53 protein-coding genes and 1 riboswitch (2 of these 54 running past the window's edge) are annotated in these 57,671 nt (G+C 38.3%); of the genes, 22 read left to right on the top strand and 31 right to left on the bottom strand.

The features are described 5' to 3' along the window. A riboswitch (glycine riboswitch) is annotated at window positions 1–83 on the bottom strand; it reaches 6 nt to the left of the window's first position. Window positions 84–479: 396 nt separating this feature from the next. The 6 genes from rodA to AC1M9L_RS00975 all read right to left on the bottom strand — a co-directional run bounded on the left by rodA (window position 480) and on the right by AC1M9L_RS00975 (window position 6,911). Continuing rightward, on the bottom strand, window positions 480–1,616 hold the full coding sequence (gene rodA, locus AC1M9L_RS00950; RefSeq protein ID WP_092766373.1) for a rod shape-determining protein RodA: 1,137 nt from the start codon (window positions 1,614–1,616) through the stop codon (window positions 480–482). An 82-nt stretch (window positions 1,617–1,698) separates the two neighbouring features. Continuing rightward, window positions 1,699–2,424 (bottom strand): 2-C-methyl-D-erythritol 4-phosphate cytidylyltransferase, encoded by a 726-nt coding sequence (ispD, locus tag AC1M9L_RS00955; protein WP_179998116.1) that lies wholly within the window; start codon window positions 2,422–2,424, stop codon window positions 1,699–1,701. Continuing rightward, window positions 2,390–2,779 carry a cell division protein FtsB gene (gene ftsB / locus AC1M9L_RS00960; RefSeq protein ID WP_035263725.1) on the bottom strand — a complete coding sequence of 130 codons (390 nt, stop codon included), beginning with the start codon at window positions 2,777–2,779 and terminating at the stop codon, window positions 2,390–2,392. The genes ispD and ftsB overlap by 35 nt, the downstream gene beginning before the upstream one ends. Window positions 2,780–3,044: 265 nt before the next feature. Beyond that, entirely contained in the window at window positions 3,045–4,334 is a 1,290-nt protein-coding gene (gene eno / locus AC1M9L_RS00965) for a phosphopyruvate hydratase (protein WP_180027787.1), read from the bottom strand. A gap of 46 nt (window positions 4,335–4,380) precedes the next feature. After that, entirely contained in the window at window positions 4,381–5,238 is an 858-nt protein-coding gene (kdsA, locus tag AC1M9L_RS00970) for a 3-deoxy-8-phosphooctulonate synthase (RefSeq protein WP_035263729.1), read from the bottom strand. Between the two features lie 32 nt (window positions 5,239–5,270). Further along, complete coding sequence (locus AC1M9L_RS00975; RefSeq protein WP_035263731.1) at window positions 5,271–6,911, bottom strand: CTP synthase; 1,641 nt, start codon at window positions 6,909–6,911, stop codon at window positions 5,271–5,273. Between the two features lie 227 nt (window positions 6,912–7,138). Between AC1M9L_RS00975 and AC1M9L_RS00980 the strand changes: the two genes are divergently transcribed. Further along, window positions 7,139–7,537: an internalin gene (locus AC1M9L_RS00980; protein WP_481587524.1), complete on the top strand. Its 399-nt coding sequence runs from the start codon at window positions 7,139–7,141 to the stop codon at window positions 7,535–7,537. A 97-nt stretch (window positions 7,538–7,634) separates the two neighbouring features. Here the strand turns inward: AC1M9L_RS00980 and AC1M9L_RS00985 are convergent, their stop codons facing one another. The 3 genes from AC1M9L_RS00985 to AC1M9L_RS00995 all read right to left on the bottom strand — a co-directional run bounded on the left by AC1M9L_RS00985 (window position 7,635) and on the right by AC1M9L_RS00995 (window position 11,365). Further along, the gene (locus AC1M9L_RS00985; protein WP_481591061.1) at window positions 7,635–8,735 is read right to left on the bottom strand and encodes a YheT family hydrolase; all 1,101 of its coding nucleotides are present in this window, start codon (window positions 8,733–8,735) and stop codon (window positions 7,635–7,637) included. Between the two features lie 51 nt (window positions 8,736–8,786). After that, window positions 8,787–9,194, bottom strand: coding sequence for a nuclear transport factor 2 family protein (locus AC1M9L_RS00990; RefSeq protein WP_481591062.1), 408 nt, complete (start codon window positions 9,192–9,194; stop codon window positions 8,787–8,789). 146 nt (window positions 9,195–9,340) lie between these two features. After that, on the bottom strand, window positions 9,341–11,365 hold the full coding sequence (locus AC1M9L_RS00995) for a 2,4-dienoyl-CoA reductase FMN-binding domain-containing protein (RefSeq protein WP_481591063.1): 2,025 nt from the start codon (window positions 11,363–11,365) through the stop codon (window positions 9,341–9,343). Window positions 11,366–11,502: 137 nt separating this feature from the next. On the opposite strand from AC1M9L_RS00995, the gene AC1M9L_RS01000 reads away from it, so the two are divergent. The 3 genes from AC1M9L_RS01000 to AC1M9L_RS01010 all read left to right on the top strand — a co-directional run bounded on the left by AC1M9L_RS01000 (window position 11,503) and on the right by AC1M9L_RS01010 (window position 13,763). Further along, window positions 11,503–12,045 (top strand): PadR family transcriptional regulator, encoded by a 543-nt coding sequence (locus AC1M9L_RS01000; RefSeq protein WP_481591064.1) that lies wholly within the window; start codon window positions 11,503–11,505, stop codon window positions 12,043–12,045. Between the two features lie 11 nt (window positions 12,046–12,056). Continuing rightward, a complete protein-coding gene (locus tag AC1M9L_RS01005; RefSeq protein WP_481591065.1) occupies window positions 12,057–12,965 on the top strand; it encodes an alpha/beta fold hydrolase in 909 nt (302 codons plus the stop codon). 75 nt (window positions 12,966–13,040) lie between these two features. Continuing rightward, entirely contained in the window at window positions 13,041–13,763 is a 723-nt protein-coding gene (locus tag AC1M9L_RS01010; protein ID WP_481591066.1) for an SIR2 family NAD-dependent protein deacylase, read from the top strand. Window positions 13,764–13,772: 9 nt separating this feature from the next. Here AC1M9L_RS01010 and AC1M9L_RS01015 read toward each other — a convergent pair whose 3' ends face one another. From AC1M9L_RS01015 to AC1M9L_RS01025, 3 genes are all read right to left on the bottom strand, one after another. Further along, on the bottom strand, window positions 13,773–14,321 hold the full coding sequence (locus AC1M9L_RS01015) for a hypothetical protein (protein ID WP_481591067.1): 549 nt from the start codon (window positions 14,319–14,321) through the stop codon (window positions 13,773–13,775). Further along, window positions 14,279–14,539, bottom strand: a complete 261-nt coding sequence (locus tag AC1M9L_RS01020; RefSeq protein ID WP_481591068.1) for a hypothetical protein — start codon at window positions 14,537–14,539, stop codon at window positions 14,279–14,281. Before AC1M9L_RS01020 ends, AC1M9L_RS01015 begins: the two co-directional genes overlap by 43 nt. Window positions 14,540–14,827: 288 nt before the next feature. Next, on the bottom strand, window positions 14,828–16,285 hold the full coding sequence (locus AC1M9L_RS01025) for an aspartate ammonia-lyase (protein ID WP_180027778.1): 1,458 nt from the start codon (window positions 16,283–16,285) through the stop codon (window positions 14,828–14,830). Between the two features lie 369 nt (window positions 16,286–16,654). Here AC1M9L_RS01025 and putP point away from each other — a divergent pair, with 369 nt between their 5' ends. Further along, entirely contained in the window at window positions 16,655–18,169 is a 1,515-nt protein-coding gene (gene putP, locus AC1M9L_RS01030) for a sodium/proline symporter PutP (protein WP_481591069.1), read from the top strand. 45 nt (window positions 18,170–18,214) lie between these two features. Here the strand turns inward: putP and AC1M9L_RS01035 are convergent, their stop codons facing one another. After that, a complete protein-coding gene (locus AC1M9L_RS01035) occupies window positions 18,215–18,706 on the bottom strand; it encodes an Lrp/AsnC ligand binding domain-containing protein (RefSeq protein ID WP_035263751.1) in 492 nt (163 codons plus the stop codon). A gap of 125 nt (window positions 18,707–18,831) precedes the next feature. Between AC1M9L_RS01035 and putA the strand changes: the two genes are divergently transcribed. After that, entirely contained in the window at window positions 18,832–22,581 is a 3,750-nt protein-coding gene (gene putA, locus AC1M9L_RS01040; RefSeq protein WP_481591070.1) for a trifunctional transcriptional regulator/proline dehydrogenase/L-glutamate gamma-semialdehyde dehydrogenase, read from the top strand. 51 nt (window positions 22,582–22,632) lie between these two features. Here putA and pepN read toward each other — a convergent pair whose 3' ends face one another. Then, window positions 22,633–25,242: an aminopeptidase N gene (gene pepN / locus AC1M9L_RS01045; RefSeq protein ID WP_481591071.1), complete on the bottom strand. Its 2,610-nt coding sequence runs from the start codon at window positions 25,240–25,242 to the stop codon at window positions 22,633–22,635. Window positions 25,243–25,546: 304 nt separating this feature from the next. On the opposite strand from pepN, the gene AC1M9L_RS01050 reads away from it, so the two are divergent. From AC1M9L_RS01050 to thiM, 3 genes are all read left to right on the top strand, one after another. Further along, a complete protein-coding gene (locus AC1M9L_RS01050) occupies window positions 25,547–25,810 on the top strand; it encodes a hypothetical protein (RefSeq protein WP_481591072.1) in 264 nt (87 codons plus the stop codon). Window positions 25,811–26,009: 199 nt separating this feature from the next. Then, window positions 26,010–27,170, top strand: a complete 1,161-nt coding sequence (locus tag AC1M9L_RS01055) for a hypothetical protein (protein ID WP_481591073.1) — start codon at window positions 26,010–26,012, stop codon at window positions 27,168–27,170. A 9-nt stretch (window positions 27,171–27,179) separates the two neighbouring features. Then, window positions 27,180–28,052 carry a hydroxyethylthiazole kinase gene (gene thiM / locus AC1M9L_RS01060; RefSeq protein WP_481591074.1) on the top strand — a complete coding sequence of 291 codons (873 nt, stop codon included), beginning with the start codon at window positions 27,180–27,182 and terminating at the stop codon, window positions 28,050–28,052. 34 nt (window positions 28,053–28,086) lie between these two features. On the opposite strand, the gene AC1M9L_RS01065 is transcribed toward thiM, so the two are convergent. The 3 genes from AC1M9L_RS01065 to AC1M9L_RS01075 form a co-directional block, all read right to left on the bottom strand. Beyond that, window positions 28,087–28,455 (bottom strand): 5-carboxymethyl-2-hydroxymuconate Delta-isomerase, encoded by a 369-nt coding sequence (locus tag AC1M9L_RS01065; RefSeq protein ID WP_481591075.1) that lies wholly within the window; start codon window positions 28,453–28,455, stop codon window positions 28,087–28,089. Window positions 28,456–28,507: 52 nt separating this feature from the next. Next, window positions 28,508–30,223: an AAA family ATPase gene (locus AC1M9L_RS01070; protein ID WP_481587123.1), complete on the bottom strand. Its 1,716-nt coding sequence runs from the start codon at window positions 30,221–30,223 to the stop codon at window positions 28,508–28,510. Between the two features lie 113 nt (window positions 30,224–30,336). After that, window positions 30,337–32,379, bottom strand: coding sequence for a hypothetical protein (locus AC1M9L_RS01075; protein ID WP_481591076.1), 2,043 nt, complete (start codon window positions 32,377–32,379; stop codon window positions 30,337–30,339). A 229-nt stretch (window positions 32,380–32,608) separates the two neighbouring features. Between AC1M9L_RS01075 and AC1M9L_RS01080 the strand changes: the two genes are divergently transcribed. From AC1M9L_RS01080 to mdh, 3 genes are all read left to right on the top strand, one after another. Next, complete coding sequence (locus tag AC1M9L_RS01080; RefSeq protein ID WP_481591077.1) at window positions 32,609–33,439, top strand: SDR family oxidoreductase; 831 nt, start codon at window positions 32,609–32,611, stop codon at window positions 33,437–33,439. Window positions 33,440–33,490: 51 nt separating this feature from the next. Continuing rightward, the gene (locus AC1M9L_RS01085) at window positions 33,491–34,456 is read left to right on the top strand and encodes an alpha/beta hydrolase (RefSeq protein WP_481591078.1); all 966 of its coding nucleotides are present in this window, start codon (window positions 33,491–33,493) and stop codon (window positions 34,454–34,456) included. Window positions 34,457–34,762: 306 nt separating this feature from the next. Further along, entirely contained in the window at window positions 34,763–35,935 is a 1,173-nt protein-coding gene (gene mdh / locus AC1M9L_RS01090) for an iron-dependent methanol dehydrogenase (protein WP_035263769.1), read from the top strand. A 201-nt stretch (window positions 35,936–36,136) separates the two neighbouring features. On the opposite strand, the gene AC1M9L_RS01095 is transcribed toward mdh, so the two are convergent. Next, on the bottom strand, window positions 36,137–37,312 hold the full coding sequence (locus tag AC1M9L_RS01095; protein ID WP_481591079.1) for a sigma-54-dependent transcriptional regulator family protein: 1,176 nt from the start codon (window positions 37,310–37,312) through the stop codon (window positions 36,137–36,139). A 204-nt stretch (window positions 37,313–37,516) separates the two neighbouring features. Between AC1M9L_RS01095 and exaC the strand changes: the two genes are divergently transcribed. Then, window positions 37,517–39,028, top strand: coding sequence for an acetaldehyde dehydrogenase ExaC (gene exaC, locus AC1M9L_RS01100; RefSeq protein ID WP_481591080.1), 1,512 nt, complete (start codon window positions 37,517–37,519; stop codon window positions 39,026–39,028). Window positions 39,029–39,087: 59 nt separating this feature from the next. On the opposite strand, the gene AC1M9L_RS01105 is transcribed toward exaC, so the two are convergent. From AC1M9L_RS01105 to AC1M9L_RS01115, 3 genes are all read right to left on the bottom strand, one after another. Continuing rightward, the gene (locus AC1M9L_RS01105) at window positions 39,088–40,140 is read right to left on the bottom strand and encodes an NAD(P)-dependent alcohol dehydrogenase (protein ID WP_481591081.1); all 1,053 of its coding nucleotides are present in this window, start codon (window positions 40,138–40,140) and stop codon (window positions 39,088–39,090) included. Window positions 40,141–40,241: 101 nt separating this feature from the next. Beyond that, window positions 40,242–40,844 carry a 2-hydroxychromene-2-carboxylate isomerase gene (locus AC1M9L_RS01110; protein ID WP_481591082.1) on the bottom strand — a complete coding sequence of 201 codons (603 nt, stop codon included), beginning with the start codon at window positions 40,842–40,844 and terminating at the stop codon, window positions 40,242–40,244. 22 nt (window positions 40,845–40,866) lie between these two features. Beyond that, window positions 40,867–41,637, bottom strand: a complete 771-nt coding sequence (locus AC1M9L_RS01115; RefSeq protein WP_481591083.1) for an SDR family oxidoreductase — start codon at window positions 41,635–41,637, stop codon at window positions 40,867–40,869. Window positions 41,638–41,723: 86 nt separating this feature from the next. Between AC1M9L_RS01115 and AC1M9L_RS01120 the strand changes: the two genes are divergently transcribed. Further along, window positions 41,724–42,296, top strand: a complete 573-nt coding sequence (locus AC1M9L_RS01120) for a TetR/AcrR family transcriptional regulator (RefSeq protein ID WP_481591084.1) — start codon at window positions 41,724–41,726, stop codon at window positions 42,294–42,296. Window positions 42,297–42,384: 88 nt separating this feature from the next. Beyond that, on the top strand, window positions 42,385–43,086 hold the full coding sequence (locus AC1M9L_RS01125) for a glutamine amidotransferase (RefSeq protein ID WP_481591085.1): 702 nt from the start codon (window positions 42,385–42,387) through the stop codon (window positions 43,084–43,086). 160 nt (window positions 43,087–43,246) lie between these two features. On the opposite strand, the gene AC1M9L_RS01130 is transcribed toward AC1M9L_RS01125, so the two are convergent. Beyond that, entirely contained in the window at window positions 43,247–43,828 is a 582-nt protein-coding gene (locus AC1M9L_RS01130) for a hypothetical protein (protein ID WP_179998143.1), read from the bottom strand. 394 nt (window positions 43,829–44,222) lie between these two features. Continuing rightward, window positions 44,223–44,807, bottom strand: coding sequence for a YceI family protein (locus AC1M9L_RS01135; RefSeq protein ID WP_481591086.1), 585 nt, complete (start codon window positions 44,805–44,807; stop codon window positions 44,223–44,225). Between the two features lie 330 nt (window positions 44,808–45,137). Between AC1M9L_RS01135 and AC1M9L_RS01140 the strand changes: the two genes are divergently transcribed. Further along, a complete protein-coding gene (locus AC1M9L_RS01140) occupies window positions 45,138–45,665 on the top strand; it encodes a nuclear transport factor 2 family protein (RefSeq protein ID WP_035263788.1) in 528 nt (175 codons plus the stop codon). Window positions 45,666–45,724: 59 nt separating this feature from the next. Here the strand turns inward: AC1M9L_RS01140 and AC1M9L_RS01145 are convergent, their stop codons facing one another. Both AC1M9L_RS01145 and tkt read right to left on the bottom strand, forming a co-directional pair. Next, window positions 45,725–45,940, bottom strand: a complete 216-nt coding sequence (locus tag AC1M9L_RS01145; RefSeq protein WP_035263790.1) for a hypothetical protein — start codon at window positions 45,938–45,940, stop codon at window positions 45,725–45,727. Between the two features lie 114 nt (window positions 45,941–46,054). Continuing rightward, window positions 46,055–48,043, bottom strand: a complete 1,989-nt coding sequence (gene tkt, locus AC1M9L_RS01150) for a transketolase (protein WP_481591087.1) — start codon at window positions 48,041–48,043, stop codon at window positions 46,055–46,057. A gap of 443 nt (window positions 48,044–48,486) precedes the next feature. Here tkt and metK point away from each other — a divergent pair, with 443 nt between their 5' ends. Next, window positions 48,487–49,653, top strand: a complete 1,167-nt coding sequence (metK, locus tag AC1M9L_RS01155) for a methionine adenosyltransferase (protein ID WP_035263794.1) — start codon at window positions 48,487–48,489, stop codon at window positions 49,651–49,653. Window positions 49,654–49,698: 45 nt separating this feature from the next. On the opposite strand, the gene AC1M9L_RS01160 is transcribed toward metK, so the two are convergent. Then, complete coding sequence (locus AC1M9L_RS01160; RefSeq protein ID WP_035263796.1) at window positions 49,699–49,941, bottom strand: hypothetical protein; 243 nt, start codon at window positions 49,939–49,941, stop codon at window positions 49,699–49,701. A gap of 307 nt (window positions 49,942–50,248) precedes the next feature. Between AC1M9L_RS01160 and AC1M9L_RS01165 the strand changes: the two genes are divergently transcribed. Then, the gene (locus AC1M9L_RS01165) at window positions 50,249–50,458 is read left to right on the top strand and encodes a hypothetical protein (RefSeq protein WP_180027759.1); all 210 of its coding nucleotides are present in this window, start codon (window positions 50,249–50,251) and stop codon (window positions 50,456–50,458) included. Here AC1M9L_RS01165 and AC1M9L_RS01170 read toward each other — a convergent pair. Continuing rightward, the gene (locus tag AC1M9L_RS01170) at window positions 50,402–51,043 is read right to left on the bottom strand and encodes a LysE family transporter (protein ID WP_481591088.1); all 642 of its coding nucleotides are present in this window, start codon (window positions 51,041–51,043) and stop codon (window positions 50,402–50,404) included. The genes AC1M9L_RS01165 and AC1M9L_RS01170 overlap by 57 nt on opposite strands. A 106-nt stretch (window positions 51,044–51,149) precedes the next feature. Then, window positions 51,150–51,734 (bottom strand): FxsA family protein, encoded by a 585-nt coding sequence (locus AC1M9L_RS01175; protein WP_481591089.1) that lies wholly within the window; start codon window positions 51,732–51,734, stop codon window positions 51,150–51,152. Window positions 51,735–51,856: 122 nt separating this feature from the next. Between AC1M9L_RS01175 and ruvC the strand changes: the two genes are divergently transcribed. Continuing rightward, window positions 51,857–52,402, top strand: coding sequence for a crossover junction endodeoxyribonuclease RuvC (gene ruvC, locus AC1M9L_RS01180; protein WP_035263804.1), 546 nt, complete (start codon window positions 51,857–51,859; stop codon window positions 52,400–52,402). A gap of 23 nt (window positions 52,403–52,425) precedes the next feature. On the opposite strand, the gene AC1M9L_RS01185 is transcribed toward ruvC, so the two are convergent. Beyond that, window positions 52,426–52,704, bottom strand: a complete 279-nt coding sequence (locus AC1M9L_RS01185) for an acylphosphatase (protein ID WP_481591090.1) — start codon at window positions 52,702–52,704, stop codon at window positions 52,426–52,428. 15 nt (window positions 52,705–52,719) lie between these two features. Then, a complete protein-coding gene (locus tag AC1M9L_RS01190) occupies window positions 52,720–54,231 on the bottom strand; it encodes an NAD(P)H-hydrate dehydratase (RefSeq protein ID WP_481591091.1) in 1,512 nt (503 codons plus the stop codon). A gap of 20 nt (window positions 54,232–54,251) precedes the next feature. Between AC1M9L_RS01190 and queG the strand changes: the two genes are divergently transcribed. Next, window positions 54,252–55,355, top strand: a complete 1,104-nt coding sequence (gene queG / locus AC1M9L_RS01195; RefSeq protein WP_481591092.1) for a tRNA epoxyqueuosine(34) reductase QueG — start codon at window positions 54,252–54,254, stop codon at window positions 55,353–55,355. A gap of 290 nt (window positions 55,356–55,645) precedes the next feature. Next, window positions 55,646–56,635: a biotin synthase BioB gene (bioB, locus tag AC1M9L_RS01200; RefSeq protein ID WP_035263808.1), complete on the top strand. Its 990-nt coding sequence runs from the start codon at window positions 55,646–55,648 to the stop codon at window positions 56,633–56,635. A gap of 46 nt (window positions 56,636–56,681) precedes the next feature. Here the strand turns inward: bioB and AC1M9L_RS01205 are convergent, their stop codons facing one another. Then, window positions 56,682–56,891: a hypothetical protein gene (locus AC1M9L_RS01205; RefSeq protein ID WP_481591093.1), complete on the bottom strand. Its 210-nt coding sequence runs from the start codon at window positions 56,889–56,891 to the stop codon at window positions 56,682–56,684. A gap of 196 nt (window positions 56,892–57,087) precedes the next feature. On the opposite strand from AC1M9L_RS01205, the gene AC1M9L_RS01210 reads away from it, so the two are divergent. After that, window positions 57,088–57,671 carry the beginning of an acyl-CoA dehydrogenase family protein gene (locus AC1M9L_RS01210; RefSeq protein WP_481591094.1) on the top strand. It continues 736 nt past the right edge of the window, so the window shows 584 of its 1,320 coding nt (coding positions 1–584); its start codon is at window positions 57,088–57,090; its stop codon lies off the right edge, out of view.

Below are 57,671 nucleotides of genomic sequence, written 5' to 3' on the forward strand. Positions count from 1 at the left end.
ATTACAGTCCTTTTGCCTGAGAGATTCCGGGGTCGTTGCTCCTTCGGCGGATCTACAGAAGACCTCTCTCCTGCAATATTCGTTTAATTCTTATTCAGCAATTAATATGCCATAGTTAATTTTTTTATACATCTACGAAAATCAATTTTAAAAAATATTTTTATACAAATGGATCACCAAGTTTAAGACAACAGCTAAGACAGGAATTTTTAGCTTGGGAAACGTTACAAAGATCATTGTTTAGCTCAAATTTTCTCTACCATCGATAAAAATTTAGTTATTACAAAAAAATGAGGAAATAAGTTAATTATTTTAGAGTTACTCTCTCAAATAGCATAGATCAACTTCCATCTACACTTTCATCTTCTTCAGCATAAAAGTGTAATGACTGATTAGAGCAATCATTGAAGCTCAAAGTTTCAATAGATGTGAGAGTAAGCAGAATGTGAGTTGAAAATTTGCTGTCAACCCTAGATGTTTTAGCGATGAGTATGTATAGACATTACAATGCCCATACCTGCAAGCGTTGCAATGACTGCCGTACCACCATAACTCATGAGTGGCAATGGATCACCCGTTACTGGAAGTATTCCACTCACCATTCCACTGTTCAAAAACACAAAGAAAAAGAAAGTTAAACCTGCCGCACCGGCATAAAGACGTCCAAAATTATGGAAGCTGTTCATGGAAATAATCAAACAACGAATAATGATCGCAGCAAAAATAACAAATAATACGAACACACCAAAAAAGCCAAATTCCTCTGCATAAGCAGACATAATAAAGTCTGTATGATGTTCGGGGAGATAACCTAAATGAGACTGTGTTCCTTCATTAAAACCTTTACCAAATAGTCCACCAGAACCAATCGCAATTTTAGACTGAATGATATTCCACCCTGCACCTAGCGGATCTGATTCAGGATCAAATAAAGTTAAAATTCGCTTTTTTTGGTATTCCTGTAGAAAGAAATTCCATAATAATGGTGCAACCACTGCAAACCCAGCGACCACAGCCCCAATCAAACGCCAAGAAATACCACTTAAAAAAATGACAAAAATTCCGGGAATAATTAATCCAATGTTTAAGTCAGGCTGTAATGCGACTAAAACAAAAGGAATCATCATCAGAAATAATGCAAAGAGAATATGCATAAATTTGGGTGGTAAAGTCCGCAGACTGAAAAACCAAGCCATCATGAGTGGCATCGTAAATTTCATAAATTCACTGGGCTGCACACTCCCTAATCCAGGAATAGAAATCCAGCGTTTTGCGCCTAAGCGGACATCACCAATTAGCAATACCAAAAGCAGAAGCACAATCGAAAATGCATACAGATAAGGACTGACAATTTGATAAACTTTTGGAGGAATTTGTGCACAAATAAACAGCAAAATAAAACCGATACCAAAACTGGTCGCCTGACGAATCACCATGCTTGAATCATGATTGGTTGCACTATAAACAACCATGAGTCCAAAAGCTGCGTTTAATATCAAAAAACCAAGTAACCATGGATCTAAATGTAATTTAGTCCAACGTGACGAATCATGTTTGATTGTTCGTCCATCTCTCAAGGCATGACGCAAAAAACGGTACTGTTGTGAAGGTATCATTGGCTGAATTGCATATTCTAAGTGGCGTTATTATAAGACAATGTTTTGGCTATTTAAGCAAAGTCCCAAACATAAAACTAAATTATTTCGAGTCAGACTGTGACTGAAGAATCAGACGAGCAAGTTCTAAATCTTCAGGATAAGTAATTTTAATATTATCAGATCGTCCAATCACCACATCTACTGGATGATGAGCATATTCAAGCGCACTCGCTTCATCCGTGATTGTGATCTTGTGAGTTAATGCATGTTCAATCGAGGTTTTTAGCAATTTAATGGTCGACAATTGTGGAGTTTGTGCTTGCCACAATGCACTTCGATCAACAGTTTTTTCAATGGCACTCGACTGATCTACTCTTTTTAAAGTATCACGTACAGGCGTTGCTAAAATTGCGCTATGCTTAGATTCGATAACATGGCGAATCAAAGATTCTAAATTACTCAAGCTCACACAAGGTCGAGCAGCATCATGCACAAACACCAGATCATTTTCATCTGCAATATTGGTTAAATAATTTAAACCATTAAGTACAGAATCAACCCTCTCCTGACCACCTAAGCAGAAATGAAGGATTTCTGATTTAGCAAATTGAAGTGTCTGAGCAAATTGGTCATGCTCTGAGATTGCCAACACATAGCCAGCAATAGGCAATTGAGCAATACGTTCTACAGTATGCTCAAGTACAGTTTTATTCTGGATAATTTGATATTGCTTTAACGCTGATTTGGAAAATCGACTACCAGAACCTGCTGCCGGAATAATAGCCCATAATTTACGGTTGTTCAGATTCAGGTTGTCTAGACTCATTGGTTCTTAAATCTACGTTAGCATTTGGGTCGATGTAAATCGGCTTGTAATTCGTACTGATTGTACTCATTTGAATAAACGTTTCATGAGGCTTAATTAAGCCAAGATCTAAACGTGCATGTTCTTCAATCGCCTCTACACCATTTTTTAGATCATATACTTCAGCAGCCAGAATACGATTACGCTCTTTTAACTCTTCATTTGTTTCAGCTTGCTGATTCATTTGCTGAAGTAGCGCCTGATGAGGGAAATATCCTCCTTCACCGAGCCAAAAGCGATATTGAAAGATGGCAATTAAAATTATTGCCACCAGCAAAATCACTTTACTTGAAGTAGTTTTAAAGACGTCTAACATTATATTTGAGGCTTAGTTAACATCATGAAATTAGAGCACTAATATACCCTAAAACAAAGAAAGGTAGTATGTGTAACTGTGTTAAATATGCAAATGTTAAACAAATTCACATTGATTGATTTCTTCTAAAAATACTTACTGATAAATATCAAAAGTTATTGAATATTCAAGAGTCATTATATTTACACTTTTTATTTCATAGCTTAATAACAAAAAAACCACTCTTTAAAGAGTGGTTTTTTAAAATTCAAAATAATCTAAACGATTAATTTAAACCTTTAAACTCAGCTTTACCGCGGTAAATAGCATTCGTCAATTCTTCGATACGAAGCAATTGGTTGTATTTAGCTACACGGTCAGAACGGCAAAGTGAACCAGTTTTGATTTGACCAGCACCAGTACCTACTGCAAGATCCGCAATTGTAGAATCTTCAGTTTCACCAGAACGGTGAGAAATCACTGTAGAGTAACCATTTGCTTTAGCAAGATAGATCGCATCTAAAGTTTCAGTCAACGTACCGATTTGGTTATACTTAATCAGGATAGAGTTACCAACTTTTTCGTTGATACCACGTTGAAGGATTTTAGGATTTGTAACAAACAAATCATCACCAACCAATTGAATCTTGTCGCCAAGAATCGAAGTTAGGTAAGACCAACCTTCCCAATCAGATTCATCTAAACCATCTTCAATAGAGATAATTGGATATTGGTTTACAAGACCTGCAAGGTAGTCAGAGAATTGGTTGTTTGTGAATGCTTTATTGCCTTCACCAGCAAGGATGTACTGACCATCTTTGTAGAATTCTGAAGATGCACAGTCAAGCGCAAGCATAATGTCAGAACCCGCTTTGTAGCCAGTTTTTTCAATTGCTTCAAGAATAACTGTAATTGCTTCTTCGTTTGAACGTAAGTTCGGCGCGAAACCACCTTCATCACCAACAGCAGTATTTAAACCTTGTTTCTTTAAAACTGATTTTAAAGAATGGAAGATTTCTGCGCCTGCGCGAAGTGCTTCAGAGAATGAAGTGAAGCCAACTGGTTCAATCATGAACTCTTGGATATCAACGTTGTTGTCCGCATGTGAACCACCGTTTAAGATGTTCATCATTGGAACAGGCATTGTTAAAATGCTGTTGTTACGAAGGTCTGCGATGTATTGGAAAAGAGGAATTTTCTTTTCGTCAGCAGCAGCACGCGCAGCAGCCAAAGACACTGCCAAAGTTGCGTTCGCACCTAATTTTTCTTTGTTTTCAGTTCCGTCTAAAGCGATCATCGTATTATCGATGTCTTTTTGTTCGAATACTGATTTACCCACTAACGCGTCACGGATTAACGTGTTTACGTTGTTCACAGCAGTTTTAACACCTTTACCTAAGTAACGTGCTTTATCGCCATCACGAAGTTCTAAAGCTTCACGAGAACCAGTTGAAGCACCAGATGGTGCACATGCACGGCCAACTACGCCAGATGCTAAGATAACGTCTGCTTCGATGGTTGGGTTACCACGAGAGTCCAAAATTTCACGTGCACGAATGTCAACGATTTGGCTCATGAACAATTCCTCAGTTGATTAATAAAACGATGCGTCTAACGCTGCATCAGTGTGTATCTAATTTTTTGAAACCTTTAACCAAGGTATCCAATTCTTTAAGCTGAGCTAAGAATGGCTCAAGTTGAGACATTCGAAGAGCGCAAGGTCCATCACATTTTGCTTTTTCTGGATCAGGATGTCCTTCCAGAAAAAGACCTGCTAGACCTGTAGCCATACCCGCACGCGCTAATGTCGTAATTTGTGCGCGACGACCACCTGCTGAATCTGCACGACCACCTGGGGTTTGAAGTGCATGTGTCACATCAAAGAAGACTGGCACATTCATTTCTTTCATGATGTCGAAACCAAGCATATCGACAACTAAGTTGTTGTAACCAAATGCTGAGCCACGCTCACATAAAATCAGCTTGTCATTCCCGGCTTCCAAACATTTATGCAGGATATGACGCATTTCATGCGGTGCTAAGAATTGCGCTTTTTTGATATTGATAATGGCTTGAGTTTTTGCCATTGCCTCAACAAGATCTGTTTGACGGCTGAGGAAAGCAGGTAATTGAATGATGTCAGCCACTTCAGCCACAGGTGCTGCTTGATATGGTTCATGAACATCTGTAATGATGGGTACATTAAAATGTTTTTTAATGTCAGCTAACCACTCAATTCCTTTTTCAAGACCAGGTCCGCGGAAAGAATTTAAGCTCGAACGATTTGCTTTATCAAAGCTTGCTTTGAAAACATATGGAATATCCAAACGTTTGCAAATATCAACATAAGTTTCTGCAATTTCAAAAGCTAAATCTTTTGATTCAAGTACATTCATTCCGCCGAATAATACAAATGGCAAATGATTTGCCATTTGTATATCGCCTAAACGTACAATTTCTTGTGCTTTTAATTGTGACATTTAAACTTCCTAGTTATGTCCTAAGACATTCATTATTTCGATTTTTGATACTGTTTTTTAGCAGCATCAATAAAACCAGCAAATAATGGATGACCATCACGTGGAGAACTTGTAAATTCCGGATGGAATTGTACAGCAATAAACCAAGGATGTTGAGGAATTTCAACAGTTTCAACTAAACGTTGGATTGGTGAATAACCAGAAATTTTCATACCTTTTTCTTCTAAAGTAGGAATATAACGATTATTCATTTCGTAACGATGGCGATGACGTTCAATAATTTCTACTGAACCATACACTTCTGCAGTTTTAGTGCCTTCAACCAATTCTGATTTTTGAGCGCCAAGACGCATTGTTCCACCAAGATCAGAATCTACAGAACGTTGTTGTACTTCACCACGTTCGTCTAACCATTCCGTAATCAAACCAATTAAAGGCGATTTAGTTGAACGGTTAAATTCAGTTGAAGTTGCATCTACGATACCAGCAACATTACGTGCGTATTCAATGACCGCAAGTTGCATACCCAAGCAAATACCAAGGAATGGAATTCCATTCTCACGTGCGAATTTAATCGCTTGCATCTTACCTTCAGTACCGCGCTCGCCAAAACCACCAGGAACTAAGATTGCGTCAGCATCTTTCAACACTTCCGCTACATCTTGGCTTTCTAGTTCTTCGGCATTGACATAATCAATTTGAACTTTAACGCGGTTTTGGATACCTGCATGTAAGAGTGCTTCGTTTACAGATTTATAAGCATCTGGAAGTTCAACATATTTACCCACCATCGCAACACGAACAGTGTACTCAGGATTTAATAGTGCTTCTACGACATTATCCCAATCTGAAAGATCGGCTTCTGGTAAATCGTTATAACCAAAACGCTCGCAAATTAAATCATCAACGTCTTGTTCATAGAACGTACGTGGAATTTCGTAAATTGTGCGTGCATCTTTACACACCACAACTGCACGAGCTTCTACGTTCGTGAACAACGCAATTTTACGCTTTGTATCAGCATCAACATCGTGTTCAGTACGACAGATCAAAATATCTGGTTGAATACCGATTGAGAGTAATTCTTTCACTGAGTGCTGAGTTGGTTTTGTTTTCAACTCTGCAGCTGACTTGATATATGGCAACAACGTTAAATGCATCAGCATTGTGCGTTTGTGACCAAGTTCAACCATTAACTGACGAACAGATTCCATGAATGGGAGAGATTCAATGTCACCTACTGTACCGCCAATCTCAACAATAGCAACGTCATAGCCTTCACCAGCGCGAAGAACACGTTCTTTAATATTGTCTGTAATGTGTGGAATAACTTGAACTGTTCCACCAAGGTAATCACCGCGACGCTCTTTATTTAAAACGTCTTGGTACACGCGACCAGATGTAAAGTTATTAAGCTTGGTCATTTTCGCACGACGCAAGAAACGTTCGTAATAACCCAAGTCTAAGTCAGTTTCCGCACCATCCTCTGTGACAAAAACTTCACCATGTTGGAACGGGCTCATCGTCCCTGGATCGACATTAATATATGGATCCATTTTCACCATGGTTACTTTTAATCCACGGGCTTCTAAAAGTGCAGCAACTGAAGCAGCTGAAATACCTTTACCTAGTGATGAAACAACACCACCAGTAACGAAAATAAAATGGGTCATTGGGTTTCTCGTACAATCGAGCCTAAATCGGCCTGCAATGTTGCGCAATTTTACTTTACTCTGTACCTATAAAGCAAAGTCAATCCGCATCAATTCAAAGAACAATAAACAATTGGTTATTCTATCATCATTTCCAATAAAGATTCACGCACACTTTCAGTGATTTTCATCTGTTAATTTGCTGTTATACTACGTCAGTCGATCTAGCTAGTTTGTTTTGAGCAACTATGAATAAAAAATTTTTAATCGGTGGTGCAATCTTATCTGCACTCCTCGTTACTGCATGTGTAAAAAAAGAAGCGCCTAAGGAAGAAGAACAGGAACAAACTGTTGAAACAACTGAACAGGCAGAACAAATTGAGAACATTGAGATTTCTGAACCAGAAATCGAACCTGAGCCACCAACTCAAGTTGAAATTGAGCATCAGGAAACAAACAATACGTCAGCGACTATTCGTCGTGAATACCGCGATGCTCCTGCACAAACGAATCCTGCCCCAGCACCAGCTGTTGAAAATGTAGAACGCCCTACACCTTCTCCAAGTGCATCAACAGGTGGTTCTCAATCTGAAGATGATGCTGTTGCCGCTGCTATTGCTGCTGCTACCCCTGCTTTAGAAAACTAATTTTCGAATTTAAAAAAACCGAGTGACAAGACTCGGTTTTTTTATGTCAACATAAATGAAAGTCAAATTGTTATTCATTTATAAACAACAAAAATTGTCAGGCTTTCTCTAATTCTAAAAAAAATTCTGCAATTAATTTGTGTGCCCAAGATTCTGGATTTTTATTACCTTCATAGAAACAGCAATGGCTTCCTTTTTTTGTGGTCACTACTGCCATGTTCGGCATATGTTGAATCACTTCTTTATAAGGCTCTAAATTGCGGATATGGCATACTGGATCGTCTTCCGAATTTAAAATCATCAACGGCACTCTAATCTTCTCAAAGACATAGATGGGATTTGTCGCTTTACAATATGCGTCATAATTTTCAAATCCAGCGAACTGATAATATGTTTTTTCAAAATCAAATAAATCTTTAGCAACACTCAGTTGCTTTAAACTTTCTAAATTTCGCCAATGTTGCTCATAAGGTTTTAAAAAATGTGCATTTAACTTTTTTGCCATCAAACGGCTATAAAAAGGATGAACATTTGAAAAACCAGTTTCCGTATTGTATCCAGGACAAAGTGCGAAAGCCGCTTGAATTGGTGTGGAGCTTTCTTCCTCACCTAAATATCGAACCAATAATCCAGTTCCTGCTGAAGACCCAACTGCATACAATTTAGAATATGGTAAGCGCTGTTGAATATGTTCAATCTGCTCTCTTAGATCTTGCGTGTTTCCAAAAAGATTAATTTTAGGAACTGAAAGTGGTAGACCTGCATGCCCTCGTCTTAAACACAATGCAATACGCCAACCAGTTACTTGATGTAAGTCTCTGACCAATTCTCTCATACTGGCTGGGCTTCCAGTAATGGTATGCAGCACTAAAATAGTAGGTGTTTCCGCAGGCAGATGCATGCCATACCAAGCAATACCCGTTGTTCCCCCATCAGACATTGTTAACTGTTCAATGAAGTCATATTCTAATTTTACGGTTTTCTTTCGAATTTTATCAAAATACACCAAGTGAGCATGCGTATTCGAGAGCCACGGCGTTGGTCTATATTTATAATGCAGACGTTTCAAGTTTGAAATCACATGCGCTAACTCACCTTGCGGATTAAAATAGATTGAAGGTATAGCTGCACCAGTAAAATGATCAAGTTGGGTTTGAGTGAATTCTTGCATCCACTTGAAACGCTGATTAAGATTCATACAGACTCCGAATTTACTTACTCCAATTCATAAGCCAAAAACATGCCTAATTTATTTTGGTAGAAATTGAGCCATACGTTGGCCCATTTGCAACGCCAAAGCCTCTAAACCACTTTTAGGCCGAATCATCACCTCAAAGTCAATAATTTGACCTTGCTCATTAAACTGGATCATATCAATCCCTTTTAATGTTTTTTCACCGACATTTGCGGAAAATTCGAGCACAACACTGACCCCATCTGCTGTATAGAACTCACGGTGATAACGAAAATTTTCAAAGATCTCAATCACATTGGTCAAAATAAAAGTAACAACTTGTTTGCCTGGATAAGGCTTAAATGCGACGGGTGATTTAAATACGACTTCTTCAGACAAAAGCTCATTCAATAGACTTAAATCACGTGTTTCAAGCATGTGGTGCCAACGTTGAATAGATTTTTGTGTGGTTTCGAGTGTCATTTTTATGTCCTTTTTGTTGTATCAGTCCAACCTTTTAGAAGAAAAGGGAGAATACCGCGTCAAGGAGAGGTCTCATTTAATTAAGTACCCTCTCCAAATCCTCTTCTTGCACTTTCATCTATAATATAAGAGAGAAATTTTATGGCTTAAATCTTGACAGCCAATTCAGCACCTTGACGAATCGCACGTTTTGCATCTAGCTCACCCGCTTCTTTCGCCCCACCAATTAAATGAACTTTTTTACCTGCCTGCTCAAGTTGATCAAACATAGCCGTATATGACTCTTGACCTGCACAAATCACCACATGATCCACGTTTAAGACGGTAGTTTGATCATTGATTGTGATATGTAAACCTTGGTCATCAATCTTGTTATACGTTGCACCTGGAATCATTTTTACATCGCGATTTTTTAATCCAGTACGATGAATCCAACCCGTCGTTTTACCCAAGCCTGCACCAACTGAAGTGGCTTTACGTTGTAATAAGTAGATTTCACGTGATGGCTGTTCTACTTGAGCAGGTTTTAAACCTCCTACATTAGAATATGATGTATCAATTCCCCATTCATCATAAAATTTTTGAGGATTCAAGCTTCCACTTTCCCCCTCATGGGTTAGATACTCAGCAGTATCAAAACCAATACCACCAGCACCAATAATCGCAACACGCTGTCCGACTGGTTTTTTCTCTCTTAAAACTTCGATATAAGACAACACTTTTGGATGATCAATTCCTTCAATATCTAAATGTCGAGGTGTCACACCTGTAGCGACGACAATTTCATCAAACTGATCTGTATTGAGCTCTTCAAAAGTTACAGTATGATTAAGTTTTAATTGAATTAAAGGTTGCAGCTCAATTTTTCGCTTAAAGTAACGCAATGTCTCATAAAACTCCTCCTTTCCTGGAATCGTTTTTGCAATATTAAATTGCCCCCCAATTTGATCGGCTGCTTCAAAAATGGTGACCTGATGACCACGGTCAGCTGCATAAGTAGCAAAACTCAATCCTGCAGGACCTGCACCAATGACAGCAATTTTTTTAGGCGTATGGATTTCTTTAAAAATGAGTTCAGTTTCATGGCATGCACGTGGATTAACCAAGCATGACGCAATTCTGAGTGAAAAAATATGATCCAAACACGCTTGGTTACAGCCAATACACGTGTTGATTTCGTCACTTCTACCCTGTTCAGCTTTTAGTACAAATTCTGCATCTGCAAGCATTGGGCGAGCCATAGAAATCATATCTGCATGACCTGAAGCTAACACGTGTTCAGCCATTTCAGGGGTATTGATACGATTTGAGGTAATCAATGGAATATTAACTTCACCTTTTAGCTTTTCTGTCACCCATGTAAATGCTGCTCGAGGTACTTTCGTTGCAATCGTGGGTATACGCGCTTCATGCCAACCAATACCTGTATTAATGATAGTCGCGCCGGCTTTCTCAATTTCTTTTGCAAGATGGATGACCTCCTCAAGCGTTGAACCGCCCTCAACTAAGTCGAGCATCGAAAGTCTATAAATGATAATAAAGTTTTCACCCACCTCTGCACGGGTACGTTTTACAATTTCAATCGGCAAACGAATGCGGTTTTCATAACTCCCACCCCATTCGTCATCACGGTGATTGGTACGTGCTGCGATAAACTCATTAATGAGGTAACCTTCAGACCCCATAATCTCAACACCATCATAACCTGCATATTGAGCCAGCTTTGCACAGTTAGCAAAATCATCAATGGTTTGATGAACTTCAGCCGAGCTTAAAGCATGAGGTTTAACTGGATTAATTGGTGCCTGAATTGCTGATGGCGCAACGTTTTCAGGCTGATATGAATATCGACCAGTATGCAAAATCTGCATTGCAATCTTACCGCCAGCATCATGTACTGCTTGTGTAATGATTTTATGTTTCTCAGCTTCAGCAATCGAGTCTAATTTTGACCCTCCAGCAAAAGTCACACCGGCATCGTTGGGTGAAATCCCCCCCGTCACGATAAGACCGACCTGTCCTTGAGCACGCTCAGCATAAAATGCGGCCATACGTTCATAGCCACCTTCAACCTCTTCTAAACCTACGTGCATTGAACCCATCAATACACGATTTTTTAAAGTGGTAAAACCTAAATCTAGTGGTGCAAGTAAGTTTGGATAATTTGACATTCTGACCTCATGGCTCGCGTTTGCTTGCTATTATTATTGCTTCATGCAACTTGTTGCATAAATATATATTCTAATTTTGCTTTTTATGCAACATGTTGCATAATAAAGTTGATTCAAGATTTTACGATATATGATTTATGTCTTTAGCACATGTTTTGTTGACCAGTCTCATTGAAAAACCTAGTACAGGTATTGAACTTGCGCGTCGCTTTGACCGTTCTATGGGATTCTTTTGGAATGCAACTCACCAACAAATCTATCGTGAACTCAATGCTATGCAAAAAAAAGGTTGGATTTCGACTATTGATGAAGGTGATCCCAACTCGAGAAAGAAAAAATATAAAGTTGATGCTCTAGGTCGAACTGAACTTGCCAATTGGATGGTACAGCATAGTGAGCCTGCCCAACTCAGAGAAGAATTGATGGTGCGTTTAAGAGCTGAAGCACAACTAGGTGGTAATAATGTGTTGACAGAATTGGAATCTCATTTAGAGATTCATAAAAATAAGTTAAAAATATATCAAGCGATTTACGATAAAGATTTTGCTAATAAAGATAATGATGACCGTACAATCTATATTCACAAAATGATTCTTCAATTAGGCATTGAATTAGAGCAAGGTTGGATCAGTTGGTTAGAACGTGTAATTCCACAATTGAAAATAATGAATACAAAATAAAGGATATATCTATGCCATTTTATACCATGCAAGATGACGAAAAATTATATGTTCGTGAAATTGGTCAAGGTGAACCTGTTTTGGTGCTATCTGGTTTAGGAATGCAAAGTTGGCAATGGATTCCTTTTTTTGCATTTAATTTAAAGAAATATAAATTCATTATTCCTGACTGGCGCGGTTTTGGTGGGTCTAAGCATTGTAAAATTCCAGATACTGATGCTATTTCAAGTCACTGGAACGATATTCAGGCATTGATCAGTCAACGCCCTAGACAACAATATAGAGTGATTGCTTATTCTATGGGGGCAACTACTGCCATGCATGGTATGCAATATGGTCAATTTGCTGATCAAATCCAAGCATACTTGCATATTGATCAAACCCCTAAAATACCTTCTGATGAAACTTGGAGTTTCGGGCTATTGGGCGATCGCTATCCAGAGTTCAAAAAGCTACTCAGCGAACTTTCTTCTTTTTTACATCAACATGAAAATTATCAAAACCTGAGTGAATTACCTACTCACTTAAGCCGCGAATTAGTCGAGCTTTGGGTTAAATTTTTATCTTTACAAGATAATCATCAATTGAGCGCTAAAATTTTTAAAACAACACTCAATCAACCGAAAATTCAAAAGTTAATCCGCCCTATGCAACGTCTCGACTATATGCGTTGGTACATTGACAACTATCTAAACCATAAAGAAGATTACAGAGCCGCGATCTCAAAGTTAGAATGTCCAGCAACTTTTTTTATCGGCGCTAAATCCGCACTCTATCCAGCGCAAGGGCAAAAGCTCATTGCTGAATCGGTTAAAAATCATCGTATCGTACTGTTTGAGCGCTCAGGGCATACGCCTTTGATCAATGAACCCATTAAATTCGCACAAGAAATTTCTAAATTTCTGAATCAAACTATATAAGCTCTAATGAATATTTGAATATTAAGTTGATCCAGACGTCATACGTGGGCATAAAATCAATAGGATGGAGATTGGATGAATCAGTCTAAAAAAAAGCTTGTGATTTTTTCGGGTGCTGGTATGAGTGCTGAAAGTGGTATCAATACATTTCGAGATAGCGATGGACTTTGGGAAAACCATCGCATAGAGGATGTCGCAACGCCCGAAGCTTGGCGTAACAATCCTGTTTTAGTACAGCGCTTTTACAATGAACGGCGAAAAAAAATTTTAGCATCTGAACCTAATGCAGCACATCTTGCGATTGCAGCACTTGAACAACATTATGATGTACATGTGATCACGCAGAATATTGATGACTTACATGAACGCGCTGGAAGCAAAAAAGTACTACATCTTCATGGAAATATAAGACTGGCCAAAACCTCAGGGCCAGATGCTCAATTCGCAGACAAATTTTACACAATTGAAGGTACTGAACTGGATATTTCTCGTGACTTCTGTGACGCTGGATATCCGCTTCGTCCACATGTCGTATGGTTTGGTGAATCCGTTCCCGCTTTTGAAGAAGCAGAAGTGATTTGCCAGCAAGCTGAAATCTTTGTTGTGATTGGAACAAGCTTAGCTGTTTATCCTGTTGCAAGCTTAGTACACAGTATTTCACCAAGCTGTGATGCGTATTATATCGACCCTAAAGCCGATCTCGGCCGTGTGCCACAACACTATACATGTATCTCAAAATCAGCAACCGAAGGAATGCAAGATTTGGCTAAACTTCTTTCTTCAGTTCAGCCAAATTGAGGCATGGGCTTATTTGAGTTTATCAAAATAAGGTTTTAACCATCGATATAACCAGAAGCCAATTAAGACAATCAAATAAAAAGGCCAAATCATTAATAAAAACACCAAAAGATCGAGCACAAATTGCCAGCCATATTTGATGCTATTCCAAGCACGCTGAATAAAGTGATCACCATTTAATCGCGCCACTGCATCAATATCAATATCAACCCTTTCTCGGACCAGTGTTGGTTGATTCAGTTGTAAACTGATCGTACTGAATTTAACACGGTCTTGAACTTCGAGTTGAGTGAGCCGTGTGATTTCATTCAAATGAGCTGGTCGTGCTTGACTTGAAATAGTCTGTGCTTGATTCATTTTTTCTTGAAGAAGCTTCAATTCAAAACGTTGTGCACTATAGCGTTGCTGATTCAGAAAAAACATTAAAGGTAAAAGTTGATTAACAACATGTGGGGCACGCTCACTCGGTACACGTAGCACCATAAAAGATATAGGTTCAACTTTTTCAAATACTTTTACTTTACCTTCTGAAATATTCTGACGTTTAAGATCAACCACATTGAAATCAATATCTTTTCTTTCAATAAATCCGCCTGCTCAAGGGTTATTTTTTCAATCTCTAAACTGCTTTTCACCACATCTTTAACGGTAAAGTTACCTTGCGCCTCTCGAACCATACGACGAGTAAGTTCAACCGGATTAACCTCTTGATTTAATATGACCTCAGGTTTTTGCTCCTGGACGGGCAAAGTATTTGGTTCAGCCGCTTCTTGCATATCAACTTACGTATCAGCAGTGTTTTCTTGAACTGCTTCAGCAGAGTGTTCCTCTATTTTTTTTGAACAGGATGCCAGCAACATCGAACACAGCAGCGTGCTTATTACTATTCTTTTCATTCATTTTCTCTAAATTATAATGTTTGTATTGATGGCTCAAAATTTTAATTATTATAAACATTCAATTAAGAAATTATACTTAAAAGTTTCAATGAAAATGGCATACCTCATTGAATGAAATATGCCATCAATTCATATTCAATTAACTTTCAGATTCTACCTACTCTATTAGCTTACTTTGTCCATGTTCATATCATCGACAACATGACCAGCGATCTCAGACACTAAATTTTCAAAAGAGAAAATTTGATTTAACTGCTCTTGCGTCAAAAGATTCTGCTCAATGACAACTTGCTGAATGGTTTTATTTTCTGCAAGACAAACCTTCCCAATTTCATCACATTTGGCATGACCTAAGATCGGATCTAATAATGTGACGATACCAACACTTCGCATCACTGCATCGTAACAAGACTGTTCATTTGCAGTAATACCTTGAATACACTTGTTTTCCAGTGTTTGCATTGCTTGAATTAATAAATTGGTTGATTCATTCATGGTCAGTGCAATTACAGGTTCCATGACATTTAATTGTAATTGCCCCGCTTCAGCTGCCATGGTCACTGTCAAATCATTACCAATGACTTTAAAAGCAATTTGATTCACTACTTCAGGAATAACTGGATTGATTTTCGCAGGCATAATGGATGAGCCAGCTTGTAATTCAGGTAATCTAATTTCAGCTAATCCCGTACGAGGCCCTGAACTTAATAAGCGCAGGTCATTACAAATTTTTGAGAGCTTGACGGCTAAACGCTTTAAAGTACTTGATAGAATAATAAATACGCCACAATCGCTGGTGGCTTCAACATAGTCTTCAGCACCTTGTAATTTCAATCCAGTAATTTGCGAAAGCGTTTGAACCACTTCTAGTGCATATCCATGAGGTGTGTTCACACCCGTTCCAATCGCAGTCGCACCCAAATTTATTTCTAGCAGTAAATGACGCATCTTTTGGATGAGGCGGTAGTCTTCTTTTAATAGCGTCGCAAATGCACGAAACTCTTGTCCGAGTGTCATGGGTACAGCATCTTGGAGTTGAGTTCGCCCCATTTTAATTACGTGTTGAAATTCAGATGCTTTGATCTCAATAGCAGCGATTAATGAGCGAACTTGAGACAATAAATCTTCTAAACTGTAATATGTTGCTAGTCTCAATGCAGTTGGATAAACATCATTGGTCGATTGCGATTTATTCACATGGTCGTTTGGATGAATTACATCATATTGACCTTTAGGCAAGCCGAGATGCTCGAGTGCAAGGTTAGCCACCACTTCATTACTATTCATATTAATAGAAGTTCCAGCCCCACCCTGATAAATATCAATTGGAAATGATGATTTCCAACTTTCAGGCTGCTCAATCAGTTGATCACAAGCCCATTGAATCGCTTGGCTGACATCTTGACTCAATTTGGAAAATTTTAAATTTGTCTGTGCTGATGCTTTTTTTACCTGTGCCAATGCACGAATAAAATGTATGTTTTCACCTATTTGTTGATGCGAAATCTGAAAATTCTCCATCGCACGCAGGGTATGAATCCCATAGTAACGATCGAAAGGAACCGCTTTTTCACCGAGCAGATCATGCTCTATTCTTGTTTTATCAAATTGAACCGTAGACACTTTTATTACTCAACAATAATGCACCATTATCGTGCAATATCGATCATAGGCTTCGTGCTTATTTTCACTATTGATTTAATACTTCTTTATGCAATAAAAAATTACAAATTCGCTGTTTAGGTGACCAATGTAACTTTATGTTAAAGACAATCATTTATAGAATTGTATTAAACATCAAAGTAATTATTTTTTGAAAAAATAGTCTTTGTAACCAAAATTACATTCAGTTTCACTAAACGACTATAAATCTCACTCAAATGTAACAGAGCGTAATTTTCAAAACGTGCTTGAATCAGCTCCTCGAATAATTCGATTAAAAATTCATCTCGGAAAGATGGTCATTTAGGACAGACAAAGGATGGCATAGCAATGAGCCAATTAAATCCTACGCTAATCACATTTATTTTTTATATTGTGGCGATGCTTGGCATTGGGCTTTATGCCTACAAAGCCACGAATAATTTTGATGATTATATTTTAGGTGGTCGGAGTTTAGGCAGTGTCGTCACTGCATTATCCGCAGGTGCATCAGATATGAGTGGCTGGTTACTCATGGGTCTACCTGGTGCAATTTATCTCTCAGGTTTATCCGAAGCTTGGATTGCCATTGGTTTAATTATCGGTGCTTGGTTGAACTGGCTTTTGGTCGCGGGTCGTCTACGTGTTCATACCGAAATTCAACATAACGCATTGACTCTCCCCGACTATTTCACCAGCCGCTTTGGTGATCGGAAAAAAGTACTTCGAATAATCTCAGCTTTTGTAATTTTGATTTTCTTTGCAATTTATTGTGCCTCTGGCATGGTCGCAGGTGCACGTTTATTTGAAAGCCTATTTGGTTGGGATTACAACACAGCCCTGTGGATTGGAGCAGTAGCAACGATTAGTTATGTCTGTATTGGTGGTTTTTTAGCCATCAGTTGGACAGATACATTCCAAGCAGGCTTGATGATCTTTGCGCTTTTACTTGCTCCAGTAATGACTTATTTAGCCATTGGTGAAAATGCTCAGCAAGTTAGTGTCATTGTGGAATCCGCACGCCCATTAGCGAATAATTTACTTTCAGATCTCAGCACTGTAGCAATTTTATCTTCAATGGCATGGGGACTTGGCTACTTTGGTCAACCACATATTCTTGTGCGCTTTATGGCAGCAGATTCCGTGAAGTCTATTCCAGCAGCACGTCGAATTGGAATGACATGGATGATTCTATGTCTTGGTGGTGCAGTCGCTGTCGGTTATTTCGGAATCGCTTACTTTGATACGTTTCCTCAACTTAGTGCTGCAGTCAATGCAAATCCTGAAACAGTCTTCATGGAATTAACTAAAATCTTATTTAATCCATGGGTTGCAGGAGTGATTCTTGCCGCGATTCTTGCTGCAGTGATGAGTACCCTAAGCTGCCAACTATTGGTATGCTCTACCACGCTTACAGAAGACTTATACAAAGCATTTATTCGTAAATCTGCCTCACAAACCGAGCTGGTTTGGGTAGGTCGTTTGATGGTATTAATCGTTGCGATTATGGCAATCTTCCTTGCAATGAATCCGAACAGCAAGGTACTCGGTTTAGTTGCTTATGCGTGGGCTGGCTTTGGTGCAGCATTTGGACCACTGATTATCCTTTCTCTCTTCTGGAAGCGAATGACCATCAATGGTGCATTGGCAGGTATGATTGTTGGTGCTGTTACCGTCATTGTATGGAAAAACACCATGGCTGATACTGGCGTCTATGAAATCATTCCTGGCTTTATTTTATCTTGGGTGAGTATTATGGTGGTGAGTTTATTAGGCCGCCCGCCAGCGCAAGATGTGACTGACCGTTTTGATGAAGCTCAACAGAAATATGAAATTGAAATGCAAGAAATCAAAAATGGAAGGTAATGAGAAATAAAAAATTAAGGGGCTTATAGCCCCTTTCTTATACATTTACTTTTTAAATGTTTGCTTAAGTTGCACTTGCGAAGATTCCTTAATAACTTCCATCACTGGATAGCTACGGGTTTCTTTGATGCCAGGCAGTTGCCATAAAACCTGTCCAGAGATCTTACGAAACTCTTCCATGTTGGCGCAACGAATTTTAACTACAAAATCAAACCCACCGCTGATCATGTGACATTCAACAATTTCAGGGTAACTTCTCACTGCATCAGAAAATTCTTCTAATACATTTGGAGTTGTTTTATCTAATAAAATTTCGACAAATACCACAAAACTTCGATTCAGCAGATCTGGATTTAACTTGGCTTCATAACCTGTAATATATCCATCTTTGGTTAGTTTTTGTACTCGAGCAAGCGCTGCTGTGGGAGAAAGATTGACCATTTCAGCAAGTTTTATATTTGATAGACGCCCATCTTTTTGCAAGATATCTAAAATTTTTAAATCTGTACGATCCAACGTCATCATTTGAGTCTGCATGCGAATTATTCTCTAAATTTAACTCTAATTATAGTGAGTTATGCACCATATTTTCTGTAATTATAAATTAAATAAACCTTAAAGATAAATCTATTTCATTGTCACAGGACGCTGGCGTATATCTCATGGAACAACTTAGCTCACCCCTTTCTCGCCCAATAGACATTCAAGACATTACTGAATTTAAAGATAAATCAGATCTAGAATTAGAAATAAATCGTGCATGGCGCCGTGATGAATTTGAATGTGTCGAAACACTTCTCGAACAGACCGAGATTGATCAAGAAATTTCAGACAAAATTTATCAATTAGCCTTCAATTTAGCGCATTCATTACGTGAACGTAAAGGGTCAGCGGGCAAAGCAGGCATTGTACAGGGTTTATTACAAGAATTTTCATTATCTTCACAAGAAGGTATTGCGCTCATGTGTTTAGCTGAAGCGCTGTTACGTATCCCTGATAAAGCAACACGTGACTTATTGATCAAAGACAAAATCAACCAAGGCAATTGGAAAGATCATTTAGGTCAAAGCAGCCTAATGTTTGTAAACGCGGCAGCATGGGGCTTAATGTTGACCGGTAAATTAATGGAAACACCTAAAGCAAATAGTTTATCTGGTCTACTCACAGGCATCTTGGCACGAAGTGGCCGTGGTATTATTCGCAAAGCCGTTGATGTTGCTATGCGTATGATGGGTGAACAGTTTGTTACAGGTGAAACCATTGATGAGGCGTTAAATAATGCCGAACGATTAGAAGAACAAGGCTTCCGTTACTCATATGATATGTTAGGTGAAGCAGCACTTACAGATCATGATGCGGAGCGCTATTATCAAGATTATACAAATGCGATTCATGCGATTGGTAAGGCATCGTCTAACAAAGATGTTTACGAAGGCCCCGGTATCTCAATCAAACTTTCAGCACTTCATTCACGTTATCAACGCTCGCAAATTGACCGTGTACACGATGAGCTTTATCACAAAGTCTTTAATCTAGCGGTTCTAGCGAAACAATATGATATTGGTCTAAATATCGATGCTGAAGAGACTGATCGGCTGGAAATTTCATTGGAACTTCTTGAACGCTTATGTTTCGAACCGAAATTGAATGGCTGGAAAGGCATTGGATTTGTGATTCAAGCTTATCAAAAAAGATGTTTTTACGTGGTCGATTACATCATTGATTTAGCTAAGCGTAGTCAAAAACGTTTAATGATTCGTTTAGTCAAAGGCGCCTATTGGGACAGTGAAATTAAGAAAGCACAAGTTGAAGGCATGGCCGATTATCCTGTCTTTACTCGAAAAGTGCATACAGATTTATCTTATATCGCTTGTGCTCGCAAACTTTTAGCCGAACCAGACTTTATTTATCCGCAATTCGCGACACATAATGCACAAACCTTAGCCACTATTTATCATTTAGCAAATCCTGAACAATATTATAAGGGACAATACGAATTCCAATGTTTACATGGCATGGGCGAACCACTTTATGAACAAGTCGTCGGTTCTAAAGCAGATGATAAACTTGGCGTACCTTGCCGAATTTATGCACCTGTCGGAAATCACGAAACCCTTTTGGCTTATTTGGTTAGACGATTGCTTGAAAATGGTGCAAACACGTCTTTTGTAAATCGTATTGCTGATAAAACACTCAAAATTGATGACTTGATTGAAAATCCACATCAAACCATTGATGTCACAAGTCGAATCGAAGGCAAAGTTGGATTAAAGCACCCTGCTATTCCATATCCGAAACATTTATATGCTGATCATCGCCCTAACTCTCTTGGAATTGATCTTGCAAATGACCAAGACCTTGAACATTTGAATCATACTTATCAACAATGGTCTAAAGTTCAAATTAAAGCCACCCCAATGGGTCTGAGATTAGATGAATCCGTACACGATACAGAGTCAATTGCAATTCTCAATCCTGCAAACCATCAAGATATTGTCGGTGAAGTGACGGAAACTCATGCCATGCAAGTGGAAATGGCGTTAGTTAATGCGACTGAAGCACAGCAGGATTGGCAAAATTTAGATAAAGATCAACGTGCAGAATATTTAATTACCGCATCCAATGTGATGGAGTCTCGACTTGAAGAGCTGATGGTTCTGCTCAGTCGTGAAAGCGGTAAAACATTTGCCAATGCGATTGCTGAAGTACGCGAAGCAGTAGATTTCTTACGCTACTACGCAGCACAAGTGAAAGATCTAGATCACAAAGCCGTTATTCAACCCTTAGGTACAGTATTGTGTATTAGTCCTTGGAACTTCCCATTGGCAATTTTTACAGGTCAAATCGCGGCGGCACTTGTAACAGGGAATACTGTAATCGCCAAACCAGCGGAGCAGACCCCTTTAATTGCCTCCATTGCAGTTCAGATCCTTTGGGAATCTGGCGTACCACAATCTGTCTTACAGCTCTTGCCAGGACGTGGTGAAACAGTAGGTGCACAACTCAGTAGTGATCATCGTATTCAAGGTATTATGTTTACAGGGTCAACTGAGGTTGCGAAAATTTTGCAGAAAACCGTTGCAAAACGACTGAATCAATTTGGTCAATCAATACCTCTCATTGCAGAAACTGGCGGTCAAAATGCCATGATCGTAGATTCTTCTGCCCTGACTGAACAAGTGGTATTAGATGTTGTCAGCTCAGCATTTGATAGTGCTGGTCAGCGTTGTTCAGCACTACGAATTTTATGTGTTCAAGAAGATAATGCACATACCGTGATCAAAATGCTCAAAGGTGCAATGAAGCAATTGCGTGTCGGCATTCCAAGTTTATTGAAAACTGATATTGGACCTGTAATTGATCGAGAAGCAAAACAAACCATTGATCAACATATTAATAAAATGAAATCTCTGGGTTATCTCGTTCAACAACTCATGTGGGATGAAGATGACTCTCATCTCAAGCAAGGGACATTTGTTAAACCGACTTTAGTTGAGTTACCACATTTAGATGATCTTGAACGTGAAGTTTTTGGTCCAGTACTGCATGTCATTACTTATAAATATGGCGAACTTGATCGACTTATTGATCAAATCAATGCCAAAGGCTATGGTTTGACTATGGGCTTACACACGCGTATCGATGAAACCATACAAACCGTAATTTCAAAAGCAGAAGTTGGAAATCTCTATATTAACCGCAACATTGTAGGTGCTGTTGTCGGTGTACAACCCTTCGGTGGAGAAGGTTTATCTGGTACAGGTCCCAAAGCTGGTGGACCGATGTATATTTATCGGTTAATGCATGAATGTACACATAAAAAAATTGAACAACCTTATGCAACGAGCAAAGGCGTTGAATTGACTGAACATCAAAACTTATTGAATCAATATAAAGATTGGGTCAATAAGTCATTTCCTCATTATCAAATGAAGGTGTTGCAACCAAGTTGTGTCGGACATAGCTATGAATTACAAGGACCAACAGGTGAAAGCAATCAATATGTTGTGTTACCGAGACATCGTGTTTTAAGCTTGGCAGATCAAGAAATAGATCAGATTCATCAACTTCATGCCATTCTCGCGGTTGGCTCTCAGCCAACTGTTCTAGGTGAGAATACGTTTGTTTTAAAATACTTACAGTCTATGCCTAAAGAGGTCGCTCAACGTATCGCCATTATTGCTGATATTGAGACAGGTAGTTTTGATGCAATTCTACATCATGGCACCAAAAATCAACTGTTAAAATTGCAAGATAAAGTGGCTCAGCGACAAGGTCCGATCATCGGAATAACACATCTAGAGCCTGGTAATTATGACATTCCTTTAGAACGCTTCTTTATTGAACGTGCAATTAGTATTAATACCGCAGCTGCTGGTGGTAATGCGAGTCTAATGACCATGCAAGCTTGATTCTGTTGAGTCAAAAAAACCAGTGCATTGCACTGGTTTTTTATTTGTGATTTAAACAGCAAGCATACTATTTAAAGTTTCCGATACATTTTTAGATTTCACGATAGGTTTCAATGCTTCGAGTTTCGCTTTGACTTCGGCTTGTTGAGGTTGGGCTAACGTGTACCAACGTGACAAAAGTTGTAACAAACGTGAGCCTACAATCGGATTCTTTTCGTCCAAATATTGAGCCAACTGAATAATGTGATCTACCCCAAAACTCCAAGTATTCACAGGGTTTGAATTTAAACCACCAGTTACAGCACGGATTCGATTAGGTACTTTAAGATCGTAATCAGCATGTGATGTCAGTTTTTGAATCGTCTCTGCTGTCGCTTTCGGATGAGCTGCTTGGATCATAAACCACTGATCCATTGATAGAGCCTCATCTTTAAAACGCGCATAGAAATCTTCTAAAATTTCAGCAGCTTGTGGTGCATCATTCCACACCAACACTTTTAAAGCACCTAAACGTTCAGACATATTACGTGTTTGACGATACTGTTGCTCAGCTAAGTCAAATGCAGCTTCATCTCCTTGACGCGCAATAAAAGAAAGCATGATGTTCTTTAAAGCACGTGTACCCATAGCTTGGGAAAAATCTGACTGTGTTGCTGGATCTAATGATAAATAAGTCTCTTTAGCAAAATCACCTAAACGGCGAGACAAAGTATCTAATAGAGCGTTACGCTTTTCATAGATCGCTGTCGGTTGATAATCGTAGTCAATACGGCTACCCAAATAACCTTCACTCGGAACATCAAATAAACGTGAAGCTAACAGCGGATCTTGCTGAATTACTCTAGGTAGCGTTTTTAACATCGCTTCAATATATATGTCAGCAGGTTGGTCATTTAATAAGATGCGCTCAAGCAATGTTTGCGTCGCTTGCCACTGATTAAAGCCATTGGTTTCGTACTGTAATAAGAACGCAAGCTGTTCATCAGTATAATTAAACTCTAAATTCACGGGTGCAGAGAAATTTCGTAATAGTGAAATTACAGGCACCTTCTCCACATTTTTAAACTCGATCGTTGCTTCATCATTCGTGAATAAGTAAACACCATCTTTGACTTTATCTTCAACCAAAGCCGAGCATTCAAGTTGAAGTTGCTCACCAGTGTGTTCATCAAACAAAGCCAAAGCGACAGGAATTGGAACCGCTTTTAAGTTTGGATATTTTGGATGTGGTTTTAAACTTTGCTTAAAGTTTAAACGATAAGTTTTTTGCTCAGCATCATACTCACCTTTAGCTTCAAGCTTAGGTGTGCCCGGTTGGTTATACCAAGTTAAAAATCCTGATAAATCCACACCAGAACCTGCTGATAATGCAGCAACCCAATCTTCCACAGTCACAGCTTGACCATCATGGCGACGGAAATACTCATCCGTTCCTTTACGGAATTTTTCTTTACCTAATAAAGTCGCCATCATTCGGTTAATTTCTGCACCTTTTTCATACACAGTCGCTGTATAGAAGTTATTAATTTCTACGAAATGATCTGGACGTGGAGGATGAGACAATGGGCCTGAATCCTCAGGGAATTGGTGCGCTTTAAGCACTGCTACATCATCAATTCGTTGAACAGCAGCAGACTGCAAATCCTCAGAAAAAGATTGATCACGGAAAACGGTTAAACCTTCTTTCAAACAAAGTTGGAACCAGTCTCGGCAAGTGATTCGATTACCCGTCCAGTTATGGAAATATTCATGAGCGATAACAGATTGAACACGCATAATCGCAGCATCAGTCGTGTATTCTTCATCAGCTAAAACACATGATGTGTTAAAAATATTAAGCCCTTTGTTTTCCATTGCACCCATATTGAATGCACTGGTCGCGACAATCATATAATTGTCTAAATCATAAGGTAATCCATAGTGCTCTTCATCCCAACGCATAGAATGTTTAAGTGCTTCCATGGCAATATGGCACTTAGGAATATCTTTTTCTTCAGCATAAATTTCTAGAGCTACATCACGACCTTCAGACGTGACGTAACGATCTTTTAAAACCGCTAAGTCTCCAATGACACATGCAAAGAGATAGGCTGGTTTCTTGGTTGGATCTTGCCAAATGGTATAATGACGTCCTTCGCCCACTTCACCCGCTTCAATTAAATTACCATTCGCCAGTAGGACTGGAAATTTCTTATCCGCTTCGACACGTGTTGTGAAAACAGACAGCACATCTGGACGGTCTGGATAGAACGTAATTTTACGAAAGCCTTCTGGTTCGTTCTGTGTAACAAACAGATCAGATGCTGCTTGGTATAAACCTTCAAGTTGTGTGTTTGATTCAGGATGAATTTCAACGACTGTAACGATGCATGCATCATCAGGTGCATCTTTAATCACTAACTGTTCATCATCTAGATGATATTGCGAAGAATCTAACTCTTGACCATTCAGTGTAATTGACTTCAACTCAAGCTCACGACCAAGCAACACCAAATCACCTTCAGTCTGACGTTGCATTTTTAGTGTGCCTGTCACCATCGTATGATCGTCATAGACTTGGATATTTAAATCAATCGAATCCACGACAAATGTTGGCTTCTGATAATCTTTCAAAAAAATCGTTTGATCTGCTTCGATCACTGGATTTGCCGCGATATTCATAACTCGTCCTATAAGCTGTTCTTTACAGCGATTATGCTTTTATGTGAAGTCAATTGATCATAGGTCAAAATTGACGAATTGTCTGTGTTTGACGCTCTATTTAATATGGGTCTATTCATGTTTTTTTCAATTTAATTTATTTGTAGTAACAACAGTTTGCTTCTTTATTACCCGTTTCAAATATCTTGTCTAAGTACGATAGAAATGTAACAAAAATTCACTTCTTTATTTTCAAGCATAATTATTGCTTCAGTTTAAGAGCGGTAATCATCAAAAAACTTATAAATCATAAATGAGGTGAATCATGCTCATCAGGGACCATATAGTCAGAGTAGAAAACATCAAAACCATGCAGATGATGGATGCTGCTAAAATTGATCATCGCGTGATTGCAGCGTTTTTAACCAGTGAGGGAATGCCTATTGAAACATCAGAAGTCACAGCTGTATTGAAAAACTATGATGTACTCGGAATCAAGAGATTATCTCAAAAGAAATCTCAGGTACTGATCCAAGCTAAAATGCAACATTTTTCCGATTCAGAGCTCCCTTGCCCTTTAAACTATTAAATCCTCTATCTAGGTCGATCTAACACTTGAGGAAATGATTTTCCGGTTCGATCTATTCATATATTTCACATAAGCAGGCATTCACCTGCTTATTTTATTGATCGCAACACCAGTCAAATTTGCTTTCAATACTGACTCAATCAAGCGATGTTGAACAATCGTGTGTATAATTCTTTCATCTTGAAATTAAAGTGCTGCTATGTTGCAAATTCTCCAAAAAAATGCTGATGAAAGTAGTTTCTGTCCACTTTGTCAGGCCAGTATGTACTTTATTGAAGCAGAAGAATTTGATAAAGAAATCCTATTCCATCAATGCTCTCACTGCCACCATCAAGTCTTTCAAGATGAAAACCGCAACTGTCATTGTGAGCGATGCACAGCAAAACGAAAGAAAATGATGCAGGAAACTCGCATTCAAGAACAACGTAAAATTGCATCAAAGAATAAGGACATACAAGAACTCGATTTGCATCAACTGAGCTTTATGCACAAGTTGTTTTTACTCTCAATATTAGATCAACAAGTTCATGAGCATACCCAACATCAAGAATTCATTGATTGGGAAAATATTAAATATCACACCATTACCCCAAGTTATTTATTTCAAAATTATTTGATGAAACAACTTTTGAAAGACAATATTCTTGTCCCACGTGACTTTTCGAGTGAACTCAATCAATACTATATTAATGTCCGTCTTGACGGCTATTCTGAGCCGAGCTTGTTTAGTATTACTCAAGCGTTACGTCAGCTCTTTTATGAAAATCTGAGCCAAGGTGTACCATTTAAAAATAGTGATGAAGTGAAAAGTGCACTCTACACTCTGTTGTACCAAGAAATTATTCAATTTGCGCAATACTACTGTCGTACTTGGGGCGTTCAAATTGCTGGAAATCAGAGTTTTCAAACCTTTTGTTTTAGATTATTAGACTCTCTCGCTGTGGGTCAAATCTATTATTTAGTTCAAACTGCGCTTGAATATTTGCACCATCAGAAAGCACTCCAAGCCCGTAATGAAAATTTTATCAATACCAACCTTTTAAAAAAGACCTTACAGCAATATCGTGAACGTTCTTTAGCTGAAAAATGGGAAACCTCAACACTGCCAAGGCTACCTAACTTGCCTTTAAGTAAAATGAGCGAAATCTTATTTTTTCATTTTCTAGGCTATGATGAATCAATTTTTTTTCAACCCGTTTGGCGATCGTGGAGTAAAATTGAGCCACGTTTAAATTTTTACTCACAAAAACGTTGTATGAATTGTGGCTCGAATGAACTTTCTGTGGATTATGACGCAGATGACTATGTCAGTTTAATTTGTCGTAATTGTAATCACCAAGACCACTATTTTACACGCTAGCGAACGACTATGAATCATCCAGAAAACTTGATAGCAAATGCTCCAAAAGATATTGAGGTTCAAACCCAAGAGATTCTTAAACAGGTCATTGAAGCATGGCATCTGTTAAAAACCACTCAACCTTTAGTGCATTGTATGACCAATCAGGTTGCTGCCAACTATGTCGCAAATGTACTGTTAGCTGCTGGTGCTTCACCTGCCATGATTGATAATCCTTTTGAAGCTGAAAGTTTCGTGGGTATTAGTCAAGCTTTAAGTATCAATTTAGGGACACCTCATACAGAACAAGTTGCCGCAATGAAAATTGCCACAGAAACTGCTCACAAAAAAAATATACCTTGGGTATTAGATCCTGTTGGCTATAGTGCTGTTTTGCCATGGCGTACTGAAATTACAAATGATTTATTGCGGTTTAAACCCACCATTATCCGAGGTAATGCTTCAGAAATTGGGAGCTTAGCAGGACAACAAAATCAATCTAAGGGTGTAGACAGTACCCTCGATAGCGCTGCCGTAGTAGAACAGGCAAAAACTTTATTAGATTACTCTGAATGTATCGCAATTTCTGGCGAATCTGATTTTATTCTTTCTAAGTCTTATGGATGTATGGTTAAGATTAATGGAGGTTCACATTTACAGCCAAAAGTTACCGCTACAGGATGCGCCTTAGGTGCATTAATTGCTGCTTATGCTGGCGTAACAAACCCAACCATTGCCTGTATTGCTGCCCATGTACACTTTGCCATCGCAGGTAAGCTCGCTTATACGCAGGCTCAAACTGTCGGAAGTTTTAATGTCGCTTTTATCGATGAACTCTATAGCTATTCGGCTGAAAAAATTCAAAATAGTGCAGATATCGAAATACTTACTTTTGCTGCATAATAAAAGGCTGAAGATCACTTCAGCCTTTTTAGTCTTACTTCGGAACTCTACCTTTACGATAATGCTCTTTTGGCATTTCAGCCAACTCAATGATCAATTGAACCGTTAAGCCTTGAGCATGATAACCATTAAAGCTATGAAGATACTCATTTAAGCGATCTGAAATAAGATTCTTTTGCTCTTCATTACGCCCCGTCATGATTCCTAAACGAACATGAATATAGGCTTGAGGCTCTTCGCCAAAACCAATCAGGAAATCACTATTAGCACGAATACGTGATTTGATATCAGAAGGATGCCCCACTAGACCTGTATCAAATAAAGCGTGGTTTAAGCCTAAAAGTAACGCTTGCGCATCTAAATTTTGGATATTATCCGAATACTCAACGATCATCTGTGGCATCTTAATTCCCTTTGCTTATGTGTTAAAAAATCAATTTCAAATGCGTAACTCATTATTCAATAAATAATAAGGCTAATCTCACTTGGTCATAGCCCATACGCGGATTGGTATTTTCCACGATCGGACGCAACTTAATCGTACCATCTTCACCAAAATGTTCAGGACTCTGTCTTTTAAGTAATTTTTTATAGATTTTACGTACTTGTTCAACGACTTCATCCCCAGGATGAGCAACCGAGATATCTAAGCCCTGCTCACGATGAAGTTTGCCTAAGTGGTTAATAATGGTTGCTGGCGTTAAACCACGCTCAACCGCAATATCCTGAATTTCATAACCATTTTCAAAGAGCTCGCGAGTTTCATCGAGAGTCGCGGTGGCATAATTGGCTTTGCCTGCATTTTTGGCAATTTTTTTCTCATTACGACTAATCTCAAGCTCATTGAGTGTGCCACCACAGTGCCGAATAAATGCCTTATGTTGCGCTTCTAAATCAGCATCACCAAAATGCGCTTCTGCTTCATCAGAGAGTTCTTGAAATCTTCGGTCGGCTTTAATTGCTAAACTGTCTAATTCTAATGCTTGCTCATTGAAGCCTAGCAACCTCAGACCATCAATAGATTTCAAACGAGATAAGGCGACATAGCCCTGACCCTTTTCAAAGGTATTCGCCAAATTGATTTCTGCCGCCGATAAAGTCATCCCTTGAGACTTATGAATAGTAATCGCCCAAGCTAACCGCAAAGGAACTTGGGAAAAACTCGCGATTGTCTTTCCTGCATCATTATCAACAGACCAGGTTTCAGGTTCGACCACCAGAACAGTGCCGTCTGTTAATTTAACTTTAGGTAATACCCCGTGATCATCTACTTCTTCAAAGCCAATGACTTCACCAAGGCTGCCATTGATATAACCCACATCAAAATTGTTTTTTACAAACATGACTTTGGCATGTTTCTTTAAGGTCAATTCTTCTGGTGCACGAACGGAAGATTTTAATGTCTCAATTAATTTTTCATTACCATCCATTTGTGCACAAAATTGATGACCATCCCCATCAATCTCATTTAAATGACGGTAATTAATGGCATCAACATCCATATTATGGGTATACAAACGTGTAAATGTTTCACCAATATCTTGCTCACGCGTTTGTTGTAAAGCTTGAATATGCTCGGCTTGAATATTTTGCGCACGGATTGCATTCAAAATATCATTCAAGGCTGAGTCATCTTGTCGATGTTGTTCAGTTAAATAACAAACACGAAATTTCGCTTCTACCCAAGCCTGGGACATAAAACAGAATTTATCTCGATTTTTTTCGTCATTGCGTCCGACTGGTGGTAACTGGAAGAAATCTCCAGCGGCAATCACCTGTATGCCACCAAATGCTTCATCAGACTCTTTAAAAAACTTGAGCACTTGATTAACTAAATTAAGCTGCTTTGCATGTAACATCGAAATTTCATCAATGATCAATACCTGCGCATTTTCTAAATGCTCTTTAAGATATTTGCGCTCTTTCATGCGCTTTAGATCATCATCTGATAAAAAATCTTTGATCCCGATCCCCGCCCACGTATGAATGGTCATCCCATTCATGTGTGTGGCTGCAATGCCTGTAGATGCGGTAATGGCGACTGAAACTTTTCGCGCTTTAAGATAATTAATATATTGATTAAGCGTATACGTTTTTCCTGCACCCGCAGAACCTGTCAAAAAGACATTTTCTCCTGCTTTCATTAACTTCAGTGCAGTTTCTTGTTTCATATGTGCTTAACCTAATTTGAACGCTCATAGCCTAACGACATTTCATAAAAAAGTTAAGCCAAAAATCAGCCTTGTGATCATGTTAACGCGTTAATACGTCAATTTAAGGCGCATCAGTTGTTGATTTGTTCCGGATCTCCAAAATTCCAAATCAACATTTCATTGACTTGATGTACAAACTCTTTGGCCTCCCTCACAACCTTTAGATCAGCAACTTCATTATTGGGCAAACGCAGTTGGTCAAAATGAAGCTGATCGAATTTAAAAAAACAACCGAGTGTCAAATGCTGTGAGGGATCATGTAAATTTGACATATGGAACGCCACATATTCACCATCAATAATTCTTTGGGTATAAGATAAAGCCAGGCAATGTTTATAATTTACAGACTCTTGAATAATTTGCTCTAATTCATTCAACTCCACAAATTTCCAATTCTCTGTATACATGACTGCTTGAGGTGATACTCGTTTCCAATGACTTTCAGCATGTCTCAATTTCAAAGTCGTCAATGTATCCACATAATGTAAATGCTGATGCCAACGTATTGCTTGCTGATACCATGCGGGCCATGTCATGTTTTTCGAAATAGTTCTATCTTGTTGAAAAAAATCAATGAGATAATCTGCGACATAAGAGTCAAAAATACTATTGCTGCGGTTATATTGAGAGTTTGGATGTTTAAAGCGCTGCCTAAACTCATCTAGATTGATATGATACTGCAGCATCAAGAAATGAAAATGCGTTTGGTGTTGTGTTGAGGGCTCAATAAATTTGATGATTTCATCAGGTAGATCTTTAACTAAGTCATTTAAAAACAACATATAAGACTGCATCACTTGAGAAATACGTTTAAAGACATATTTCACTGAACTCAATCCTTGCTGTTCCAATGACCATAACAAGTCCATCCATTCCTTAAGATATAAAATAGAAGCCGTGAGTGGCTGTGATTTTTTAAAATCTTGAGCATTTTGTGCCTCATTCAATGCATATGAATGAGGCTCAGCAGATAGTTCAAACCATGCTTGTTGCTGTGAAATACGTAAACACTCAGAAATAAATAAACGACCGATAACCTGTTCAAAATATTGAATCGAGAGTTGTATGACATGCGGATGTACTTTAGAGCAATCCACAAAACTTAAAGCGGTGACAGCCAATCGAATATTGGGATCTTTTAAATTTTCACTTACCCAATCGATGACAAGATAATCTTGTTTAAATAACCAATTCACTGCTCTTTTGTGTATAAACAGTGGCGACTGTTGCGCTATATCTTCTACCCAATACTGCACATCTTTATTTAAAAAATTTTGTTTATTGAAAATATCTTGATACTGCCAATACCCTCGTTTGATCCAACGTGTAAAACCTAATAAATGCGGTGTTTGCTCATTATGTTGTTTGAGTAAATTGAAATCAGGCTCTAAGTCTACCAATTGAGATAAGCTAAATTGTTCTTCGAAAGAAATTTGTGCCATACGATATAACCGTTTTGGCAACATTAATTCTGCTGAAGTGCTTAACCGATCGTATACTGGAATCAATTTTTGCACTGCAAGAAAATTATCTCCCATGACTGAATTGACCAAACACAGATGTTTAAAATTCAGTTCAACTTCCAAAGGTATTTCAGCACCAAATCGACTGAAATTCAGCAAATGAGGTTCATCATAATACTCACTTTGCATCATGATTCGATCTAACTGCATCGCTTGCTGATCGGTCAAATTATAAAGGCACTGTTCAACACGATTTTCTCCATCGACCCATTTAAAGACTTCTTCAACCAGCATTTGACGAAATAACTGCACTTTCGTTTTTAAATATAGAGAATGATGTGAGGCCTTATGATTAAAGATAAAACTAAAATCATTGAACATAAAATCCGCAATTTTTTGAATCTCGACATTTGAGTGGGATGTATAAAATTGAATTTTATAATCATCGATACACTCAACTGTGAGCAGTCCATCTGCGATCACTAAGCTATTATTTTCCTGATCAATTACGAATAAATTTTCAGGCGTAATCGTCCATAGATATAACCACTGATCCTGAAATACGGCTTTGAGTGTATCGCAATGATCAATTAATGCCTGTGCAGTATATTGATGACGTTGCTTTGGATTTTGCGGAGGACACGCCAGCATACAGTTTGCCTAAATAAGAAAGACTGGAAGAATTTTAAAAATAACAACGATATAACTATATTATTCTATCTTAAAATGAGTTGTGCTATTCAGATTCTGTAACTTTTGTATGAGTCAGATAAGCAGTTCGTATCATGCAACAATTATATGAAAATTTCTTGAAAGTACGTTTGACTCACTGCTCTGACTGTATTAAAACAATCTCATACTAAGAACTTTAGAGACAATAATGAAAACAGTGGTGATTACAGGTGCAAATACAGGAATTGGATTAGCGACAGCAAAAAAATTTGTTGAAAGTGGTCATCACGTCGTACTTGCCTGTCGTAATTTGGATAAAGCTCAGAAAGCTAAAGCAGAAATCAGCACCAAAGGTCATGGTCAAATTGATATTGTAGAATTAGATTTAAATGATCTAAATCAAGTCAAATCTGCAGCACAAACTTTAAAAGAAAAATATTCACAGATTGATATTTTGGTCAACAATGCAGGTCTAATGACGCCTAAATTAGAAGAAACGGCTAATGGTTTTGAAAATCAAATAGGTGTCAATTATCTAGGACATTTTGTGTGGACAATGCAATTATTACCTTTACTTCAAAACGCGCCTTCAGGCCGTATCATTCATCTTGCATCCATGATGCATGTTCTGGGTAAAATTGACACACATCAATTTAAATTTCATTCTGTTAAAAAGTATAACGGTGTACTCAGCTATGGAAATAGTAAATTAGCAAATTTACTATTTAGTCATGCCTTAGCTGAAAAGCTCAGAGGTACATCTATCACCAGTAATGCAATTCATCCAGGTGCTGTGGATTCCGAAATTTATCGCGAGCTTCCTTACTATCAATATCGCGCTTTAAAATTGTTCTTAATCTCACCCAACAAACCAGCAAATCTTATTCATCAAATTGCGTTATCACCTGAATGGTCTAAGAAAACAGGTCAATACAAAAGTTTGCAAACACCAGCTTTTCAATCTGCACATGCGAAAAATCGTAGTTTAGCTCAGCGATTGTTTGACGAGACAGAACAACTTTTAAAAGAATATTTATAGTCAATATAAACAATTTTGAATCAGGGAATGAATCAATAGATGATCGAAAAAATGAGTGCTGAGACCACGCTACACTACCAACCCGACATTTTAGGTGAAAAATTTGAGCAACATATTTTCAAATTTTCGCCTGATTATGATGGTGAGGTTATTGCAACATTAGTACGTCGTCCATCAGATATTCCATCAACTAAAGCTGTGCTGTATATCCATGGCTTTATTGATTATTTCTTTCAACAAGAAATGGCGAAAAAATTTAATGCCCAAGGTTTTCAGTTTTACGCCATTGACCTTAGAAAATACGGTAGATCACTACTTCCGCATCAAAAACCTTATTTTGTGAAAGACCTAACCGAATATGATGAAGATATTCATGCCGCATTGAATACAATTCAAAGTGACGGAAATGAATCGGTATTATTATGCGGTCATTCTACAGGCGGTTTAACTGCCACTTATTTTTCAATTCGACACCCTGATCATCCATTGATTAAAGCAATCTGGGCCAACAGCCCATTTTATGATTTCAATATGAATGTATTAAAAAAGAAATATGCGCTTCCAATGATTGCAAAATTAGCTCAGCAATTTCCGTTGATGCAATTACCAAGTGAATTAAATAAGTTTTACGTGAAGAGTTTGCACGAAAATTTGAACGGTGAATGGAGTTTTGATCTCAAGCTTAAACCTAAAACCTACACCAAAGTGTATTTGAGTTTTATCGGTGCTGTAGTGAAAGCACAACAGAAAATCCAATCTGGTCCTAAAATTTCAGTTCCGCTTCTTGTTATGCACTCAAGTCGCACGACCAATCCCAAGAAATATAACATTGATGCTCAGACCTCTGATGTGATTTTAGATGTAAAAACCATTGAAAAATATGCAAAAGAATTACAAGGTGATGTCACTGTAATGACAATTAAAGATGGTCTGCATGATTTGGTTCTTTCAAAAAAACTGGTTCGTCAGCAAGTGTATGACCAACTCTTTGCTTGGCTTGCTTCAAAAAATCTCTAAATTCTGTTCATCTAAGACCTCATTTTACTGGTCTTGATTGTTAATGTGTAATGATCAAGCTGAATAGACTTTCTCTTGGTCATACAATATTACTATTCTTCAACCTCCCCATCGCTTCACATACCTTTGCTACCAATCTCCTTTTCACCCATTTGAAATATTATTTCTTGCTTGCTGTTTCTTGTTTTGAGCCATGGAGAAATTGGGTTGGTATTTGGTAGGTACACATCATCGCAAGAGTGTCCAATACTGTAAACACGGTAAATATCACCGAACACAACAATAAATGGTAAAAGGAATCTCACCATGGCTTTTAAAAATATTGCAGACCAAACAAACGGTTTTTATATCCCTTGTGTTTCACTTTTCGGACCAGGTAGTGCTAAAGAAGTTGGAAGCAAAGCTCAAAATTTAGGGGCTAAAAAAGCACTGATTGTGACTGATGCAGGTTTATACAAATTTGGTGTCGCAGATATCATCGCTGGCTATTTAAAAGAAGCGCAAGTGGAGAGCTACATATTTGCTGGTGCCGAGCCTAATCCGACTGATATTAATGTCCATGATGGTGTGGAAGCCTACAATAATAATGCTTGTGATTTTATTATTTCTTTAGGTGGTGGCTCTTCACATGATTGTGCTAAAGGTATTGGTTTAGTGACTGCAGGTGGTGGGCACATTCGCGACTATGAAGGAATCGATAAAAGTACCGTTCCGATGACACCTCTTATTGCAATCAACACAACTGCAGGAACTGCTTCGGAAATGACGCGTTTCTGTATTATTACCAATACAGAAACTCATGTAAAAATGGCAATCGTCGATTGGCGTTGCACTCCACTCATTGCCATAGATGATCCTAAACTGATGATCGCAAAACCTGCAGCATTGACAGCTGCAACAGGTATGGATGCGCTTACTCATGCAGTCGAAGCCTATGTTTCAACAGCAGCAAATCCAATTACAGATGCCTGTGCTGAAAAAGCCATCAGCATGATCAGTCAATGGCTGAGTCCTGCGGTTGCTAATGGTGAGAATATTGAAGCACGTGATGCAATGAGTTATGCACAATATTTGGCAGGCATGGCATTTAATAACGCCTCTTTAGGTTATGTACATGCCATGGCTCACCAATTAGGCGGTTTTTATAATCTTCCGCATGGTGTATGTAACGCGATTTTACTCCCTCATGTCTGTGAGTTCAACTTAATTGCCTGCCCTGATCGTTATGCCAAAATAGCTGAATTAATGGGTGTAAATATTGAAGGATTAACCATTAATGAAGCTGCATATGCAGCAATTGATGCGATCAAAATCCTCTCTCAGTCCATTGGCATTCCAACAGGATTAAAAGAGCTTTCGGTTAAGGAGGAAGATTTAGAAGTGATGGCGCAAAATGCACAAAAAGATGCCTGCATGCTCACTAACCCACGTAAAGCAGATCTCCAACAAGTTATCAATATTTTTAAAGCTGCAATGTAAAGTTTTGAGTTGCTAGATCTAAAAGAGAATCCGGATACACTTCAGATTCTCTTTTTTAATCTTTGATTCTCAATCGAATTCAATATTGCATTACATCAGGAATGGCGGGATTAAATTTTTGTAGGTATAAAAAATGAGAGTAAAGGTTGTTAACAATATGAAAAAGATGCTTTAGGTCGTTGTGTTTTACTTTAATTCGGCTCAATTACGATAGTGCTGTAAAAGTTGTTGCGTTGAATAATCTTGCGGTGACAACTCCATTAAACGCTCCATTGCATCAACTGCATCAGGATTTCGTGCAATGTATTTTAAAAGCACCTCAACATCACAATAGTTAAAAATTGCTTCACTCAAACGCGAATCTAAACAATTTCGCCAAGAACATAAGAATGGGCTTTCTGTTTTTGCGAGCATTACACCATTGACCTGCTGTAAAGCTTTATCAATAAATCCAACGTCTAAAGCATTTTCGATTTGGAGGAAATCAGCCTCAATATGAGCCAGTAATTTATAGGGTCTTGAGCCTAACATTCCACCCAATAAATCTCGAAGCTGCGACATTTCAGCTTTTAAAGTTCCCATGCTTACCTTTCGCTCCCCATACAAAGCTTGATGAAGCGAATCTAAGCTAAGCCCTTGAGGACATAATGCCAATATTGTCAAAATTTCAATCTGTCTAGGTGTAACCACCAAGGTACGTCCGTTAAATATGACTTGAGGAATTCCAAAGGTACGAATAAATAAATGTTGGCGTTGATAATTCAGTAATGCTGATTGTATTAAAGATGCACAACGTTCTGCTGCGAGTAGTCCAAAACTATTGTGATGATCCCATGTCGTTGATAAATCTAATACACCAATGAGTTGCTTCGAAAATGGATCAACAATTGGTGCTGCATAGCACACCCAATCATGAATAGACTCCATATAGTGTTCATTTGAAAACACACAACTTGATTTTTCAGTTTTCAAGGTTAATGCTAAAGCATTGGTTCCAACGACTTCTTCCCGCCATTGACCGCCTTCAATAAAGTGAACGCGTTCTGCAGCCTTACGCATTTGTTGACTAGCTTCTGTCCAAATAATGGTGCTGTTGATATCGCCTACCGCAAGTACCATAGATGATTGTTGTGCAACATGTTTTAACTCTTGTTCACATATTTTCAATGCTTGATTTAGGCTGTGACTTTCAACAGTACTCGTTGTGATCAACGGCGCTACCATTCGCTCTTTCGGAATTTCTGCCAACTTCGATCTTTGCCAAGACTTTAAAATATGCTGACCAAGTTGTTTCGCCTGTACAGTTGAAAGACTGATTTTCTCTCTAAGTGTTTCTATTTGTTGTCTTTGCTTGATTAGAGTCTGCATTGAGTTCATTCCTTATTATCTCAACATTTCCCAATATGCATATGTTGTACTTATTATAGTTATAGTATTTGTTGATCAGTTGTAAACCTTCATCATTCCAACCTTTTTCCAACCTTATTGTGGTTATGTTAACTCATCAATAATAGAAGATATCTAATACCAAAGACGAAGATATTTTCCATAACTTTACAGCACAACCAAAGGATGGACACTATGCGCTACGCTGATCCCAATCAACCAGATTCTAAAGTTCAATTTAAAGCACAATACGAAAATTTCATTGGTGGGAAATGGGTTCCTCCAGTAAAAGGTGAGTATTTTGATAATCTTTCTCCCGTAGATGGGAAAGTCTTTACTCGAGTTCCCCGTTCTTCAGTCGAGGATATTGAGCTCGCTTTAGACGCAGCTCATGCCGCTAAAACTGAATGGAACAAAACGTCTGCAACAACTCGCTCTAACATTTTATTAAAAATAGCAGATCGCTTAGAAGAGAATCTAGAATTACTTGCTGTGGCAGAAACATGGGACAATGGTAAACCTATCCGTGAAACCTTAGCTGCAGATATTCCACTGTGTATTGACCATTTCCGCTATTTTGCTGGCTGTATCCGCGCACAAGAAGGTGGTATTTCAGAAATTGATGAAGATACTATCGCTTACCATTTTCATGAGCCGTTGGGTGTCGTTGGACAGATTATTCCATGGAACTTTCCGATTTTAATGGCGGCATGGAAACTTGCGCCTGCATTAGCAGCGGGGAACTGTATTGTCTTAAAACCAGCTGAGCAAACTCCTGTCAGTATTCTAGTTTTAGTTGAACTGATACAAGATATTTTACCACCAGGTGTGCTGAATATCGTCAATGGTTATGGTGTTGAAGTAGGACGCCCTCTTGCCACAAATCCACGTATTTCAAAAATTGCATTTACTGGCTCAACTGCGGTTGGTCAATTAATTATGCAATATGCCACCGAAAATATTATTCCAGTGACATTAGAACTGGGTGGCAAATCTCCAAATATTTTCTTCGAAGACATCATGGATAAGGATGATGAATATCTAGATAAAGCGCTTGAAGGTTTTTCCATGTTTGCCCTGAATCAGGGAGAAATTTGTACTTGTCCATCACGCGCTTTAGTCCAGGAAAGTATTGCTGATAAATTCTTAGAGATGGCTGTAGAGCGCGTGAAGCGAATTAAAACGGGACATCCACTTGATACAGAAACCATGATTGGTGCTCAAGCCTCGCAAGAGCAACAAGATAAAATTTTAGGTTGTATTGCGACAGGTCGTGAAGAAGGTGCTCAAATTCTTACGGGTGGTCAAGCACGTGAAGAAATTGGACAAGGTTTTTATATTGAGCCGACGATTTTCAAAGGCAATAACAGCATGAAAACATTCCAAGAAGAAATTTTTGGACCAGTTTTGGCTGTGACAACATTTAAAGATTTCGACGATGCTATCAACATTGCCAATGACACCATTTATGGATTAGGTGCTGGTGTTTGGTCACGATCAGCGCATACTTCTTATCGTGCAGGACGTGCAATTCAATCAGGTCGAGTCTGGACAAATTGCTACCATATCTACCCTGCTCATGCTGCTTTTGGCGGTTATAAAAAATCAGGGATTGGTCGTGAAAATCATAAAATGATGCTGGATCATTACCAACAAACTAAAAATTTATTGGTGAGTTACTCAACTAAACCAATGGGTTTCTTCTAAAACAAAAGCTAAAGAAGCGGCTGATTGCCGCTTCTTTTCTGCTACAGGAGCTTAATGGATTAGCTGGCTTGTAGACTTTTCATATCAATCACAAAACGATATTTCACATCACTTTGAAGCATTCGCTCAAATACCTCATTAATATTTTGCATATCAATGACTTCTACATCTGACACGATATTGTGCTCACCACAAAAATCGAGTAATTCTTGAGTTTCTTGAATCCCACCAATCACCGATCCAGCGATTGATTTTCTTCCCATAATCATGGGCACGGAATTACTGCTAAATTCACCGAGATAGCCTACCAATACCAATGTCCCACTCAATGCAAGTGTCGGAATATAAGGCTTTAGATCATGATCATAAGGCACAGTATCAATAATTAAATCAAACTGATTTTTCACTGATTTCATTTGTGTTGGATCTGTTGATAACACGACATGATCTGCACCTAAATCACGTGCATCCTGTTCTTTATTTGCTGATCGTGTAAATAAAGTCACTTCTGCACCAAGCGCATGAGCAAGTTTAATCGCCATATGACCTAAACCACCGAGTCCAACAACAGCCACTTTAGAGCCTTTACCGACATTCCAATGTTTTAACGGAGACCATGTCGTGATCCCTGCACATAAGATGGGTGCAATGGATTGAGTATCTAAATTTTCAGGTACTTTCAATACAAAATCTTGGCTCGCAATGATCGTTTGTGCATAGCCACCATAAGTAGGTGTTTTATCATGACGATCTAAACTACCATACGTTTGTGTATTGCCAGCTTCACAATATTGCTCCAAACCTTGGTGACAAGCAGAACAAGTACGACATGAATCTACCATACACCCGATTCCGACCAGATCTCCAACCTTAAACTTCGTTACCGATGCTCCGATGCTTTTTACACGACCAATTACTTCATGACCCGGTACAATTGGGTAACGACTAAATCCCCAATCATTACGCGCTTGGTGTAAGTCAGAATGACATACACCGCAGTATTCAATATCAATAATGACATCATCGGGGCGAGCTTGACGTTGCTGAAACGTATATGGAACCAATGGACTTTTAGAATCAAGCGCTGCGTAAGCTAAAACATTATGGGTCATCGTGACTCCCTCAAGCTGTTAATTTCGTACTCTCTTATTCGTTATATCACATCAATATTTTTAATAAATTTAGCTGAGTCTCAATCTAATTTCTTTTTCACTTATTTTTGTAATTCTCGCTCTACAAAATGCAAGCGATCTTGTCCCCAATACATATTTTCCCGTACAAAAAATGTAGGTGCTCCGAATACCCCTCGTTGTACGGCATTGTTTGTTTCATCAATCAATTTTTGTTTTACTACCTGATCTTGGCTTAAATCCAAAAGTTGCTGACCATCGATTGCATCCCCTTGAAATAAATTTATCAGAACTTCTGGATCGGCTAAATTCAAGGGCTTTCTAAACATCGCATCGAAAAGCTTGGTCAAAATCACTTCAAAATATTCATCATGATAGATTTTGACTCCCGTTAATATACGCATTAAAGTCAATGTATTCATTGGAAAATATGGATTCATCTGCATCGGGATCTGATAATAATCTGACCAACGACTTAAGTCTTGCATTGAATAGATCCCTTTAGCAGGCACCTCAATTGGACTCTTGTTACCAGTCAATTTAAAAATTCCACCCAATAAAATTGGTGTGTAATCAATCACTGCATTATATTTTTTGGTGATTTCTTGTAGCTTGTAAAAAGCCAAATAACTAAATGGACTGCCAAGGTCGAAATAAAATTCAACTTTTTGTTGTTGTGTAGTCATGTCTTATCCTTATTAAATATGATTACCACTGTTCAGACCATGGACGCAAATCCAATTCATGTGTCCAAGCATCTCGTGGTTGATGAGCAATATGCCAATAGTTATCAGCTATATGTTGAGGATTTAAAATACCGTCATGCTGTTTTTTTTCATACAAATGAGGGAAAGTATCTTTAATAAAATCAGTATCAATCGCCCCATCAATAATGACGTGCGCAACATGAATATGATGAGGCCCTAACTCTTTTGCCATACTTCGGGCTAAGGCTCTTAACGCATGTTTAGCGCCAGCAAAAGCGCTGAAATATGCTGAACCACGGATGCTTGCTGTTGCACCAGTGAAAATGATAGTGCCGCGCTGCCTTGCGACCATCCGTTTAGCGACTTCACGACCATTTAAAAAAGCACTAAAACAAGCCATTTCCCAGATTTTAAAATATTTACGTGCTGTTTCCTCTAGAATGCTACACGGCACATTTGCTCCAATATTAAAGACCAATACTTCAATCTGACCAATGTCACGTTCAATTGTGTCAATCAGTTGAATCACTTGATCTTCTTTTCTTGCATCTGAAGCAAATCCATAAGCTTTACCACCGTGTGCTTCAATCTCTCGGATGACAAGTGCAAGCTTGTCTGCATTGCGTCGAGTCATACAAGCAGTATATCCACCTCGTGCAAAGCGTTTTGCGATCTCACTGCCTGTGGCATCTCCTGCACCAATGATCAGTGCGACCTTGTTATATGTTGATTTTTCTTCTGAATGATTAATTTCTGACTGCTGATCGTTCATCATCTCTCCATTAAATAACGATCGTTATTATAACGATCACTATGTTATAGTTTTGAGGCACAGTCAATGGTTATTGAATATTCAATATGAGATATAAAGCAGGATATAAAGAAGAAAAACGTCGTGATATTTTAAAAACCAGTGGTGAACTTGCAAAAAAACAAGGTTTTAACAATACTGGGGTTGATGGTTTTATGCACGCTGCAAATATGACCAGCGGTGCTTTCTATTCTCACTTTTCTTCAAAAAACGACTTATTTAAAGCCTTAATCGAATCTGAAATCGGAGCAAGTATTCAACAGTGGGAAATGAATCCTCATCAAGATCCAGAATCTTGGTTAGATTTTGAAATGAACCGATATCTTTCTCTATTACACGTTCAACACCCAGAAAAAGGCTGTGTTTTACCCTCACTTGCTGCTGAAGTTTCACGCGCTGATGTTGACATTAAACAATGTTTTGAAAAAGAACTTCAGCGTGGTTACAAACTATTTGCGCAGCATGCTCCAGAACCTGATTTCGCTTGGGCAATACTCTGTCAAATGGTGGGCTCCGTACTATTAGCGCGTGGAGTTCAAGATGAACGCTTAAAAAAAGATATTCTCAATTCTAGTCTAGCGATGCTTAAGAAATTATTAAAAAAAGAGATTGCGAAATAAATCGTTTTATATTGTTTTATGGACGAAACCTTAGTTCCAAAAGTTCTATACTATAATCTCCTCATCATTCTTTTAAGAACGTCACATCATGAGAAAGCTTCCTGAAACAGTATATGCAATACAGCATTTAGCCTTTGAAGATCTAGGTTCTTTTGAGGAGACACTATATCAACTGGGTTATCGGGTCAGATATTTTGATGCAGGTGTGGATGATCTTTCAGTAGCCTTAAAGTACGAAGGTCTGACCATTATTTTGGGTGGACCGATTGGTGTTTATGAGACAGAAGATTACCCTTTCCTACAAACAGAAATAGACTTACTTAAAGAAAGATTAAAACTCCAACGCCCTACGCTTGGCATCTGTCTAGGTGCTCAACTCATTTCAAAAGCCTTGGGCGGTGCAGTATATGCTGGCCACACTAAAGAAATTGGCTGGAGTACGGTAGATATTATAAATGAACAAGACAACCTTCTAAATTCTTTACATGGTGTACCAGTTTTGCATTGGCATGGTGATACCTTTGATCTTCCCGCGCAATCGAAACTTCTGGCGAGCACTCAAATTTATAAAAATCAGGCTTTTCAAGTTGGATCTAATATTTTAGCACTCCAGTTCCATCCTGAAGTGACCTCAGATAGTTTAGAGAAATGGTTGATTGGTCATACTTGCGAATTGCGTAAAGCGGGTATAGATATTACTCAATTACGTGCAGATAACCACCGTTATGCTGAAAAGCTAGAATCTGTGGCAGGTTCAATCTTAAGCCGTTTTATTGAACAGATTAAATGATTTTGATTTGATAGCCTTGAACCCAACTGTAGATCAGGATATTTGATTGTGCTATGCCAATCAATCCACCATTCGTTATGAGCATCCACTCCGTTGCATCCCATTCAACCGAATTTGATAGAGTGAGTAACCGCTTGCAACAGTTAATATTTTTTTGATATCAAGTGTCTAAAATTTTGTTCAAATTTTTCCAATGTACCCAATCGTTAAGAAGTTTGACTATGGTGAGTCCACATATCACACATATAACTCCATAAATTATTTCGGGAACTATCTGTGATGCACCTAAAGAATTAAACAATCTCCAATATTCATCTTTTTTAAAGTAAAACATTATGGGAGCAAAACTCATAGAAAATAAAACTAGTAAATTCATTACTAAAACTTTTATTTTTCCTTTTTTTGATACCTTTAGTCTAATGATTTCACCTCTAGAGTTTTTTAATACCTGATAACCTGCTCTATTCCATACAAAAGTCCAATAAAGTAACTCAAACTCCATTGCATTAAATTTATCTAAGAAATATTCCAGCTCTTTTATATCAACGTTTTTTGCTCCAGTAAGTGCAGAAATTGCTGAATTTAGCAGAAGCGTTTTAACTTCCTCGCTTTCATTAAGATTTTTAATCCTTTCTCGTTCTTCAAAAAAAGATTTAAGACGTAAGTGGCGCTCAAGATATTTTTTTCGATTGTATGATGGTGTAATAAGCTCAATGGCTTTTTCAAATATTTGCAAATACATATTTAAAATAAACTAAATAATTATAATCAGTCCAAATCATAAATCTAAATTTATTTTAAATAAATGCAATTTTTTTAAACCATACAATATCCATGACTTTTTTAAATATTTCTACTCCTATCTCTGCAAGCGTATATCACGTTTAATGAATTGATCTACAAACTTCTTAGTATGGTTATTATCTCCCTGTGTAAAATCGTATGTGACATTGATTCTAAAGCTTGAGCCACGCCAATGACTTAAGCTATTTAGATAAAATTCTTGTTGTAGATTTGGTTCATCTTACTTTCGATAATTACGGGTAGAGCATTAAAAAGAGAAGCTTTTGGCCTCATAAGAAAATAATAAACCGCCCATTCAGGCGGCTTATTTATCACTTAACAAATTGATTTTATTATTTTTTATTATCTACTGAAGCTTCAGTTGTAATATTCACCGTGATTTTATCGCCTACATTAGGCACATATGCGCCTACACCGAATGCAGAACGGTCAAATGAAGTCGTTGCATTGAAACCAATAGACTGCGCTTTCGTCATAGGATGTTCAGCTTGTTTATTCAAAACAGCATCTAGTACGACAGGCTTAGTAACATTTTTAATCGTTAGATCACCTGTGATCTTATACTTGTTCTTACCATTTGGTTGAACTTTAGTACTTTTAAAAGTGATATTCGGATATTTTTCAGCATCAAAGAAATCTGGTTTCAATAAATGTTCATCTAATGCTCTGACATTTGTATTAATACTTGAAAGTGGAATTGTGACATTCACCGCTGAATTCGCAGGCTTTTCATTGTCTACTTTGATCGTTCCTTGGATATCGCTAAAATTACCTGATGGTGTAGAAAAGCCAAAATGATCCCAAGTAAATACTGTCGCTGTATGAGTTGGATCAATTTTATATTCAACTGGTTTAGCAAATGAAACTGTTGCTACAGAAAGCACTACGGCACTTAACGCTATTGTTTTAAAGTTCATCAATTTTTCCTCAAATTTTTTAAAACATTTATGAAATGGATAGTGAATAATGTATAGCATTCTGAAATTCTTGCATCAGTACAGATAGAACAGTTTGTTGCAAGATTAGAACGCACCTTAAGAAGGTGTCACTTTTATCAAATCAATTTGATCAGATTATGACTATCACTTGTGTATAGATCATGTTTTTCATCTTTAAGCTTTCTCCTAATAAGCAGTTAACATCAACACATATCTTAAATATGAGATTAAATTAAACATTTATACAATATACTAATATTTTGTCTCATTTATAATACTAAAATTACCACTTTGAACTGGAGAATAATGATGAGTGAACAACAACAAGCGATTGATAAAGCGCTTAAAACTAAAGCACCTAAAGATGTCGTATTGGCTTTTTTATATAATACTGATAAATCAAGAGTAGCGATTGCTTCAGAAAAGTTAGTGGCTGAAGATGCCATTTATACTTCGCTAAATTTTAATAATCCTGAACTTAAACAAATTGAACCTTGGGCTGGTACTTCTACAGGTCGTGATGTCTACATTTATACTTTTTCTAATGTCGGAACTTATTGGACGATCGATGATTTTCAAATCACAGATATTTTAGCTGAAGATGAAACAGTGGCTGTATTCGGTCAATTTACTTATACATCTGTTTACGCTAAGCGCACTTTTACTTCACCTTTTTCAATTAAAGCAATAGTTAAAGATGGCTTAATCACGTATTTCCAGTTTATGGAAGATACTTATGCTTCAGCAGCATCTTTCAGAGTAAGTGGTGAATGGACAATTCAACAAAATGCTGATCCAAAATTAAATTTTACCGTGTCAGAAACTACGGCTAATTAACTGTAAAATAATAAAAATAGGATAATAAAAAAGCCTCATAAGAGGCTTTTTTATGACTGTTAAAGCTTTTCAATCAGAATACGATCAATCTGTTTTAATCCTGAAGTTTTTTCACGATTTTTTCGACGTACTTTAATGATTTTCTCTTCTGCCATATCTTGTAGCAATAACTCTACTGCTACCATCGCTTCAAGTGGTAAGTCTTCACCAATCCACTTTTGCTCACCCGCATCCATTAAAGTAATTTCATCACTAATTTGCTCATACAAACTCATTGCGCTACTCACTTCTAATTTGAAATTTAGGGAATGAATCTATCTATCTAGATACATAAAAATAAAAAGACGCCCCACAGTTGGGACGCCTTTTAAAACACTTAATTCTAAGAATTAAGCAGTAATTTCTTTCACTGCTGCGACAACTGCTTCAGTCGTAATACCAAAGTATTGGAACAAATCTTTCGCTGGTGCAGATTCACCATACGTAGTCATACCAATCACACGACCATCAAGACCTACAAATTTCCACCAGTAGTCAACATGCGCCGCTTCAACCGCTACACGCGCACGGATATTAGATGGAAGAACTGACTCACGGTAAGCAGCATCTTGCTTAACAAATTCTTCAGCACATGGCATAGACACAACACGCACACCTTCAAGCTGTGCATAAGCTTCCATTGCCAATGCAACTTCCGAACCTGTTGCAATGATAATCGCTTTCAATTCGCCTTTTTCTTCAGCCAATACATAACCACCTTTCGCAACATCAGCAATTTGTGCTTCTGTGCGTGTTTGGAATGCTAAGTTTTGACGAGAGAAGATCAACGCAGTTGGACCTTCAGAACGTGTTAACGCAGATTTCCAAGAAATTGCTGCTTCAACTGTGTCACATGGGCGCCATGTGTTGAGGTTTGGTGTACCACGTAAAGATGCGATTTGTTCAATTGGTTGGTGTGTTGGACCATCTTCACCCAAACCAATAGAATCGTGTGTGTAAACATGAATCACACGTTGTTTCATCAATGCAGACATACGTACTGCGTTACGTGCATATTCCATAAACATGAGGAATGTTGCTACGTAAGGAATGAACCCACCGTGAAGTGCAACACCGTTTGCGATTGCAGTCATACCGAACTCACGTACGCCATAGTGTACGTAGTTACCTGCAGCATTGTCTTGAACGCCTTGTGCGCCTTTCCAAAGTGTTAAGTTAGAACCTGCTAAGTCAGCAGAACCACCTAAGATTTCAGACAGCATTGGGGCAAATGCTTGGATTGCATTTTGGCTTGCTTTACGTGTTGCGATGGTTTCAGCTTTTGCGTTTACTTCAGCAATATACGCATCGGCTTTTGCAACGAAGTCAGCAGGTAATTCACCGCTTAAACGACGTTTAAGATCAGCCGCTTCAGTTGGATATTTTGCTTCATATTGTGCAAATACTTCGTTCCAAGCTGCTTCTGCTTGTTGACCTTTTTCTTTAGCGTCCCATGCAGCATAAACGTCAGCAGGAATTTCGAATGGACCTTCAGTCCAACCCAACGCTTCACGTGTTAATGCGATTTCGTCGTTACCCAGTGGTGCACCATGGCAATCTTCTTTACCTTGTTTGTTTGGTGAACCTAAACCAATAATCGTTTTACAGATAATGATTGTTGGTTTCTTCGTTTCAGCTTTCGCTTCTAAAGTTGCCGCACGTAATGCATCTGCATCGTGACCATCAACTTTCAATACTTGCCAGCCATAAGCTAAGAAGCGTTGTTCTGTGTCATCAGAGAACCAACCTTCTACTTCACCATCAATTGAAATACCATTGTCGTCATAGTAAGCAATTAATTTACCTAGACCCAAAGTACCTGCCAATGAACATGCTTCATGAGAAACACCTTCCATTAAACAGCCGTCACCTAAGAAACAGTAAGTGAAATGATCAACGACTTTAATGTCTTCTTTGTTGAATTGCGCTGCTAAGGTTTTTTCAGCCAAAGCAAAACCGACAGCATTCGCGATACCCTGCCCTAATGGACCAGTAGTTGTTTCGATACCAGGTGCATAACCTAATTCTGGGTGACCCGGTGTTTTAGAATGCAATTGACGGAATGCTTTTAAATCTTCAATTGAAAGATCATAGCCAGTCAAATGTAATAATGCATATTGAAGCATTGAGCCATGACCATTTGATAATACAAAACGGTCGCGGTTAGCCCACTGAGGGTTTGTCGGATTGTGATTTAAGAATTCACGCCATACAACATCAGCAATATCAGCCATCCCCATTGGTGCACCTGGATGTCCAGAATTTGCTTTTTGCACAGCATCCATTGCAAGTACACGAATTGCGTTAGCAATGCGACGTTCATTCAGCGGGGTTGTCATAGATCAGTGTCCGATAAATTAAAGATGGGAAATGAATAAAATTCAAAAACTGGGTGTATTGTCTTAAAAAAATCAAACAGCGTAAAGCCCAGAAACGTATATTTCAGCCCTAAAGCGAAAAAATTCATACAATGCGAGTCGGTTTTACCAATATTCAATTCAATCCAATATTTTTTAGTCGCTTGGCCTTTTTTTAAAGTACTGATGTTGAATCATATATTCATATTCTTTCGTACCCACTTAAGCTGTTTTTTATTTCAGCTCAGTCTTAAAAAGAATAAGTCTTATACAAAAGTTTTCACTTATCAATTTAACAGATGATGATATCAATTAAAAAAACACAAAAATGACATAAATTCATGCTTTTTAGTCAGGTTAAGCTAGTCCTTAACGTTAAGTCGATGTACCATATTGCGTCTTTAGAAATAACTGTGATAGGACTTATGCGCGAGTACGCTGTATTTACTTCAGAATCTGTAAGCGAAGGCCATCCAGATAAAATGGCTGACCAAATCAGTGATGCTATTTTGGATGCAATCTTAAAAGAAGACCCATATGCACGGGTTGCTTGTGAAACGCTTGTAAAAACAGGTGCTGTTGTTCTTGCAGGTGAAATCACAACAACTGCAAATGTAGACTTTGAAGCAATTGTACGCCAAACCGTAAACGGCATTGGATACCATCATTCTGATTTAGGTTTCGATGGTTCAACTTGTGCTGTTATCAACATGATTGGCAAACAATCTCCTGAAATTGCTCAAGGTGTAGATCGTCAAAAACCTGAAGATCAAGGTGCTGGCGATCAGGGTTTAATGTTTGGCTACGCAAGTCGCGAAACAGATGTTTTAATGCCTGCTCCTATTTCGTATGCGCACCGTCTTATGGAAAAACAAGCAGAACTTCGTCGTAACGGAAGTCTGCCATGGTTACGTCCAGATGCGAAAAGCCAAGTGACTTTTGCATATGAAAATGGCGTACCTGTTCGTTTAGATGCGGTCGTATTATCGACTCAACACGATCCTGAGATTTCACAGACTGATTTAAAAGAAGCTGTCATTGAAGAAATCGTGAAAAAAGTGATTCCAGCAGATATGTTCCATGCGGATACCAAATTCCATATCAACCCTACTGGTATGTTTGTGATTGGTGGTCCAGTCGGTGACTGTGGTTTAACAGGTCGTAAAATCATTGTAGATACATATGGTGGTATGGCTCGTCACGGTGGTGGTGCTTTCTCTGGTAAAGATCCATCTAAAGTAGACCGCTCTGCTGCTTATGCTGGTCGATATGTTGCAAAAAATATTGTTGCCGCTGGTTTAGCCGATAAATGTGAAATTCAAGTGTCTTATGCGATTGGTGTTGCTGAACCAACATCTATCTCAATCAATACATTCAATACTGCTAAGGTTTCTGAAGAATTGATTATTGCATTGGTACGAGAGCATTTCGATTTACGTCCGTATGGTATTACACGTATGTTGAATCTCATTCAACCGATGTATAAGCAAACTGCTGCATATGGTCACTTTGGTCGTGAAGGTTCTGATACTGCATTCACTTGGGAAAAGACAGACAAGGTTGAAGCGCTTAAAGCATCAGCTGGTTTGTAATTTCCAAATAAAAAAGCCCACATTGATGTGGGCTTTTTTATAGATTCAATTTGCTTTATCACTTTGATGAAGCGTGTCCAAAAACGACTGCTTCACAGGGACATTTTGGTTATCTTGTAAATATAAATGGGCCACTTTAAACACAATGGCTGCGGCTAAACACGCGATAATACAAAATATCCAAAAACCATAAGGTGTTCTGATATTTTGTGATCCACATTCAGAACACACTTTGTCTGTCGAAGCAACCACCTTGTCACAACACGCACAATGATACTGATACAGCATACTCATCCTCCCGATTTGACTGTCTTTTTTATTTTTATCTACATCACCTTAGAGGCTAATATTTATACTATATAAGCCTTCACCAATAATCAACCTCATGATGTAGCTATAAAACAGCAACCATCTATGACTTCATTCAATATTTTGTATTATCAGATATCTATGTGAATTTTTTTTGACAACCTGCTCTATCATTCTTTTTTCTTCTAGATATTATGCATATTTTATTCACACACTCGCCCATCAAATCTGCATAGAAATCATAAATTGAAGTAAAATAATCGTAGTGAAAAATGATGATATGACTATGGTTCAATTAATTAAGAAAGGCGGCTTGAGAGAAAGAGCAAACAGAAGTCGCTCTTATCAAGGTTCTGAAAATACTGAAGCAACTTTGCGACCAAGACGTTATCAGCAAGACACGCTTGTTCTGACTCAAACAGAAGAGTTAGATCAGGATTCAGTTAAGCAAAATAAGCGCATCGATCCACAACCAGACTGCAAAGATCAAAAATAGACCACCCGATGCCATATCTATGTAATGCCCTGAACGCTGGTAGAGCTGTTTAATTTTAGGGCGCGCTAAAACGACCATCAAAAACGTAAAGGTTAAAAACGTTTGAATCGGAATAATGACTGCAAGTTGTATTTTCAACATCTCTGGTGCTGAAGCGGTTAAAGCAAGTGAAAATACACTACTAAAATAAATCAGTGTTTTAGGATTGGATAGGTTTGTAAACAACCCCATCAAAAAATATTTTTCAGCTTTTAGAGGTGACTGATTTTCATCAATTGCATCAAATTTGAAAGACTTATAAGTTTGCCAACCACCCTTTAGCATCGCCCAACCCATTTTTGCCAAAAATAAACCACCGACTAACATTAAGACTTGTTGAATCCATGGGAATTGGGCAATCAAAAGTGCAAAACCTGATAAGGTTAAAATCACCCAAAATAAAATTCCAATAGAAATACCTAAAATAACTTTCAACGTATTTGCGATTGTGGTTGACGCTGCGCATTTGGCAATCAACAAAATATCAGGTCCAGGACTCAATTGAGCAACAAGATGTAGGACACAGATGGTAAGTAATAGAGACATAAATCAAAAATGAATAAAAATTGTTTGAATTATACTGTTTTTTAGGAAAATCGAGATACAAAAATAAAAAAACCAGACATTACATCTGGTTTTGAACATGCGCAATTTACTTTTGATTAACGTCTTTCATTTCAATTTTCTTTGCTTCAGGTGTAATTTCTCTTGCTTCACCATCAATGATAGTAGAGTCATTTGAACCACGACCGTGCTGCTGGCTTTGCATTTCTTGCATTTGGCGCATTAAATCTGCAAATGGATTCTGACCATTTGCTTGACCACCCATGCCGCCCATATCTCCCATCATACCACCCATCATTTTTTCCATCATGGCTTGCTGACGCTTCATCATGGTTTTCATCATCACCGCTTTAAATGCTGTTTGAACAGGTGGAATTAGAATAAGTAAGGTGAATAGATCGGAAATTAACCCCGGAATCAAAAGGAAAATACCCGCAATAATTTTAGGTAAGTTATTGGTCAAATTCGGATCAGCACTCATATGACCTTGTTGCATTTGCTGCATCTGTGGCATTAAACCTGATGCATGAGAACGAACCATATTTAAACCAATAAAGAATGCAGCAATAAACCAGAAGAATACATACCACATACTTCCGACTAGATCACCCACACCGACCCATACGAAGATTTCAAGGACTATACCGATTAAAACAATAAGAGCTAATTTCATGAAATGTAATCTAATCTCAAAAATTTAAATATAGGGTCGTAATCATCTGCTCAATCTGTATCAAGCTTTTTTCATACGCTTATGTAACAATATGGGCATTATTTTATTTTTAAAGTCATGGAATGTCATTAATTATCGGAATTGATCCTGGTTCACGTCTAACAGGTTACGGTATTATTCAAAAAGAGGGGCAAAAACTCACTTTTGTTGATGCTGGAACAATTCGCACTGAAACACCTGACATGCCTGAGCGTCTAAAACGAATTTTTTCAGGCATTGAAAGAATCGTTAAATTTCATGGTCCTACCGAAGCTGCTGTGGAACAGGTATTTATGGCGGTCAATCCTGACTCTGCCTTAAAACTTGGTCAAGCACGCGGTGCAGCTATAGCGGCATTGGTCAATTTAGATCTACAAGTGGCTGAATATACTGCGCGTCAAATTAAACAATCTGTTGTTGGCTATGGCGCTGCTGATAAAGAACAGGTTCAAATGATGGTTATGCGCATACTTAATTTAAGTATTAAACCACAAGCCGATGCTGCAGATGCACTTGCCGCAGCAATTTGCCATGCACATGCCTCTGGCAGTATGAGTAAATTGGCCGTCTTAAATGCTTTAGGTGGAATGGCACGTGGACGAAGCCGCAGCAGTAGTCGTCGACGTTAAAAGTCTCTCGACACTCAATGCACTTATTGGCGAATTTGAAAGTTATCGAAATCACGCTCTTTGATGTCAATTAAGTCTTCATAGAAGATTTGCTTAACTTTACTATTATGAGGCCCTGCCATGGCCAGTTTGATCATGTCATTTACATCTTTATATGTGCCAACAATGATAGCTTCCACATCCCCATTATCCATATTTTTAACGTAACCAGTTAAATGCAAATTTAAGGCTTGTTCCATAAACCAGCGACGAAATCCGACCCCTTGAACAAGACCTTGTATCGTTAATTTTAAATATCGCATATCTATCCCTGAATTTTATTTTAGATTTACTATTTGATAAATCGCTTGAGCCATATTCTGAGCCAACAAACCACGTTCACCCTGTTGAGCCAATACATCACCTGCCATAGCATGTAAATTAACAATTTCATGAAGCTGGATGGAATTAGACAATTGTCCTTTAAGACTAGCAATCATTCCTGCAAGAATATCCCCCATTCCACCTGTACCCATTCCTGGATTACCTTGGGTACAAATCCAAATGGTTTGCTGCGCGTCAATCGTTAAACTTCCTGCACCTTTTAATACCCATTCACCAGCATACAGTGTTTGTAATCGTTTAATTGCTTTGATGCGGTCATGCTCAACTTCCGCCACGCTAGAGTGTAAAAGTTTTGCAGCCTCACCAGGATGTGGCGTTGCGTAAGTTCTCTCATTGAGTCGAATGGGCTTTTCAGATAAGAACCACAATGCATCAGCATCGAGTACAGTCGGTTTATTCGTAAAGGGCAGAATACTCATCCAGTGATCATATTGCTCAGCCGCCCAATCATCGCGTCCCAACCCCATCCCAAAACAAATCGAATCGACTTGCTGCAGCAAATTTTTTCGTTGTGATGGATCGAAACAATTAATATCCTGCACCATTACATTGGGAGATCGTGACAAAATTGCTGAATGATGTTTAGCATCACACACGATCGTGACTTTACCCGCCCCAGCGGCAAATGCAGCTTCAGCCGCCATAATCACCGCACCTCCCATTTGTGCATGACCGCCAATCACGAGCACATGCCCATACGTTCCTTTATGTCCTGTAGAGTGTCGTCGCGGCAAAATTGTTTTGACTGGGCTTAATCGGGCCACAGGTATTAAATCTGAGTCACATGGTAAAATGGGAATGAGTTTTAGATGCCCTATAAAATCCTGTGCACGCCCTACAAATTGCCCTACCTTATATGCGAGTGCGGTAAGCGTATGCTGAGCATGAATAGTCATTGGTAATGGTTGACCTGTATTTGCATCTAAACCGCTCGGCATATCAATCGCAATTTTGACGCCGTCTTGCTCATTAATATGATGGATAATTCTCTGCCAATCTTCACTTAAAGTACGATTAATTCCAATTCCAAACAATGCATCAATATAGACATCATAACCCTGACACAGGTTCAGATCGGTGAACTGCTTTAATGGTACGGATTGACTCATTTTATAAGCACTCTGTAAGGAGTCAGCCGAGTGATGATCGACTTGTGAAAAAGAAAAAATATCGATTTCTAGATTTTGGTTAAATGAACAATGTTGTGATAAAGAGTGCTGTGCTAAATAGTACGCAATAAGATAACCATCCCCAGCATTATTTCCTTTACCACAGCATACTGCGATACGGATCTTCTTTTTTTCAATACCTTGAAGAATTGTGATGATTTCTTGTGCCATCATCCAAGCAACTTGCTGCATAAGACCAAAAGCACTATTTTGATCGTCAAACCAGCGCTGTTCCCAAGCTTGAATCGCACTGCTGTGATAAACTTGTTGATGCATCATCGTTCCTTTTTTTATTTATGACTCAATCTCTCTCATCTATACCAGTTCGTATTCCAACACAGCAATTTGATCCTTATGCGCTTAAAGCTTGGATTAAAGCTCAAGCATTGGAACTCGGCTTCGCTGATTGTGTCATTGCCCGACCTGATGCTCAAGATGAATTGCCTCGATTAAAAGCATATTTAGATCAAGGATTTCATGGTGACATGAAGTTCCTCGAAGAAAATTTGGAAAAACGTGCTAATCCAACACTCTTGGTTCCCCATACAAAAAGTATTATCTGCGTCAGAATGAATTATTTGGTTGAACGACCTCAACCTCGAACAGTACCAGATTTCCCCAATTCTGCCGTTATTGCGCGATATGCACGCGGACGGGATTACCATAAAACCATGCGCGGTAAATTAAAAACACTTTCAAACCTTATTCGTGAAAAAGTCGGTCCATTTGAATCAAGACCTTTCGCCGATTCAGCCCCTATCTTTGAAAAATCACTCGCTGAATCTGCAGGTATGGGTTGGACAGGTAAACATACCCTGCTCATCCACAAAAAATCGGGCTCCTTTTTTGTACTCGGTGAACTGTTTAGTTCTCTTGAATTACCCTTTGACGAGCCTGCCAGTGCACATTGCGGCTCATGTACAGCATGTATTGATATATGTCCAACGCAGGCGATTGTAGCGCCATATCAATTAGATGCCCGAAAATGTATTGCCTATCTGACGATTGAATACCAAGGGGTGATTCCTGAAGAACTACGCCGTGGCATAGGTAATCGCGTATTTGGATGTGATGATTGCCAGCTGATTTGTCCTTGGAATAGTTTCGCACAAACTACAACGGTTGCTGATTTCCATCCCCGTCATGGGCTGGATCGTCTTTCTTTAATTGAATTATGGCAATGGGACGAAGCAACATTCTTAGCCAACACAGAAGGCAGTCCACTGCGTAGAACAGGCTATGAAAGCTTTATGCGGAATATTGCGATTGGAATCGGGAATGCACCGTATCATCCAAACAATATTGAGCAATTGATACTAAAAAGAAATCAGTCTAGTGAGATTGTGCAAATCCATATTGACTGGGCAGTACAAGAACAACAATCAAAAAGAAATAATTAATTGTACTTTTCCAAGATGACTTGACAGCGCAAAAACACCGTTTTGAGCATGATCTGAAATTTTAAGCACACGTTAGCAACAAGTTCTCAGCATCAAGTTCCCAAAAAATAATTTTGCGGCGAAAAATGCATAAAAATAGTTAAGTTTGTAACTAAATCAACAATGATTAATTTCTATTGAGTTGGCGAATTTGATAATTTTTTTGAGTCATTATTGTCATATTTTACGATTTTGCATTATTAAAATTACAGTATGATCAAATAAGTAGCTTTTTAATTGATGGATAAATTATGCAAGTACGCAATGATTGGACGCGTGAAGAAATACAAAAACTCTATGAACAACCCTTCATGGACTTAGTTTTCGAAGCACAACGCGTGCATCGTCAATACTTTGATGCAAATACCATTCAGGTCAGCACATTACTATCAATCAAAACGGGTAAATGTCCTGAAGATTGTAAATACTGTTCTCAATCTGCACGTTATGATTCCAAACTTGAGGCCGAAAAAAGAATTGCTGTTGAAAAAGTAATTAATGAAGCCAAAGAAGCTCTCGCTTCTGGATCATCTCGTTTTTGTATGGGTGCTGCATGGCGAAATCCTCATGAACGCGATATGCCTTATGTACTTGAAATGGTACGTGAGGTAAAGGCCCTAGGACTTGAAACTTGTATGACCTTAGGGATGCTCAATCAATCACAAGCGGAACGTTTAAAAGAAGCAGGTTTAGATTATTACAATCACAATTTAGATACCTCTCGTGAGTACTATCCAAATGTGATTACCACACGCACTTATGATGATCGTTTAAATACTTTAGACTTTGTACGCCAAGCAGGCATGAAAGTGTGTAGTGGTGGAATTGTTGGCTTAGGTGAAGATACTCAAGATCGTATTGGTCTATTACATGAACTTGCGACCTTAGCTATTCATCCAGAATCGGTACCAATCAACATGCTTGTACCGATCGAAGGCACACCCTTAGCAGACGTTGAAAAACTCGATGTGACTGAATGGATTCGCACGATTGCCGTAGCGCGCATTATCATGCCAAAAAGTTATATAAGACTTTCAGCGGGTCGTGAATCTCTTTCTGATTCTGATCAAGCTTTAGCGTTTATGGCAGGTGCTAACTCTTTGTTCTCAGGTGAAAAGCTTTTAACGACACCTAATGCTGGTGAAGGCAAAGATAAGCAGTTATTCGATAAGTTAGGTCTAAAAGCCGAAAAAGCGAAGCCGACTGTATCAGAGCTGACTATAGATGCAATGGCAAGTTAATTTATAAGATTCGCTCAATCAAAAACCGAAGCTTTGCTTCGGTTTTTTATGATGTGATCAATATGCCATAACTGGCATTAAGATACTGTCCTGGCTTAATTTCATCTGTTCCATTGGCATGGTGTACCGTTATTTTTTGACTAAATGCATCAAACTCAAAGCGATCATAACTATCTTGGTGGTGCATCAACCAATAAATCGTATCTATGACATGATCATCACAAATATAAGTATTGGATTTAAAATCTTTACCCATTTAATTTAAACCCTTTCTCCAATCACAATATGATTATATCTCAATTCATTTTATTGAATATCATTTTCTTTATTTAAGATAATATCTAATTTTTTATTAATCCAATATATTATATTTACATATCACAATAAATCGATTTTCACCCATCTTATAAGCGCTATTATTTTATTTTAATTTAAAATAAAGACTGAGTATTATGAATATCGTTAATTTAAAAACTCAAACTGCATTGCAACACCGCCCCAGCGCACTGACCACACAAATTAATGCTGTATGGGGACAAGGACCTTCTTCACGTTATGAAAATCTCGCCTCGTTATTCAGACCTACATTTGAAAAAATCAAAGCTTCGCGATCAGAACGCGAAAAAAAGCGAATTTTAGCTTTTGAACAGATTCAATGGTTAAAAGACATCGGTTTTACGAAACTTCGCTTACCCAGTTCGCAAGGGGGATTTGATGCAACGATTCCAGAATTATTTAATCTATTAATCGAACTTGCCGAAGCTGATGCAAATTTACCGCAGGCACTTCGCGTACATTTTGGCTTTGTGGAAGATTTACTGCTCAGCCGCGACCCACAGTTTAAATCTATATGGCTTCCTAGAGTGGCTCAAGGTCAAATTATTGGAAGCGCATGGTCTGAAGGTGGAAATGAGTCCATTCATGAATTTAAAACGAGACTTTCCAAAGATGCTGAGGGACGCACGATATTGAATGGACAAAAATTTTATACCACAGGAAGCTTGTATGCAGACTGGATTGATGTGGGTATTACTGA

The sequence above is a fragment of the Acinetobacter sp. ANC_7511 genome (genome assembly GCF_056779975.1).

What these genes read in the sequence shown, in the direction of transcription:
- AC1M9L_RS01000 (WP_481591064.1), top strand. Translation starts at nt 11,503, where the DNA reads ATGTCTTTAGCACATGTTTTGTTGACCAGTCTCATTGAAAAACCTAGT.
- queG (WP_481591092.1), top strand. Translation starts at nt 54,252, where the DNA reads ATGACTCAATCTCTCTCATCTATACCAGTTCGTATTCCAACACAGCAA.
- AC1M9L_RS00975 (WP_035263731.1), bottom strand. Translation starts at nt 6,911, where the DNA reads ATGACCCATTTTATTTTCGTTACTGGTGGTGTTGTTTCATCACTAGGT.
- AC1M9L_RS01125 (WP_481591085.1), top strand. Translation starts at nt 42,385, where the DNA reads ATGAGAAAGCTTCCTGAAACAGTATATGCAATACAGCATTTAGCCTTT.
- putP (WP_481591069.1), top strand. Translation starts at nt 16,655, where the DNA reads ATGAGCCAATTAAATCCTACGCTAATCACATTTATTTTTTATATTGTG.
- metK (WP_035263794.1), top strand. Translation starts at nt 48,487, where the DNA reads ATGCGCGAGTACGCTGTATTTACTTCAGAATCTGTAAGCGAAGGCCAT.
- AC1M9L_RS01095 (WP_481591079.1), bottom strand. Translation starts at nt 37,312, where the DNA reads ATGAACTCAATGCAGACTCTAATCAAGCAAAGACAACAAATAGAAACA.
- AC1M9L_RS01080 (WP_481591077.1), top strand. Translation starts at nt 32,609, where the DNA reads ATGAAAACAGTGGTGATTACAGGTGCAAATACAGGAATTGGATTAGCG.
- AC1M9L_RS01135 (WP_481591086.1), bottom strand. Translation starts at nt 44,807, where the DNA reads ATGAACTTTAAAACAATAGCGTTAAGTGCCGTAGTGCTTTCTGTAGCA.
- AC1M9L_RS01075 (WP_481591076.1), bottom strand. Translation starts at nt 32,379, where the DNA reads ATGCTGGCGTGTCCTCCGCAAAATCCAAAGCAACGTCATCAATATACT.
- AC1M9L_RS01110 (WP_481591082.1), bottom strand. Translation starts at nt 40,844, where the DNA reads ATGACTACACAACAACAAAAAGTTGAATTTTATTTCGACCTTGGCAGT.
- AC1M9L_RS01185 (WP_481591090.1), bottom strand. Translation starts at nt 52,704, where the DNA reads ATGCGATATTTAAAATTAACGATACAAGGTCTTGTTCAAGGGGTCGGA.
- AC1M9L_RS00990 (WP_481591062.1), bottom strand. Translation starts at nt 9,194, where the DNA reads ATGACACTCGAAACCACACAAAAATCTATTCAACGTTGGCACCACATG.
- AC1M9L_RS00980 (WP_481587524.1), top strand. Translation starts at nt 7,139, where the DNA reads ATGAATAAAAAATTTTTAATCGGTGGTGCAATCTTATCTGCACTCCTC.
- AC1M9L_RS01105 (WP_481591081.1), bottom strand. Translation starts at nt 40,140, where the DNA reads ATGACCCATAATGTTTTAGCTTACGCAGCGCTTGATTCTAAAAGTCCA.
- ftsB (WP_035263725.1), bottom strand. Translation starts at nt 2,779, where the DNA reads ATGTTAGACGTCTTTAAAACTACTTCAAGTAAAGTGATTTTGCTGGTG.
- AC1M9L_RS01070 (WP_481587123.1), bottom strand. Translation starts at nt 30,223, where the DNA reads ATGAAACAAGAAACTGCACTGAAGTTAATGAAAGCAGGAGAAAATGTC.
- AC1M9L_RS01065 (WP_481591075.1), bottom strand. Translation starts at nt 28,455, where the DNA reads ATGCCACAGATGATCGTTGAGTATTCGGATAATATCCAAAATTTAGAT.
- exaC (WP_481591080.1), top strand. Translation starts at nt 37,517, where the DNA reads ATGCGCTACGCTGATCCCAATCAACCAGATTCTAAAGTTCAATTTAAA.
- AC1M9L_RS01175 (WP_481591089.1), bottom strand. Translation starts at nt 51,734, where the DNA reads ATGAAATTAGCTCTTATTGTTTTAATCGGTATAGTCCTTGAAATCTTC.
- AC1M9L_RS01140 (WP_035263788.1), top strand. Translation starts at nt 45,138, where the DNA reads ATGAGTGAACAACAACAAGCGATTGATAAAGCGCTTAAAACTAAAGCA.
- thiM (WP_481591074.1), top strand. Translation starts at nt 27,180, where the DNA reads ATGAATCATCCAGAAAACTTGATAGCAAATGCTCCAAAAGATATTGAG.
- AC1M9L_RS01050 (WP_481591072.1), top strand. Translation starts at nt 25,547, where the DNA reads ATGCTCATCAGGGACCATATAGTCAGAGTAGAAAACATCAAAACCATG.
- AC1M9L_RS01115 (WP_481591083.1), bottom strand. Translation starts at nt 41,637, where the DNA reads ATGAACGATCAGCAGTCAGAAATTAATCATTCAGAAGAAAAATCAACA.
- AC1M9L_RS01165 (WP_180027759.1), top strand. Translation starts at nt 50,249, where the DNA reads ATGGTTCAATTAATTAAGAAAGGCGGCTTGAGAGAAAGAGCAAACAGA.
- AC1M9L_RS00995 (WP_481591063.1), bottom strand. Translation starts at nt 11,365, where the DNA reads ATGTCAAATTATCCAAACTTACTTGCACCACTAGATTTAGGTTTTACC.
- AC1M9L_RS01160 (WP_035263796.1), bottom strand. Translation starts at nt 49,941, where the DNA reads ATGCTGTATCAGTATCATTGTGCGTGTTGTGACAAGGTGGTTGCTTCG.
- mdh (WP_035263769.1), top strand. Translation starts at nt 34,763, where the DNA reads ATGGCTTTTAAAAATATTGCAGACCAAACAAACGGTTTTTATATCCCT.
- tkt (WP_481591087.1), bottom strand. Translation starts at nt 48,043, where the DNA reads ATGACAACCCCGCTGAATGAACGTCGCATTGCTAACGCAATTCGTGTA.
- AC1M9L_RS01120 (WP_481591084.1), top strand. Translation starts at nt 41,724, where the DNA reads ATGAGATATAAAGCAGGATATAAAGAAGAAAAACGTCGTGATATTTTA.
- ispD (WP_179998116.1), bottom strand. Translation starts at nt 2,424, where the DNA reads ATGAGTCTAGACAACCTGAATCTGAACAACCGTAAATTATGGGCTATT.
- AC1M9L_RS01010 (WP_481591066.1), top strand. Translation starts at nt 13,041, where the DNA reads ATGAATCAGTCTAAAAAAAAGCTTGTGATTTTTTCGGGTGCTGGTATG.
- putA (WP_481591070.1), top strand. Translation starts at nt 18,832, where the DNA reads ATGGAACAACTTAGCTCACCCCTTTCTCGCCCAATAGACATTCAAGAC.
- AC1M9L_RS00985 (WP_481591061.1), bottom strand. Translation starts at nt 8,735, where the DNA reads ATGAATCTTAATCAGCGTTTCAAGTGGATGCAAGAATTCACTCAAACC.
- eno (WP_180027787.1), bottom strand. Translation starts at nt 4,334, where the DNA reads ATGAGCCAAATCGTTGACATTCGTGCACGTGAAATTTTGGACTCTCGT.
- ruvC (WP_035263804.1), top strand. Translation starts at nt 51,857, where the DNA reads ATGTCATTAATTATCGGAATTGATCCTGGTTCACGTCTAACAGGTTAC.
- AC1M9L_RS01190 (WP_481591091.1), bottom strand. Translation starts at nt 54,231, where the DNA reads ATGCATCAACAAGTTTATCACAGCAGTGCGATTCAAGCTTGGGAACAG.
- AC1M9L_RS01205 (WP_481591093.1), bottom strand. Translation starts at nt 56,891, where the DNA reads ATGGGTAAAGATTTTAAATCCAATACTTATATTTGTGATGATCATGTC.
- AC1M9L_RS01055 (WP_481591073.1), top strand. Translation starts at nt 26,010, where the DNA reads ATGTTGCAAATTCTCCAAAAAAATGCTGATGAAAGTAGTTTCTGTCCA.
- bioB (WP_035263808.1), top strand. Translation starts at nt 55,646, where the DNA reads ATGCAAGTACGCAATGATTGGACGCGTGAAGAAATACAAAAACTCTAT.
- AC1M9L_RS01130 (WP_179998143.1), bottom strand. Translation starts at nt 43,828, where the DNA reads ATGTATTTGCAAATATTTGAAAAAGCCATTGAGCTTATTACACCATCA.
- AC1M9L_RS01035 (WP_035263751.1), bottom strand. Translation starts at nt 18,706, where the DNA reads ATGCAGACTCAAATGATGACGTTGGATCGTACAGATTTAAAAATTTTA.
- kdsA (WP_035263729.1), bottom strand. Translation starts at nt 5,238, where the DNA reads ATGTCACAATTAAAAGCACAAGAAATTGTACGTTTAGGCGATATACAA.
- AC1M9L_RS01170 (WP_481591088.1), bottom strand. Translation starts at nt 51,043, where the DNA reads ATGTCTCTATTACTTACCATCTGTGTCCTACATCTTGTTGCTCAATTG.
- AC1M9L_RS01005 (WP_481591065.1), top strand. Translation starts at nt 12,057, where the DNA reads ATGCCATTTTATACCATGCAAGATGACGAAAAATTATATGTTCGTGAA.
- pepN (WP_481591071.1), bottom strand. Translation starts at nt 25,242, where the DNA reads ATGAATATCGCGGCAAATCCAGTGATCGAAGCAGATCAAACGATTTTT.
- AC1M9L_RS01145 (WP_035263790.1), bottom strand. Translation starts at nt 45,940, where the DNA reads ATGAGTTTGTATGAGCAAATTAGTGATGAAATTACTTTAATGGATGCG.
- AC1M9L_RS01085 (WP_481591078.1), top strand. Translation starts at nt 33,491, where the DNA reads ATGAGTGCTGAGACCACGCTACACTACCAACCCGACATTTTAGGTGAA.
- rodA (WP_092766373.1), bottom strand. Translation starts at nt 1,616, where the DNA reads ATGATACCTTCACAACAGTACCGTTTTTTGCGTCATGCCTTGAGAGAT.
- AC1M9L_RS01020 (WP_481591068.1), bottom strand. Translation starts at nt 14,539, where the DNA reads ATGCAAGAAGCGGCTGAACCAAATACTTTGCCCGTCCAGGAGCAAAAA.